The sequence below is a fragment of the Microcoleus sp. S1D4 genome, assembly GCF_036700765.1.
GTDB lineage: Bacteria > Cyanobacteriota > Cyanobacteriia > Cyanobacteriales > Microcoleaceae > Microcoleus.
In genome coordinates, this window is record NZ_JAUBPP010000020.1 from 1 (window position 1) to 57671 (window position 57671).

Genomic DNA, 57671 nt, shown 5'->3' on the forward strand with positions numbered 1-57671 from the left:
ACTGCCAACTGCCAACTGCCAACTGCCAACTGCCAACTGCCAACTGCCAACTGCCAACTGCCAACTGACTACTGACTACTGACTTCTAGCGACAGGAATCTCGATCGCAAATTCCGTACCTTGACCCGGTGCAGAATGACATTTAAGCTGACCGCCGTGCTTTTCTACCACAATTTGATAGCTGATAGACAACCCCAAACCCGTACCTTTACCGGGTTCTTTTGTAGTAAAAAACGGATCGAACAGCCTTTGATGAACCTCTGCTGGAATCCCCGGCCCGTTGTCAGCAATCCGAATCACTATATGAGAAGCATCCCCAACAGAATGATCCGCCACAGCATCCTGTTCGTATTTTACACCAGTACAAATCCGCAGCGTCGGCGAAGGACAAGAAGGAATAGGCGCAAGTTCCCCATCTGCCCAATGTCCCGTGTCCATTGCTTCTTCCAAAGCATCTATTGCATTACCGATAATATTCATAAAAACCTGATTCAACTGTCCGGCATAACACTGTACGCGAGGCAAATCACCAAACTCTTTGACTAGCGTAATTTTCGGATGTCCTGCAGTTTCTTTTAACCTGTGCTGCAAAATCAACAAAGTGCTGTCAATCCCTTCGTGAATGTCAACCTGTTTTTGTTCGGCTTCATCCAATCGCGAGAAATTCTTCAGCGACAGCACAATTTGACGAATTCGCTCGGCTCCCATTTTCATCGATGTTAACAGTTTTGGCAAATCTTTGAGCAGAAAATGCAAATCTACATCCTCTATCTCTTGTAGAATTGCTGCTGTTGGTTGAGGATATTCTTCCTGGTAAAGTTGCAGCATTTTTAGCAAGTCTTTAAAGTAATCGTCAGCGTGCATGACGTTGCCGTAAATAAAGCTAACTGGATTGTTGATTTCGTGAGCTACACCAGCTACTAACTGCCCCAAACTCACCATTTTTTCATTTTGAACCATCATGCTTTGAGTTTTGTGCACGTCCCGCAGCGCTTTGGCAAGTTCTTCATTTTTATTCCTCAATTGACTTTCCGAAAGGCGCACTGCTTCTTCTGCTTGTTTGCGATCGGTAATATCTTTGCGAATTGCTACATATTGATGGGGTTCTCCGTTAGAATTTAAGCAAGGTACAATAGTTGTATCCAACCAGAATAATGTGCCGTCTTTAGCTTGATTTTTCATCTCTCCCCGCCAAACATTTCCTTGGCGAATGGTAGACCAAAGATGCTTGAAAAAATCCGGTGAATGATAAGCTGAATTGACAAGTCTGTGGGTTTTGCCGATCAAGTCTTCTCGATTGTATTTAAAGAGTTCGCAAAATTGGTTGTTGACATAGGTAATGACACCGAATTCGTCGGTATTCGAGACGATCGCAGATTCATCTAATGCAAATTTTTCAAATTCTAATTCTTGCAGAGTTTGGCGCAGTTCGGCTTCGGCTTGCTTGCGATCGCTAATATCGGTAATCATCCGCAAAACACCCGAAAATTCGCCTTTGTCATCGAACATCGGTGTCGCTGAGACGATCGCCCACAAGTGAGATCCATCAGAGCGAGTAAACTTAAAATCGTGGCGTTCCCGAATACCTTGTCGCCTGCGTTTTACGTAACCTTCAGCTATTTCCCTGGCCTCGGCGTCGATAAACTCAAATAGCGATCGCCCCAGCATCTCCTCCACAGTATACCCCAGCATTTCCGCCATCCGAGAGTTAGCAAAAGTCGTGGTGCTATCACCGTCAAACATCCAAACACCCTCCGAAGCCGTCTCGACAATGCAGCGGTAATAACTCTCGCTCTCCCTCACTGTTGCCTCTGCTTGCTTGCGATCGGTAATATCAGTTTCTACCGCAATAAAACCTTCTAGTTCCCCAGTTTCTTGATAAATCGGCACGATCGACATCGCCACCCAATAACCTTTTCCATCCTTGCTGTAATTGTAAATTTCCTGATTAAACGGTTCACCTGTCGCCAAAGCCGATCGCATTTGAGCAATAGTTAACGGGTCAGTGTGAGGGCCTTGCAGCACATCAACCGGTTTTTTTCCCAGCACTTCTCCTAGCTTGTAACCGCTAATCCGAGTAAACCCTTCATTCACCCATTCAATGCAGCCTCCATCGTCAGTAATAATCACACCATTTTGCGTTTTTTGAGCCACGATCGCCAACCGCAACAATTCTGTTTCAGTTTTTTTACTTTCCGTAATATCTTGAGCAATACCCAGAATGTACTTAGGCGTACCCGAACTGTCAAACAAAGGAACTTTTTTAGCCTGCAAAATCCGCTTTCCCCGGCGCGGTAGTTGAATAGTTTGTTCTGGCAAATCCACACATTTTCCCGTAGCCAATACTTCTAAATCTTGTGTTTGCAAGTAATTTGCCTGCTCTGCTTCCAACAAATCAGCAGCATTGTTATTAAGTACTTCATCGCTGGAATAGCCAAATAAATTTTCGCTGGCTTTATTCCAATAAATAAATTTTTGTTCCCTAGCATCTTTAATAAACACGCTAATCGGCAGATTTTGCAGTACCGCATTCAGAAAATCTTCTGTATTTCGCAGTTGTTCCTCAGCTTGTTTGCGCTCCGTAATATCCCAAATCACTCCGTCGATATAAAAAACCCGAGACTGAAAATTTGCGGGCGAAATCGGCGAATCCGCAGCAGACAAAAAACCCTCAATTTTCCCTTGTCCCTCTTGTTTTCCTCTAGCCTCATCCACCTCGCCGCCAACAGATCTGCCTTTTTCGCAAACCCAGCTAATTGCACCGTCAGCCCGGATAATACGGTATTCAAGAATGTACGGAGTTTTTGTTGCTACACTTTTTTGGACAGCAGCATCCACATTTTGACAGTCTTGAGGATGGATAATGCTGGCAAAAGAACGGAGGCGATCGTTGATAAAATCAGAAGATGGATAGCCTGATATTTCTTGAATTGCCTCGCTCAAAAACGCCATTGTCCGTGTTGTGAATCCGCCGTCGCCCGTACCCTCGCAGGTACATCGGTAGACAGCACCGGGAATATTAGCTACTAAGTTTTTATAGCGTGCTTCGCTGCTTAACAAAGCTGAGTTGTCTTCGTTATGGCGATCGCTGTTATTAAATTTAGAAGAATTCGATGAAGTTTGCATAATGTAGTCACTTGTGAGTGTGGGGGCAAGTGTTAGAGTAGATGCCTGTATAAAAAATGAATTTAATTGGGACAATAATCCGCTATCAACTAATATAGTACAAAATTACTTGGGCTAACATTCAGAAAATTTTATTCTGGCTAATAGGCAAAGCTAATCAAAGATATTATGTAGAACGCAGAAGGCCGTTCGCCAAGGGATTTGATAACGGATTTAAGGGATTTAACACATGGATGTTCGGGAAATATTTTTCCGATTCTCCCCTTGAGACTATCTCCCTCTTTCCCCATCGGACTATTCTCCCCATCTCCCCCTCTTCCCCGATCTCCATTGGGAGCGCCTGTGTTTTACTTTTGATCTGGCGAACTCTTAAGCTCGCACTGTAACAAAAAATACTTTGTGGCAAACTTTACAGATGCTCTCTCCCCATTACACCATTAGACTATCTCCCCCCGCTGCCACTTCCCCAATTCCCCACTCTCGTTAGAATAAGAGAAGTTGCCTTGCTATCGATCGCCCTCAAACAAAAACCATGACTCAACAACAACCCCGGATTTGCATTCTCGGCGGAGGCTTTGGCGGACTCTACACAGCCCTGCGCTTGAGTCAGTTACCCTTCTCCAAAGCCGAAAAACCCGAAATAGTCCTAGTCGATCGGCGCGATCGCTTCCTGTTCGTTCCCCTGCTGTACGAACTCCTCACCGGCGAACTCCAAACCTGGGAAATCGCCCCGCCGTTTGCCGAACTATTGGAAAACACAGGCGTGCGCTTTTGTCAAGGCACTGTATCGGGCATCGACTTAGACCAGAAGCGAGTGGAGTTACGCGACGGGCCAGAAATTCCGTGCGATCGCCTCGTTTTAGCTTTAGGTGGCGAAACCCCTCTCGATATGGTAAGAGGAGCCGTTGAATACGCTTATTCGTTCCGCACCCTCAAGGACGCCTACAGCTTGGAAGAAAGATTGCGGTTTCTCGAATCCAGCAATACCGACAAAATTCGGGTGGCGATCGTCGGTGCCGGTTATTCGGGAGTAGAATTAGCTTGTAAATTAGCCGATCGACTCGGAGACAAAGGCCGCATCCGGTTAGTCGAGCAAAGCAACACAATTCTGCAGACATCGCCAGAGTTCAACCGCGAAGCCGCCAACAAAGCACTAGAAAAGCGCAAAGTGTGGATCGACTTAGAAACATCAGTAGAGGCGATCGAATCCGACACCATATCCTTAGTCTACAAAGGACAATTAGACGTTCTCCCCGTAGACATAGTATTGTGGACAGTAGGAACTCAAGTTAGTCAAGCAGTGCGATCGCTACCCCTCAAACAAAACCGCCGCGGTCAATTAACAGTCAATCCGACAATGCAAATAATCGACCATCCAGATATATTTGCCTTGGGAGACTTAGCTGAATGTCACGATGCAACGGGTCAAAAAGTCCCCGGAACAGCCCAAACAGCCTTCCAGCAAGCTGACTACACCGCCTGGAACATTTGGGCATCCCTCACCGGCCGCCCATTACTTCCTTTCCGCTATCAGCCGCTAGGAGAAATGATGACATTAGGAATTGACAACGCCACCCTGGCCGGTTTAGGAATTAAACTCGACGGACAACTAGCCCACATTGCTCGCCGCTTAGCTTATCTCTATCGGATGCCAACATTTGATCATCAGTTAAAAGTTGGTTTCAATTGGATTAGCAAGCCGATTCAGGATTTGCTTAAAAGTTAGTTAATTGTTGACTATTAACTGTTAACCGTTGACGGTTGATTGTTGATGGTAAAACTTATGATGGCGGTTCCGAAACCGGGTTTTTCACGAAAATACTTCACTACTACCCGCATATTTGGTAAAAACCTGGTTTTTTCTGTCGGAGTGTAGATTCAGAGAATATTACGCACGCAAAAAGATGCCAACTTCCACATCTCAACAGCCCAAAACTGAACTTCCACCGTTGATAGAGCGGGAAATTCTCTTCGGAAATCCCGAAAAAACTAGCCCCCGACTTTCACCCGACGGCAAGTATCTTGCCTACATTGCACCAGATGAAAACAACGTTTTGCAAGTGCAATTGCGTACCGTCGGTCAAGCAGACGATCGCCAACTGACAGCAGATAAAAAACGAGGCATCCGCATCTTTTACTGGACTTACAGCGGCGAAGAGCTAATTTATCTCCAAGATGCTGAGGGTGATGAAAACTGGCATTTATTCTCAGTCAATATCCAGTCAAATCTGGTTCGCGACTTGACACCATTTCAAGGCGTTCAAGCTCAGACGATCGCCTTTGACCGCAAATTCCCCAATGAAATATTAGTGGGAATGAACATCCGCGATCGCAGCAAACACGACGTTTACCGCATCAACCTCAAAAATGGTGCAGTTGAATTTGAGACAGACAACCCAGGTAACGTCGTCCGTTGGATTGCTGACGCCCAATTCCAAGTGCGGGCGGCCACAGCCACAACTGCCGACGGTGGCTCAGAATTGGTGTTTCGGGAAACTGCCGACAAGTCTTGGGAAAGCCTGCGAAGGTGGGGGCCCGATGAGGAAGGTGGTGCCCTCATGTTCTCAGAAAACGGCAAAATTCTTTACATCATCGGCAATCATGATGCTAACGCCGAACGTTTGATCGCATTAGACTTAGAAACTAAACAAGAAACCGATCTCGCCTCTGACCCAGAATACGATGTCGGCAACATTGTCGGACACCCCACCAAACGAGAGATTCAGGCGGTTTCCTTCTACAAGGACAAGCAAGAGTGGCAGATTTTAGACCAAAGTATAGCAGATGATTTTGAGGCGATCGGCAAATTTCGCCCCGGCGAATTCGACCTTACCAGCCGCAACCTCGCCGATACCACTTGGCTAGTCGCTTACAGAACAGACGACGGCCCAGTTTACTACTATGTGTACGATCGCGCCTCCAAAACCTTCACCTTTCTGTTCAGCAACCAACCCAAACTCGAAGGGCTACCACTATCATCAATCGAACCCATTTCTTACACCGCAAGAGATGGTTTAACCATTCACGGCTACCTGACAAAACCGGTTGGTGTCTCAACACCCGTACCCACAGTCTTGCTAGTTCACGGTGGCCCCTGGGCACGCGATACCTGGGGTTACAATCCACAAGCGCAATGGCTGGCCAACCGAGGTTACGCCGTTTTGCAAATCAATTTTCGCGGTTCCACCGGCTACGGCAAAGCCTTTCTCAATGCCGGCAATCGCGAATGGGCCGCTAAGATGCACGACGACTTGCTAGATGGAGTTAATTGGCTGGTAGAAACAGGAATTTCCCAACCCGATAAAATTGCGATTATGGGTGGTTCCTACGGCGGTTATGCTGCCTTAGTGGGATTGACTTTTAGTCCCGATGTTTTTGCCTGCGCCGTCGATATTGTCGGGCCAAGCAATTTGATTACACTGCTGCAAACTATTCCCCCTTACTGGGAACCGAGAAAAGCAAGTCTGTATCACCGCGTGGGCAATTTGGAAACAGAACCAGAGTTTTTGAAATCGATCTCGCCTTTATCTTTTGTCGATCGCATCCAGAAACCTTTACTAATCGCCCAAGGTGCTAACGACCCGCGAGTGAAAGAAGCAGAAAGCGAGCAAATTGTCAATGCCATGAAACAAGCCGGCAAACCTGTAGAATACGTGCTTTATACAGACGAAGGACACGGATTTGCGCGGCCGGAAAATCGCCTGCACTTTTATTCGATCGCCGAAGAATTCCTAGCCAAATATTTAGGAGGCAGATTTGAACCGGCGGGCAACATTGCCAATCATTCTGGTTTAGTGAATCCGCAAACAACAGTTGACAGTTGACAGTTGACAGTTGACAGTTGACAGTTGACAGTTGACAGTTGATAGTTGACAGTTGACAGTTGACTGACTAATAATTAATAACCATTAACCAATGACCAAAGTATTTTTTTTAGATGCCGCTGGCACACTATTTGACGTGCGCGGCAGCGTCGGCGAAGTCTACGGAAAATTCGCCCGCAGTTGGGGAGTAACTGTTTCTAACGAAGACTTAAATACAGCTTTTTTCCAAAGTTTTGCTGACTCAAATCCGATGGCATTTCCCGGAAGAGAATTAGCAAAAATTCCCCAACTAGAATTTGAATGGTGGCAAGCAGTTTGCGCGAACGCTTTTCAAAGAGCAGGCGTTTTCAATCAATTTTCAGACTTTCCCAAATTCTTTGCCGAACTCTACGCTCATTTTGCCACCGCCGAACCTTGGTTCGTCTATCCCGACGTGTTCCCAGCATTAAATAAGTGGCAGCAACAAGGAATTGAATTAGCAGTAGTATCGAATTTCGATTCCCGAATTTATGCAGTATTAAAAGCACTAAATTTAGCGGAATATTTCACATCAGTGACAATTTCTACCGAAGTTGGTGCAGCAAAACCCCAGTCTCAAATTTTCACCGCAGCTTTGCAAAAGCACAACTGCATTGCCGAGAATGTGTTGCATATTGGCGACAGCTTCAAGGCTGATTATTGTGGTGCTAAAAATGCGGGAATAAACGCAATTTGGTTGAATCGTCAACAGGAAAAAATAGATTCAGGAAAGTTGAATTTAACTGATTTCCAAAAAGTAGAAGAGTTTCCTAGTCTGGATTTTATATAAGTCTGTTCTGGACGCACTCCGACAAAGAAACCGTTTTTTTTACCTAATCTGCGGGTGGGAACGCCTCTTTTCGTAAAAAAACTGGTTTCGCATGATATCCCATGCGTCCAGGACTATAAATATGAATTTTATGAGGTTAAGGTTATGATTTTTATGAATTGACTTTGAGAGCTATTTATTGAATAATATGAGTAATTAAACCGCAGAGAGCGCAGAGGACACTGAGGAAGAGAAGAGAAATGTGATTTCTATATCTAATTTTTACTGGAAAAGAACTTTATGGAAACTCGACTCACTCAAACTCAGTTAGCACAGGTAGTCGCTGAAATCGACAAGTTATCGCAGCAGCGCGAGTTAGAATTGGAGCCCGATCAGGTAAGAGAAATTTTACGAGAGTTGAATCTTCCTGATGAGCTTTTAGAAGATGCGATCGCCCAAATGCGCCGTCGCGAAGCCCTAGAAAAACAGCAGCGACGCAACCGTTGGATCGCGATCGCCTCGACAGTTGTTGTCATTTCTGCGATCAGTATAGGCGTGCTGTTCGGGCAAAATCAGCAACAAAAAATTGCTCAAATTGTCGCAGGAGAAGACCGAATTGCCCTATCTCAAAAGGGCGGTGACAGCCTTACTCAAGTCAACCGTCAAATCAACCCCCGCATCTACTACCAGGTGACGTTGAAAAATGCTCCGATCGGCAATCAGTTGTCTCTGCAATGCGATTGGATTAACCCCAGCGGTGACATTGTGCATCAGGGCAGGTATCAAACTCGCACGATCGATACTGCGGTTTGGAATACGCACTGCTTTTACGATCTCGGATCTGCTGCAGCCCCAGGCAAATGGGAAGTTCGGATGTCCCTGGATGGGCGCGTCATCAGCAGTGAACCTTTCACGGTGAAATAGATGGGTGCGATCGACAAACCTTCACATTTTATCGGCTATTGGGGACTGGACGATTGCACAAAAACGCTCAGCCGTTTAGTCCCAGATTACTTCATCCGGCAGGGCAAATTATCAGACTGGGCGATCGCCTCTGCATCTGTACTCACGGCTGACACAGTGACGCTGAATGCTTGCGGGCGATGTCAGCCAACCGATTTACCGTCCGATGCTTGGGCCCAGGTGGAAGCGGGACAGCTACGGCTGGGGCGCGATCCTTTTGGGCGAGTGCCGCTTTACTGGATGCAGTTGGGAGAAACGATTTGGTTTTCGACGCAAATGCAATTGCTGCTACCGCTGATTGCTTCCCCTCAAATTAGCCCGATCGCCCTACACAGTTATGCTTGTTTTTCCTACGTGCCCACGCCGTTAACTCCGATCGAGCAAATTGCATCCGTAGCAGCCGGAAGCGAGATGATTTGGGAAATAGCCGATGTTAACTATCTGCCGAAAGTACGCGCGGCGAAGCTATCCCGTAGGGAATCGCTGCCATCGGCTTGGCAAGAAGCGCCCCAATTACTGCGGAGTGAAGATGAGGCGATCGCACAATTGCAAGGGCTGTTGCAACAGGCGATCGATCGACAAGTGGCCGATTTGCCGATCGACGAACCCGTAGGCGTTTTACTCTCCGGTGGCATTGATTCTTCCCTGGTGACAGCGCTGCTAGTGAAAGCAGGCTTGCAAGTGCGCGCCTATGCCCTCGATTTTGGTGTTGAAGCCTATTCCGAACTGCCCTACGCCCAACAGGTGGCGGACTTTTTCCAGATTCCGCTGATTCGGGTGGCTGCGACGGGCGATGCAGTGTTGCGGGCGATCGGGCCAACCGCCAAAGCCCTCGATTTACCCTATGGAGATGGCACGACGGCTGCACTGTTTTTGCTCAAACAGGCGGCGGCGCAAGAGGTGCGAGTTGTATTCAATGGCGAGAATGGCGATCAGCTATTTGCCGGATGGACAAACAAACCTTTGATTGCCAACGGAGTTTACAGTGCAGAACATCCTGCCGGAAAAGAAACCTTTGAACAGCAGTATTTGCGGACGTTTCAGCGATTTTATGGTTATGAAAAACAGATTTTTTCGCCAGAAATGCTCGATCGCATCCAGTCTCACGATTTGAGTGTTTACCTGCAAGACGCGATCGATCCCGAAACCTGTCCCTCCCTGCTAGCGAGGCTGCGGCGCGCTTCGCTGATGCTCAAAGGTGCCCAAAATATTCAGCCGAGGGCCACGGGATTGGCGTTTGCTTGCGGTTTGTGGGTGCGATCGCCCTTCTGCGACCCCGACCTCACAGCATGGACGTTTCAACTCCCTGGCGAGCTGCTACTGCAAGGTGCGTGCGAAAAATACATCCTCAAAAAAGCCTCTGAACGCTGGTTGCCGCCGGAAATTATCTGGCGGGAAAAGCGCGGGATGGGTGTGCCGTTGAAGGTTTGGTATTACCGCGAGTTTTGGGCTGCGATCGGCGATCGGCTGAATCCGAATCTGTTGCGATCGCAAAATTGCTGGCAGCCCCATTTGGCCGACTCGATGTTATCAGGACAACTCGGAGTTGCAATGCGCGATCGATACATTGGCAACAATCTCTGGTTGCTGCTGATGTGGCAAGCATGGCGAACCGAAGTTTTAGGCGAAATTCCAGTTAAGCGATCGCTGGATCATGTTTTTTGGTTGCCACCGGCGATCGGGCAGCGCATTTGGAAATATCGAAGGAGGTTGACTGTTGACTGTTGACTGTTGATTTTACAATCTTCCCTGTTCCGAACATCCGTTAAATCCATTAAATAATCAGTTGCCAAACATCCGTTACATCCGTTAAATAATCCGTTGCCGAACTTCTTCTATATGATTGAATCTTTGCTACAAAATGAAACCAAAATACATTCGCCGCCGTTCTCGGAAGCATTAGCCAAGCTACTTTTGTCAACTTATGGTTCGCCCTTATATGTGTATCAAGCCGATATTCTCCATCAAACCCTTGAGCATATTACGCGATCGATCGACTATCCGCACGTGCAGTTTCATTTTGCTACCGTCACCAACGGCAATATTGCACTGTTGCAACTGATTGAGCGAGCTGGTTGGGGGCTGCACGCGAATACACCGGGCGATGTTTTTTTGGGACTGAAAGCGGGTTTTACGGGCGATCGCATCGTCTACACCGGCAGTAACCTCAGCCGGGATGATTTTCAGAAATTGATTGGTTGGAAGATCGATCGATTCAACTTCGATAGTCTGTCGCAACTCCATGATTTTTGCGAATATGCGCGCAGTCAACCGAGATTAATCCGTCCCGAAATTGGACTGCGCCTCAACTCACCGGAATTGACGGGAGACAGTCGGATTGGAGTGCGTCCCGCCGAATTTGAGAAAGCCAACGAAATCGCGCAGCAGCACGGTTTAAGGATTACTGGACTGCATTTTTATCGGGGGACGGGAACTAATGCCACGGGCGCTTTTACGCAAGCGATCGATCGCCTGATTGCGATCGCCCAACAGTTACCCGATTGGCGAATTCTCGATTTTGGGGGTGGTTTTGGCTATCCCTATCGAGGCGGTGCAGTGTTTGACTGGCGGGAGTTTGGGGCGGCGATTACTGAACGATTGAGTACGCTATCTCGCCCGATCGAGTTAGTAATTGAACCGGGACGATCGGCGATCGCAGGTTGTGGCGTTTTGCTTGCGAAAGTTGTGTCGGTGAAGTGGTTGGGCAATCGGCAAATTGTCGGCGTGGATACGACTGTATCAAATCTATCAGTGCCTGCGGTGCACGGCGGCTACCGGGCGATCGCAACTTGGGAAACCGACGATGTATCGCGACATGAAACGGATATTTGCGGTAACACAACTTATTCGCGGGATTATTTAGGGCGCAACTGTTGGCTACCCAAACTCAAAATTGGAGATGCGATCCTGATTTTGGATAGCGGGGCTTACGGCTATGCGATGTCATCACATTTTCTGCACCGCCCCCGCCCTGCTGAAGTGTTGATTGATGCTAAGGGCGATCGATTAATTCGACAGCGAGAAGACTATTCTATCTTGTTAAACGGGCAAATCTTTTAATCGGGCATTGGCCAAACAGGGCATTGGGCATTGGGCATAGTTTCTTCCTTCTTCCTTCTTCCTTCTACTTATTATCTCTCTTCTCTTTCTCTGCGCCCTCTGCGCCCTCTGCGGTTAAATCATTCCAAAACAACCGCCAACGATATAAATCCATTAAATCAATCAGGAGTAACCGAAATGGGAATGAAATGTGTCCAGTGTAATACCGATAACAATTTGCGCGATCGTACTACCAACTCAGGGCGCTGTAAGAATTGCAACCATCCCTTTGTCTTTGATCCCACTACTATCACCGATCAAAAAATCGCCTTCACCGATCCATTTTTCAAGAATGCGATCGCAGATATCTCCAGCCAAAATATGTTATTTTTTACGCCCAAACAGTTTTTGTATTTGATGGATAAACGGCTAAAAAATCGCACGTCATCTAACCTCTGGAAGTGGACTTTAGAATATTTGATCCAGAGCTTGATAATTCTAATCGTTGGCGGTTTATTCATGAGCTCTATTTTTTCTGATACTGTGGGATTTTTGATAGTCTGGGCAGTTTTAAATATTATTTGGATTGGGGGATTTTTTGCCAAAAGCAAATCTACCGAGCAAAGTGCTCGCAACAGAAGAATTAATGCCACAAATTTACAAACTTTAGGAATAATGATGTTAGTAACAGGGATTTCAGCAAGCTTGATACTGAACTATGTCCCAGGATACATCGCAGCCTCTGCACTAGGACTATTTTCCTACTGGCTGGGCATTTCACAAAAAAATAGTCCACAGATAACTGGTGAAATATTTCTAGTCAATCAAGCCCAGAGTAATGAGTGGCTGCTAGACTGGCAAAGAGTAAACGGTACACTAGAAAAACTCCTCCCTACACCTCGCAAAGAAGCTTTATCCGCCAGCATCGATCCCGAAATCAGCGCCTACAGTTTCGATCGCGCAATCATCTGCGACAGTGACGAAACCGCCCAATTCCTGATTGTCAACAACGTCCATTTTGAGAACAACTGCGCCATTCTCAGCATCAGCGGCTATCCCCAAAGCATCTTCGACACAGTAATCGCAATGCTGCGACGCAATGCGGATTTAAAAGTATATGCGCTGCACGATGCGAATTCTGCTGGAGTTAGTTTAGTGCATCAATTACGAACCAGTCCCAACTGGTTTGCAAATCAAGCCGTCACAATTTTTGATTTAGGCATTTCTCCCCGTCAAATCTTGGAAACCCGCGATATGTTTGTACAGCAATCTCAAACAATGGCACAAAGCGCTCGTCAATTACCCGACGCTGTGAGGCAAGGTTTAACAGCAGAAGAACTAGCGTGGTTAGATGCGGGTAATTTCGTGGAATTAGAATCTTTTACGCCGCAGCGGTTGTTGCGCGTGGTGAATTATGGACTTGCTCAGAGTGGCGATCCGCAGGGCAACGACGGCTTAATATTAGCGGATAATTCTGTGGGATATGGTGGCGGCTATGTGTTTGTTTCTGATAGTTTCGGTTGAGGAACAGAGGAGACGGCAATGCCGTTTCCCTACCCCAAAACAATCGTAGCAACAGAGGAGACGGCAATGCCGTTTCCCTACCCCAAAATAATCGTAGCAACAGAGGAGACGGCAATGCCGTTTCCTGATTTCGGGTAACTTGCCCGTCATTTAAAAACACTCCCTAACGGCGATTCACCTGTAACCAAATTTCCAGTGTTACCAACAGCCACAGCTTCAGCCCGTAGCGGGGAAAAACTTCGCCTCGATAGTTTAGCCATTCCTCAATCAATGCCCGATCGAGGTAAGGTGCGATCGCCGCATGACGATTCAACAGCAACGATCGCGCTTGTCGTTGCCAATCCCTCAAAAACCACTGCTGCATTGACATTACCATCCCGCTTTTTGGACGGTTGACGATCGCATCTGGCAGTAAATCGGCAACAGCAGCCTTGAGCACAGCCTTTTCCTGGGCGCCCGAAAGCTTGTATTCTGGGGGAATTTGCAAACTCAGCGCCACCATCCGCCGATCGAATAAAGGCGATCGAGCTTTTAGCCGCGCAGCAGCCGTGAGATTATTCACCTTAGTTAAAATGTAATCGGCACCCTTAAACTCAATATTCAGCCGCATCAACCGATTCAAAAACGTAGTTTCTGTCTGTTGCAATTCCTGTGCAAACACCGAAGGCGCATCTTTTACCTGATTCCAAACCTCCGGCTTCAGCAAGCGCGGCAAATCCGTATAGCATTTTTGAAACGAAGTCAAGTAAGCTGCGATCGGATCTGGTTTACCCTGAATCGAACCATACAAACTATTCAGCAACATCGGCTTATTTTTGGGCCCGCCAAAACACGGATCGCCACCTTCCCCATTCAGTACCACATCTGCAAATTGTTTTGCCGATCGCCCCAACAGCAAATTGGGCACCGTCAAGCCTTCCCCCACCGGATCATCCATCGCCGCCAGCGTTTCCGGTAGCAATTCCCAAATTTGCTTTGGCGAAACTTCTAAAATATGGTGCTCGGTGCCGCAATGTGCTGCGACAATGTTGGCAAATTCAATCTCGTTCGGATATTGGGCCCCAAAGTGCATCGAAAAAGTGTGCACCGGGCGATCGTGCAACCGGGATGCGATCGCAGTCACGCAACTTGAATCAATGCCACCCGAAAGGTATGCTGCGACAGGTTCCCCGGCTGGTAGTCCTTCTTGCACCAGTTGTTCCAAGAGCGATCGCACTTGTTGACTGTGCCATTCCAAAGGGCGATCGGCGTTAGTAATTTGCTCCTGCGGCTGCCAATATCTCTGCGCCTCAACATCCGGTAAATACAAGTAACTACCAGGGCGCAACTCTCGCACCGATTCCCACAGCGTTTGTGCTCCCGGTACAAACGCACAGCACAAATAGTCGCGCAAAGCAACCAAATCGAGTGTTCGATCGTGATACGGATTGAGCGATCGCAGTCGAGGCGCAATCCAGCGAGTATTTCCCGCACGGGTGTAATAGAGCGTTTTGGCTCCGACGCGATCGCGCCCCAGACACAAGGTTTTCTCCTCTAGATCCCACACAGCCAGCGCAAACTGTCCTTCCAGCAAGCTCAGAGTTTCAATCCCCGACTCCTCCCACAGCCGCCCGACGATCGCCAAATCCGTCAATCCATCGGTATCAATCTGTTGTTTGAGCAGCAAAGTGCGATCGAAGCAACAGTCACCTACCAGCACAAATCGCTGATTGGGGCTGAAGGTTGGTTCAGCTCCAATTATGGCAAAACCGGCGGTTTCCCAAGTTGCAGGGTGCGATCGGGCGGCAGTCCCCCAAGCGATCGCCCAATTCGGGTTAATCGACTTCTGATTTTGCATCAATTTTAGTTAGCTTGATTGATTAAAAGAAATTAGAAAGTAACTTATAAATCAGGCGAAATATCGCTGTTGCAGCGATCGCCCCCAAAGCCCCCAAACATCCCACAAACAACACGCCAACGATCGGAGAACCGGGATAAATCATAGTTGCGGCCTTCTGCAAAGCCGGGAAAAACCACAGCACAGCCAGAGTACCAACACCAATAATCAGTATCTCAGTTTGTTCGATCGCCCTGCGGTACTGAGCGTAAATCAGCCCCCCCACGATCGCACCCAGCAACCCGATACTCAAGCCCGGAGATGGCAGCCAACTCGTCAGGGCGATCGCCAGCAACCCCCCCTCAAAACCCGTAAACGCAGCCCCACGCAAAACCTCCCAAATCGAAAAAGCCCCTCTCGGCCGAGGTTGCAGACTTCCCGGAGGAGTCACAGCAACAGGCACAGGAGGCGGCAGAGGAGGTGGTAGCTGCACAGGAGTTAGGGGGGGCGGAGTCTGCACAGCAGGCGGCTGCACGACCACCGTAGGCTGTTGAGAATTGTATTTCAGAGCCGCTTCCACCTCCGCAGCAGATTGATAGCGCTGGCTCGGAGCCGGCAACAACATTCGATCGAGAACTTCAGCCAAACGCGGGCTTACCTGCACCCTAGAATGCCAATTCCACTGATTTTGATAACTATCAAACAACTCCGTCGGCTGCAAATCGGTCAACAAAGTAATGCAAGTCACAGCCAAAGCATAAAAATCCGTTGCCGGATAAACCTCTTGCCCGCTCATCTGTTCTGGCGGAGCGTAACCCAAAGAATAAATACCAGTAGAAGCCTTAGAACTGCCCGCAGTTTGCGTCACCTGTTTGACAGCCCCAAAATCTAATAAATAAAGCCGACCATTTTTAGCCCGCATAATATTAGCAGGTTTAATATCTCGGTGAATCGAACCGCGAGAGTGCACAAAATCGAGAACCTTCAAGATTTCTCGCAGCACCTCCAGCGTTTGGGCCTCCGAAAACTTACCCTTAGCAGCAAGTTCCTCCTCCAAATTTTCACCGTCAATAAATTCTTGAACCAAATAGAAAAACTGATCGTTGTTCCCCCCTTGCAAACTCGGAACAGTCAGCTCAAAAAACGCCAGCAAACTCGGAATTTGCGAATGTTCGTTTCCCAGTTCTTCCAGCACCGCCGCTTCCCGTTCAAACAGAGTATGAGCGATTCTTAGCTGTGCCGGAGTCATATTTGCCGACGGCTGCAAAAGTTTAGCCACGCACTGCCGCATCGCCGGAGTGTAGCGGTCTCTCGCCAAAAATGCCGCCCCAAAACCGCCTTGACCCAACAACCTCGCGGGCAAATAGCGGCCGCTCAAAATTAGGGGCATCCCGCAAGTCGTGCAAAACTTTTGCTGCACAGTTTTCAGCAGGGAACTGTCATCGAGGTCTGCAAAATTGTTTTGAGGGCGCGGGCAGGCCGGGCGGGTGCAGTAAACTTCCATTGTGGTTTGGGAATTGGGAATTGGTAATTGGGAATTGGGAATTGGTAATTGGTAATTGGTAATTGGGATTGCTAATAGAGGGTTGGGATTTGCTAGTTGCTAATGGTTTAATTCCTAATTATGTGCTGTTAAACTTTCTTTTTATGCAAGTTCCACTTTATTTTACCCTCTTTAGCTAGTTTTGGTATTAGCTTGTGGCATCAAACAAGCCGATTACCCATTAAGCTGTTCTACGTTTTAATTGTGCATCAAAAATCAATCAAGATATTGTGGAATCGGCACTTCCCGAGCCAGTTCCGAACATCCAATTTAAATGCAAAACAACTTACCGATTACCATTACCGATGACCCACGATCAATTAGCAAATTTTTCCAGGGGCGATCAAACCATATTTTAATCTCTAAACTAACAGCGAACTGCGCGCCTGCCAACGACCTCAAAGATTAATTTTCCGCTGCATTGGGAGTTACTATTTCTATCAGAGGTAAATCGATCGCCGGAGCTGCTTTTTTCTCCTGGATGGTGGAATAAGTAGCAAACAGGGGCAGAATTTCATTGCTGAAAGCCTCTGCCGCTTTAGAACGGTAGCGGTTGGGGTTGCAAATCAGCGACAAAATCCGAGTTACCAAAACTTCATCCATTTTAGATTTGTGCAAAACGCCCATGAGCAACTCTTTTTCGATCGCCGAAACCGACACAAAAGCAGCACCTAGCCCCGACTGAACCGCATTTTTAATAGCTTCGATCGAATTGAGCTCCATTTCTATTTTCAAGCGGCGCGTGTCAATGCCGCAGCGAGTCAGTACCTGATCGATTACTTTGCGGATAGTAGACTGCGAGTCTAGGGAAATAAACTGCAATTTATAAAGGTCTTCTTTTTGGATACTTTCTTGTTGTACCATCGGGTGAGACGGAGGCAGAATCAGAGCCAGTTCGTCTTCTGCGTAAGGCACAATTTCTAAAGCTTCTACAAGTTCGGTAGGAATTTCTCCGCCCACAATTGCTAAATCGATTTGCCCGTTGGCCACACTCCACGCGGTGCGGCGGGTAGAGTGAACGTGAAGTTGTACCGCTACATCCGGGTACTTTTGGCGGAACATCCCGATCATCCTGGGTAGCAAATATGTCCCGGTTGTTTGAGAAGCGCCGACTATCAAAGTACCGCCTTGGAGATTTTGCAAGTCTTCGAGAGCTCGACAAGTTTCTTGACAAAGCGATAAAATTTTCTCGCCGTAACTCAGCAGCAGGTGTCCGGCTTCGGTGAGTTGAGCCCTGCGCCCCCCCCTGTCAAACAGCGGCACGTCCAACTGTCTTTCTAGGTTTTGCACCTGCAAGCTAACTGCGGGCTGGGATACGTAGAGGCTGTCGGCGGCGCGTTTGAAGCTTCCTTCGGAGGCGATCGCCTTGAGAATGCGTAACTGGTCTAAAGTGAAAGGAAGGTCAGACATATATCTAAATTGTCAGTTGTCAGTTGTCAGTTGTCAGTTGACGGTTGTCAGTTGTCAGTTGTCAGTTGTCAGTTGGTAGGGGCGGTGGATGGTGCGTGCGGGCCCTCTTAGCTGTCAGTTGTCAGTTGACGGTTGTCAGTTGTCATAACAGCAAACAGCGAGCAGTCAACAGCGAACAGTCAACAGCAAACAGCGAACAGTGAACAGTTAACTGACTGATAACCGCTGAATGCTCCTATAGATACTTTGTGACACAACTTGGCCACGAATCAATAACTTTTCTTAATATTTGCAATGACGATCGACTTAGCGCTTGACTCCCACTTAGTTATTCTGGGACTTTTATTCGGTTTTGCGATCGCCCACAGCGGTTTAGCAGCCCTCCGGCCAACAGGTGAAAAGCTGATGGGGGCTAGACTTTACCGGGTTTTGTTTGCCCTTGTCAGTTTGCCACTGGCGGTAATTCTGATTGTCTATTTTTTCAACCACCGCTACGACGGCGTGCAGCTTTGGCAAGTACAGGGAGTGCCCGGAGTTAAACCCGCAGTTTGGATACTTTCAGCAATTTCGTTTCTGTTTCTGTACCCCGCAACCTTCAACCTCCTAGAAATTGCCGCCATCCAAAAGCCGGATGTTCACCTTTACGAAGCCGGGATCATCCGCATCACCCGTCACCCGCAAATGGTGGGACAGGTGATTTGGTGCGTGGCCCACACCCTGTGGATTGGCACTAGCTTTACCCTCTTCACTTCCATCGGTTTGGTACTTCACCACCTGTTCGGAGTGTGGCACGGCGACCAGCGGCTGCGGGCGCGTTTTGGCGAATCCTTTGAAACCATCAAATCTCAAACCTCAATTATTCCATTTTTGGCCATCCTGCAAAAGCGTCAAACCCTTGATTTGCTTGAGTTTATGCGTCCTTCCTACGTAGGTGTAGTTATTTTTACGGGCCTGTTGTGGAAAATTCATCCTTTTTTGATGCGTGTCACTGGGAACATATACTGGTAGCATGATCCCTAGGATAGAAAAAAAATTATTAAATTTTGAGGGATCATGGTGTTGTCGGTTAGCGAACGCACTTTTGCACAAGAGGTATTTCAAGCCTCTACCCCCGTTTTAGTTCACTTTTGGGCACCTTGGTGCGGTTTGTGCCGCGCGATCGACCCTACGCTTGCGACTTTTGATGCACAGTGGGCAGGAAAAGTCAAGCTCCTAGGGGTGAATGCCGACCAAAGTTTGAAGTTAGCCAACACTTATCGGCTGACAAGTCTGCCGACTCTGATTTTGTTTGAGGGCGAAAAAGTTCGATTTAGATTTGAAAATTATCAAGGACGCGAGGAACTGCGGCGCACTCTCGATTCTTGGATGCTAGCCACTGTGAATTCTCCCCAAACTCAACGCCTGCAACCGCAGCAAGCAGTTAACAGGTAAGGATTCGCAGACATTTGGCCCGCGCGGTAGAAAGTATTTGGAATTCCCCATTTATTTCGATCGGCCATCCGACGACACCTCAGTAGAGGCAGAAACCGAGTTTTTTTACGAAAATACGGCGTATATCGCCTGATATCGATAAAAACTCCGTTTCTTGAGTCGATCGGCTCCAAAAGTGTATTGATTTGTCAATCTATCTTTAGGAATAGATTGAAAGCGAACAAGATCGATCGGGAAAAAACAAAGCAGTTCTCCAGCATTGTCGATCGGCAATACTGAAAAATTGGAGCGAGTATTTTTGCCCAGTGGCGCAGGCGTGTGTCACAATTGTTTACAGTTTTGGCAATATCTAGTAGAAACTTTAAACAACCTATCAGTCATGGAACTGCTTTATCTATACGCTTGGCTGATTCCAGTCCTGCCGCTGGCAGGCGCAATGCTAGTAGGTTTAGGCTTAATCACCTTTAACCAGGCAACCAACAAACTCCGACAAGCGAATGCGATCTTCATCGTCTCCACGCTGGGAGGGTCAATGGTACTATCTTTCGCATTGCTGTGGAGTCAACTACAGGGCCACGCACCCTACACCCGCAATATTGAGTGGGCCTCTGCTGGCGACTTCTCGCTAAAAATGGGCTATATCATCGACCCCCTGACGGCGGTAATGCTGGCGATCGTCACCACGGTCGCCTTTTTGGTGATGATTTATACCGACGGGTACATGGCACACGATGACGGGTACGTGCGATTTTACGCCTACCTGAGCATCTTCAGCGCCTCAATGTTAGGTCTAGTCCTCAGCCCGAACATCATTCAGGTTTACATTTTCTGGGAACTCGTAGGTATGTGTTCATACCTGCTAGTAGGCTTTTGGTACGATCGCAAACCCGCAGCAGACGCCTGCCAAAAAGCCTTCGTCACCAACCGCGTCGGCGACTTCGGCTTGCTGCTAGGCATCCTCGGCATTTACTGGGCAACCGGCAGCTTTGAATTTGAGGTGATGGGCGAACGCCTCCACTCTCTAGTCGAATCCGGCGCCCTTTCGGCGACTCTAGCGACAATCTTCGGAGTTTTGATCTTTTTGGGCCCAGCCGCCAAATCCGCTCAATTCCCCCTCCACGTCTGGCTCCCAGACGCAATGGAAGGCCCCACACCGATTTCGGCCCTGATTCACGCGGCCACGATGGTAGCCGCCGGCGTATTCCTGATCGCTCGGATGTACCCAGTGTTTGAAGGGCTGCCGGCTGTGATGAATTTGATCGCCTGCACCGGCTGTTTTACAGCATTCATGGGTGCTTCGATCGCAATTACGCAAAATGACATCAAAAAAGGCCTCGCCTACTCCACCATCTCCCAATTGGGCTACATGGTCATGGCAATGGGCGTCGGCGCCTACAGTGCCGGACTGTTCCACTTAATGACCCACGCTTACTTCAAAGCAATGCTGTTCCTGTGCTCAGGTTCAGTCATTCACGGCATGGAAAATGTCGTCGGCCACAACCCAGCTCTGGCTCAAGACATGAGAGTCATGGGGGGCTTGCGTAAATATATGCCGATTACCGCTTCTTGCTTTTTAATCGGTAATTTAGCAATCTGCGGCATTCCGCCCTTTGCAGGTTTTTGGTCAAAAGACGAAATCCTCGCCCAAGCTTTTCACGCTAATCCAGCTCTCTGGGCTGTGAGTTGGCTGACTGCGGGCATGACCGCGTTTTATATGTTTCGGATGTATTTCAGCACCTTTGAGGGCGAATTCCGAGGCAATGACAGCGCCATCAAGCAACGACTCCTACAACCTAATCTGGTTTTCGGCCCCGGAGCGATGAATGTTAAGGAATTGGCACCGACTGGCGAAAGTCACGGCGAACACGACCATTTTCCTCACGAATCTCCTCTGACAATGGCTCTGCCGTTGGTGTTGCTGGCTGTACCTTCAGTATTTATCGGTTTTGTCGGTACGCCGTTTGCTAATTATTTCGAGCAGTTTGTGCACGCGCCGGGGGAATCTCTAGAAGAAGTTTTGCAACACGCCGCTGAGTTTGATTTGACGGAATTCCTAATCATGGGCGGGAGCTCTGTAGGTATTGCTTTGCTTGGCATTACTTTGGCTTCTCTGATGTATTTGAGCCGGAAAATTGACCCGAGTGCGGTAGCTGCAAAAATCAAACCGCTTTACGAGTTCTCCCTCAACAAGTGGTATCTCGACGATATCAACGAAGTTCTCTTCGTCAAAGGCAGCCGTCGTTTAGCGCGGCAAGTCATGGAAGTGGATTTGCGAGTTGTCGATGGTATCGTCAACTTGACAGGGTTTCTGACTCTGGTTACGGGCGAAGGTTTGAAATACTTTGAAAGCGGCCGTGCTCAATTTTATGCCCTGATCGTGTTTGTCGCAGTTCTGGGTTTTGCGATCGTTTCTGGAGTCAGTTAAATCTGTAGGGAAATGGCAATGCCTATTGGTCTCAACAATCGCCTGAAACCTTTTGTCTTTCTCCTTTACTGCCGAAGTCTGATCCCCCTAAATCCCCCTTAAGAAGGGGGACTTTGAGCAGATTCTTGTCCCACCCCCTACTCCCCTTTTTAAGGGGGGCTAGGGGGGATCTGGCCTCGGAGATCGACGAGAGATACAAAGGTTTTCAGGCGATTGTTGAGACGCCTTGGGCGAAGCGAAGCGGAGGGATTGCCGTATCCCCACCAAGAGATATTTTAAGAAATGCTATTAGCTCAGTAACTCACAATTGACAATTAGCCAATAGAAATAAATTTTGAATGAAACTCATTTTTGGCGATCGTACAAATTGTCGCAAATATAGCAAAAACAAATGTTTCGTATAAAGAAAGTATAAAATTTATAGGAAAACGGTTAAAATATGTTTAAACCTAATAGTTGATGGCTAATTTTAAAACGCAATGGATACAGCTAATTTCCCCTGGTTAACAACAACAATTCTGTTTCCCATTGCTGCGTCCTTGCTGATTCCTTTGATTCCCGACAAGGATGGCAAGACGGTGCGCTGGTATGCACTAATTGTAGGTTTGATCGATTTTGCTCTGCTTGTTTACGCTTTTTGCACTCATTACGACTTCAGCAATCCAGATTTGCAACTGGTAGAAAGCTATACTTGGGTGCAGCAACTCGATTTAAATTGGTCGGTGGGTGCTGACGGTTTGTCGATGCCGTTGATTTTGCTGACTGGTTTTATTACTACGCTGGCTACTTTAGCAGCTTGGCCTGTCACATTTAAACCGAAGCTTTTTTACTTTTTGATGCTGATCATGTACGGCGGACAAATCGCAGTTTTTGCCGTACAGGATATGTTGCTGTTTTTCCTAGTTTGGGAACTGGAATTAGTCCCCATTTACCTAATTTTGTCCATCTGGGGCGGCAAGAAGCGCCTCTACGCAGCAACTAAGTTTATCCTTTACACCGCAGGCGGTTCGCTGTTTATTTTGGTGGGCGCGCTGACGATGGCGTTTTATGGCGATACCGTGACTTTCGATATGCGGGCGATCGCGCTTAAAGACTTCGCCCCCAATATAGAATTGCTCCTGTACGCAGGTTTCTTAATAGCCTACGGCGTCAAACTGCCAATTTTTCCCCTCCACACTTGGCTCCCTGACGCTCACGGCGAAGCCACCGCACCCGCCCATATGTTGCTAGCAGGAATTCTGCTAAAAATGGGCGGCTACGCTTTATTGCGGATGAATGCGGGAATGCTCCCCGATGCTCACGCTACCTTCGCACCGCTGTTAGTAATTTTGGGTGTAGTTAACATTGTTTACGCCGCCTTAACTTCTTTTGCTCAGCGCAACTTGAAGCGGAAAATTGCTTATTCTTCGATTTCGCACATGGGCTTTGTGCTGATTGGGATAGCTTCGTTTACCGATTTGGGAACCAGTGGTGCAATGCTGCAAATGGTTTCCCACGGTTTAATCGGGGCGAGTTTGTTCTTCATGGTAGGTTGCACTTACGATCGCACCCACACCCTCATGCTCGACGAAATGGGCGGTGTCGGTAAGAAAATGCGTAAGGTTTTCGCGATGTGGACTGCTTGTTCTATGGCTTCCTTGGCTTTGCCGGGAATGAGCGGTTTTGTAGCAGAATTGATGGTGTTTGTGGGTTTTGCAACCAGCGATGCTTACAATCCGGTATTTAAGGTTTGCGTGGTATTTCTAGCGGCTGTCGGCGTAATTTTGACTCCGATTTATCTGCTGTCAATGCTGCGGGAAATCTTCTACGGCCCTGAGAATAAGGAATTGTCGGAACACGAGGAATTGGTGGATGCGGAACCGCGAGAAGTGTTTATTATTGCGGCTCTGTTAGTGCCGATTATTGGCATTGGTTTGTATCCAAAAATGCTGACTCAGGTTTACGATGCGACTACTTCACAGTTGACTGCAAAGTTGCGGGCTTCTGTACCGTCTCTGGTGGCTAAGGCTGCTGATAAAACGGTGGCTCTGCGCGCTCCGGCGATCGAGCCGAGCAAGTTGTGATTTGAACTGATGCGAGGAAGAAAACCCCCAAACCTAATTTAAAAACGGGTTTGGGGGTTTTCTATTTTGTTTTTCGGTGGGGCGATCGAAACTGAATTCTTTGGTGGTTGTGCTATCTTAGTGGAGTATCTGTTAAAAACATTACATTAGCAGCCATGCCGACACCTTCCACAAGTGATTTACCAAAACCTAAATCTTGGGATGAGTTTGAGGATATTACATGGGAAATTTATAAACGAAAATGGCAGGAGAATCATGCACAGAGATATGGCAGAAGTGGGCAGGAACAAAACGGTATTGATATTTATGGTCGGCAAAACAGTTCCGACAAGTATATAGGTGTTCAGTGTAAACGATATAAGGATAAAAAGCTAACCCAGGAAATAATCAAGGCAGAGATTGTCAAAGCAGAAGGCTTTTCATATCCACTCAGTGAGTACATTATTGCAACTACGGCATCAAGAGATACAAAGCTTCAAGATTTTGTCCTGTCTTTAAATCAAGAGCGTGGAGCAGAAAATAAGTTCGCTGTCTATATAGTGTTTTGGGAAGATATATGCAATGACTTGGCAGATCCCAATAATCGTGATTTGCTCAAGAAGTATTATTCTGAGTGGGAACCGATATTTAGCAATGAAGAGAAATCTATAAGTGAGCAGGTTGCATCTATTCATTGTCTTTTGAGCTTTGAAATACAGCAAGACTGCAACTTACTTCAGGAACTTCTTAATCAAAATCAATATGATTTATTGGAAAAATGGCAATCATGCTTTAGTCAAAATCGCGGCGTATGGGGAGATATCCCGTCTCGTTTACTTCTTGCTGGAAGTAGTAGAGAGTTAATGTCAAAAGTTCAATTTTTTTACCAGCAATTGGATGATATTGAGAGTAGGTGCAAAAGTCTACTTGCCTTTAAATCTCCTATTCAACCTTTTGAGTCAAAACCCAAATATGGTGGGTTGCACTGTGATACAATGGCTAGTCAAAAAACGACCGAATCAGAAGAGATAAAGTTAATTAATCGAAATAAAAAATGCTCTATGAACTTCAATAAGCTGAAAGAAAAAGTTCAGGAAACGCTGAATCTTGGCAATCAAGTAACTTGTGAATTCAATTAAATTATGCAATTGCTCGGACTTGATATAACAAGCCCGTTGTAGGCCGACTGTATCGAGCATCTACAATTGAGTGAGGCGGAGTATTCTCGATTAAGCTTTATACTGAGGAATTTTTATGTTGAACGTGACAGTTGACGAAATTCAGCGCGATCCTTCAAAGTATCTGCGTCAAGTGGAAGCAGGTGCAACTTTTGTTATCCTGCTTGCAGATAAGCCGATCGCCGAACTAAGACCGATTTCTAGCAGCAAGCAATTACGACCATTTGGTTTGTGTGCAGGCGAGTTTACCGTTCCAGATGATTTCGACGCTCCTTTGCCGGAAGATATCCTCAGTGCATTTGAAGGTAAATGAAGATTCTGCTAGATACGCACATCTTTTTATGGTTCATCAGTGGTGACGCCCAGTTATCAACAGATGTTCGAGATGCAATTCGCGATCCAGATAATGAGGTATATTTGAGTGCAGTTTCAGTCTGGGAAGCAATTGTCAAGTACCAGTTGGGTAAGTTACCTCTGCCGGAGCATCCCGAAACATATTTACCCAAACAGCGCGATCTTCATCAAATTGTCAGTCTTTCTCTTGATGAAAGTAGCGTAGCTCAACTGGCTAAACTGCCACCATTACATCGCGATCCATTTGACAGAATGCTTATCTGTCAAGCTTTAGAGAATGGTCTGACTATTGCGACAGTAGATGGGGCAATTCGTGCCTACTCGGTCAGCGTTATGTAGGAGTGTAAGTGAGCTATCATATCCATAACAGGATCAAAAGTTACAAAAAAGAGGGAATGTATGCAAACAATCCTTTTGAGTCGTGAAGAAGTCGCTCGTCGTGCGAAACATTTGTATGAAAGCACCATCCGCCCAAAAATTGAATTAGAAGAGAATATTGGCAAGATGGTCATCATTGATATTGAAACAGGTGACTACGAAGTTGATAAAACTGGGCTAAAAGCCGCACGTAGTCTGATGGCAAAGCATCCGTATGCTCGACTTTTTGGCATTCGTATTGGTTACAATGTGGCTGCTTCGTTGGGTGGTGTAATGGAGCGTGTTAGTAAGTGATTTCTGGTATCATATCCATATCGATCGGATATATAGCTATTAGAGATTGCTCATGAAGATTAAAGCGATTATCTGGCAAGAAGATGGCGTATGGTGTGGCTCAGTTCCAGCACTTCCAGGTTGTCACACATGGGGAGAGAGTTACGAACAGTTGTTAGAGATGCTTGAAGATGCTGTTCAGGGTTGGCTTGAAGTCGCTAGCCAACAAAATGAGCTTGCACCCGATAAACAGTTAATTGAGTTATCTCTATGAAATCTGTTTCTGGAAAAGCACTCTGCAAAATCGTTGAGGGATATGGTTGGGAGCTAAAAAGAATCACTGGTAGCCATCATATCTACGCAAAAGAGGAGGTTGCAGTTATTCTCTCTATTCCTGTACATAGCAATAGAGATTTACCTACTGGAACCCTAAGAAGTCTTCTCAAAGATGCTGGGATTGCGGAGGAAAATCTGCAATATTAGCCTGCTATTCAGTACGATCGCTCTTTTAGCTTCTAGCATTATTGTTCTACGAAGAGTTCTGTCTTCAAAAATGGCGATCCTCTTCGTTGGCGCAGCCCCCGTAGGGGCGGGCTTCGCTAACGCACCGAGTAAGTGAGTATCATATCCATAACAAGAGCAAGAATTACAAAAAAGAGGAAATGTGTGCAAACAATCCTTTTGAGTTGTGAAGAAGTCGCCCGTCGTGCAAAACATTTGTATGAGAGCACCATCCGCAAAAAAATAGAGTTAGAAGAGAATATTGGCAAGATGGTTATCAAAATTACGAGTGGGTCGATATGTCGATGCTGGCTTCACAACATTAAGCCGATAATTCTAGAGTGTTTAATTTGATACTAATTGCTACGGATGTCGATCGGACTACTATTTTTTATCTTCAAATCGATTTCTTATAACTCTTCAGGATTTGGCAGGAGAACCCGCCTCGACAAAGCTTAACATCCTGGCCGCCTCGACAAAACTTAAATTACAATCCAGAACACCTTGCAAATTGTTACAGATCCATCAGTAACCCGAAAAGATATATGATAACCTTAACCGGATCATTTCTTCCCCAAGGATATGTTCTACTGCTCAAATCCAAGGTGCTCTAATCCTTTCAATCCCGACAACTCTAAGTTTTGTCAAAGTTGCGGCGAATTAGACCTCACGCCCCTCTTCAGAAACCGCTACCGCGTAATTCGGCCGTTGGGCGAAGGAGGATTTGGCAGAACTTACGAAGCGGTAGATATCGATCGCATGGACGATTCCTGCGTCATCAAGCAGTTTTCCCCCCAAGTTCAGGGAACATCAGCACTTCAAAAGGCTACAGAACTGTTTAAGCAAGAAGCGAAACGACTTTACGAACTCGGCGAACATCCCCAAATTCCTCGATTAATTGCTTATTTTGAACAAGACAAGCGGCTTTATTTAGTACAAGAATTGATTGAAGGGCAAAATTTACTGGCTGAATTAACTCAGCAGGGCGCTTTTAACGAAGAAAAAATTTGGCAGTTACTGGCAGATATATTGCCAATTTTGAAATTTGTGCACGATCGCCATGTCATTCACCGAGACATCAAACTTGAGAATATCATCCGCCGCCGCACCTCAGCCAGCTCATCCCCGCCAAAAGCTGCAAATTTTCGCAATTCGGCTTTCCGCAGAGGAGGGCGGGGAGAGTTAGTTTTGATTGATTTCGGCGTCTCCAAACAAGTTACTGGTTCCCATCTAAGCAAAGTTGGCACCACCGTAGGCACGCCCGGATATTCCCCGGTAGAACAAATGCGGGGTCAAGTTTTCCCCGGAAGCGATTTGTATAGTTTGGGGATAACTTGTCTCAGACTGCTAACTAAATGTTTGCCACAAGTTGACGGTTTCGATGACCTTTACGACCCGATTAACGGCGGCTGGATTTGGAGAGAACGCTTACCAGCCGGCACAAAAATCAGCAGCGAATTAGCAATAATTTTAGATAAATTAATTCAAGATTATCTCAAAAATAGATATCAATCTGCTGATGAAGTAATCAAAGCTTTAAATCTCTATTCTCTACCTCCTCCACCTCACTGTGGTAATGGTGGACAACTTACTTTAAATTATGCTCAGCCCAAGGTAGCCCTACCTCCGCTCAATGCTTATTTGAACGAGATTGAACAACTTGCTCTCAACAGTCAGAGCCAGCAAAGCCGACAAATAAACAGCAATATCTCGGTTAATCCGAGTGGAAAATTTCATAGCAATCCGCCTCGGAGCAAAGTAACACAAAGTATTGCTACTGTCAAAAGCACCTTTGAATTTCAGGTAGTGACAGTAGACAATCGCGGGCAGCAAACTAATCTTAACAGCCGCAAAGCGCGTTTTTTTGAAGAACATCTCGGCAGCGGTACAGTCATGGAAATGGTATCTGTTCCTGGCGGTACTTTCCTGATGGGTAGTCAAAAAGATCGGGGTGACAGCGACGAAAAACCGCAGCACTCAGTAACTTTAGCTGCTTTCTATATTGGTAAATTTCCAGTCACTCAGTCGCAATGGACAGCAGTGGCAGCACTGCCGGAAATTAAAATGTTTCTCAATCCTGAGCCTTCCCGTTTTAAAGGTGTAAATCGACCGATCGAAAATGTATCTTGGTACGAAGCGGTGGAGTTTTGCGCTAGACTTTCTCGCAAAACTGGTAAGAAGTATAGCTTACCTAGTGAGGCGCAGTGGGAATATGCTTGCCGGGGGCAAACTATGACGGCGTTTCACTTTGGGGAAACGATTACCAGCGAGTTAGCAAATTACAACGGAAATGCTAATTATGCTGATGCGCCGAAGGGAGTTTATCGATTTCAAACGACAGATGTTGGCAGTTTTAAACCGAATGCTTTCGGATTGTACGATTTCCACGGCAATGTGTGGGAATGGTGCGCGGATGCTTGGCACAGTAATTATAAAGGTGCGCCTGTTGATGGCAGTGTTTGGGTGTCTGGCGGCGACTATTCGCTGAGGTTATTGCGGGGGGGCTCTTGGAACGATCGCCCTCCGAATTGTCGCAGCGCGTGCCGGCTTCGATATCAGCCGGATTGTAAGGCTAGTATTGTGGGTTTTCGTGTGGTTGTTTCTGTTGTTTGATATTGTATCCGCACTTTTTAACTTAACTAAAACTCAACCAGCTAAAAACTGTTTCAACAGTCAATTCTAACTCAATTCCATTAAGTATTGGCAAATCAGTTGCACCTTCGTACAATTCCACTCTTTGCCCGGGAAATACCGCTAAAATACTTTCTTCTTCTGGAATCATTAACCACCCCAATTCAGTGCCTTGTTGCGAACAAGCAAGTAATTTAGCAAGCACTTTTGTTTGGCTTTGTTCGGGAGAAAGAATTTCAATCGCCCAGTCTGGATAAATCTCAAAGCGGTTAGCAATTCTACCAGATGATAGAAAGGGAATTCTTTCCCACCGGAATACTGCTACATCTGGGACGATTGATGCACCGCCGAAAGTGCAACGTAACTCTGGAAAAGCATAAGCAATCTTTGGTGTTTCGACTATTTGGTTAATTACATTGCAAAGCTTACCCTGCAATCTGCTATGTTCACCTTGAGGCATGGGTTTTTGAATGATTTCTTTGTTGATATATTCGCAAGCTGGCTCTGTTTCTGGAAGTTTTAGGAACTCCTCTAAGTTGGGCGATATTTTAATGACTGTAGTCATAGGTCAAATCGATTTTAGATTTTAGATTTTAGATTTTAGATTTTAGATTTTAAATTGGATAGGTATCAGAACCCCGACTTGTTTAAGAAGTCGGGGTTCTGATACTATGAAGGACAATTATTGCCTCAACTAGCCTTCTTCTGAGGAGCCACCATGCGTTCTACACTCATAGCAGCCACGCTCAATGTCACCACAGCCATGCCAATAATTGCCAAAGGCTGCAATTTCTCATTGATAATGACAAACCCGAAGAGTGCGGTCATCGCCGGCCCCAAAGTGCCAATTACGGAGGCTAAGGCTGCCCCGGCAAACCGGATGGCAAAATTGTTCAAAAGATAGCTAAACAGCGTCAGCACCCCTAAAATAACGCCTCCAAAAATCAAACCCGGCCATACATTTGGGTCGATTTGAGGAGCTAAATTTTCCGAGAGCGGCACCCACAAACTCAGGGCGGAAAATACAAAAATCGTGGCGAAATTAACTAAACTAAAAGGAATCGGGTGCAGCTTGCCCGCGGCCATTTGCGTCAGCAATACGTAACCTGCAAAGGTAATGCCAGCACCGAGTGCCGCAGCGACTCCCACCCCGACATTGCCGCCGCCGGGAGCTGGCGCTGCAAAACTCGGCCAGCCGGCTAAAATCAAACCTGCGGTAATTCCGCAGATTGCCAAAAAGCTGATCGTGCTTGGGCGAGCGCCAAACAAGATCCAAGAACCGAGTACGGTGACGATCGGGTAAATAAAGAAAATCGTAATCGCAATCCCCGCCGGAATATTGCCGATCGCCAAATAAATCAAAACCTGAGACAAAAACAGAAAAAATGCGCTTCCTAAAACCTTGCTCCACAAAGCTCGATCGCCCGACTGGAACAACCGCCTAATATCTTTCCACACAGAAGGATACAGAAAAGTTGCCAATATTGGCATCAAAGCCATCACCACGATCAGCCGCATCAACAAAATCAACAAAGAATTGCCAAAACCAGGAGTTACCACCCCCGGAACTTCAAACAAGCCAAAAATCATCCGAGGATTTCTGCTTTTAATCAAAATTCTCAAACAAACATTAAACAGCGACAATACCACCGCCGAAGACAAAGCCAAAATCAAACCTGCTTGCACTTGAGAACCTGCTTGAGCAATTGCAGCAGAACCTGAAGAAGGCTGCGGCACAGAGTCCCGCGGCGCATCCACAGGTGCTGGCGCTATAGCTGGGGGGCGGACAGAATTAGCTGATACTTCGGGATAGGAATCTCTAGCATCGAAAGGATTGTCAAGATATTCTTCTTCTTCTTGTTCGAGTTCTTCCCTGATGCGGTTTACAAGATTTTGTAACAGCTCTTCCCCTTGCCGCTCTAGGGTTTGCATATTATTGAGCCGCATGGAAAGCTCGCTTTCGTAGCTGCTCAAATCTTGTTCGAGCATCTGGAAACTGCGATCGATCCTTTGATCCAGCGCCGCCAGCAACTCCGAGGCCCGTTCGTCGTAGTTGCTCGGCGGCATCGGTATCGGGAATTCGCCGCTGGGAATAGGGCTGCTGAGAGAATGTCCCGAGTTAGCACTGAGTTCGCTGAACCGCTGCACCAACAAATCCTGCAAATTGTGAGCCAAAACTTGAGCCAACTGCTTCAGCCACAATTGCTGCTGCTGAATGTATCGCCCAGACAGAGATTCCATTTGCTGGGACTGCAATTTGCGATATTGCTCTCTGAGATCTTCAATATCGTCAATCAGGTGATTTTTTTCACTTTCGAGCCGAGTAATGTCCTGATTTAACTGGCCTTTGACATTTTGGTGCAAAGCGTCCAGTTCCTGAATCACTGAGTGGAGGACTTCCTCTGCTGATTGTGCATCCCCTGGGTCGTCTTTTGACGAGTATACGTTCCGCTGCGCCATTAGCCTATAACCTCTAATTTAAACTGCACGTTCAGTGTTCTTAAGTATTTTTGCAAAGTAGAGCCCAACTTCCAGTCATTTTCTGTAAAAGATCCCTGACACTGTTTAATCAATATTAGTCGCTTGGGTTGAAGATGTGAGAAAATTGCGATCGCCCCAAAAACACTTTGTGCAATTAGAAATCATACTACAGCTTGACCTGTACACCGATTGCTCTAGGTCATTCTCACATCTGACACCAGTTTGCCAAAAGAATGCCGCTGCTGTTGTGCCCCAAACCCCGATTCAGTCACTTCTCTATTTTTTGACCGCAATCGGCAGCGACAGTTTTTGACACCCAACAGTAGAATGAGGGTTCCAGCGCAATCTGCCTGCATTCGACAACGCTACTGCTGAGTTCCCAACCCAAGTTCTCTTTAAGCATTCGCACAAAACTCCGAGAAACCCGGTTTCTGGGTTAATTTCTCCTCACTAAACCCAAAACTCCGAGAAACCCGGTTTCTGAGGATGTTAAAAGTGTCATTTTTTTACTCGCGAAAGTTTTAAGAGGCGATCGCCCCGTCAAAAAGCCACCCCGCGCCATCAAAAAATTAACACATCCTATCCCGAAGAGCAACAGATATGACCTCCGAAATTTATGACAATTTCTTTACAAACGATAGAGAAAAACTGAATATTTCCTCAGAAGCCGAAGTGTTTGTCTTTCCGGCATCATTTGCCCAGCAGCGCTTGTGGTTTCTCGACCAATTCGCACCGGAAAACCCTTTCTATAATGTAGTAACAGCACTGCGCTTAACTGGTTCCCTCAACTTAACAGCCTTAGAGCAAACTTTCAACAAAATAGTGCAGCGACACGAAACTTTGCGAACGACTTTTGCAGCGGTATCAGGCAAACCAGTGCAGATAATCTCTGCCACTTTTAAGACTAATTTAAAACTCTTAGAACTGCAACATTGGCCACCCGAACTACGGGAAACAGAAGCAAATAAACTCACCGCAGCCGAATCTCTTCGCCCTTTCAATTTATCCACGGGGCCGCTGATGCGAATCACCATCCTGCGGCTGACAGAAACCGAGCATATTCTCTTGCTAAATATGCACCACATAGCCTCCGATGATTGGTCGATCGGTGTGCTAATTCGAGAAGTGCAGGCTATCTATACAGCTTTGATAAATCAACAGCCATCTCCTCTACCAGAATTATCACTTCAATATGCAGACTTTGCCGAGTGGCAGCGCGAATGGTTGCAAGGTGAAGTATTAGAAACTCAACTAGCTTATTGGCGGCAGCAATTGCACGGGATTTCTGTGTTAAATTTGCCCACAGATCGCCCTGCACCAGCTAGGCAAAATTATCGGGGAAAAACTCAATATTTAGAATTGCCGAAAAAGCTGAAAAACGCACTTATAGCGCTCTCGCAGCGAGAAGGAGCGACTTTATTTATGACAGTGCTCGCAGCATTTCAAACTTTGCTTTACCGCTACTCGCAACAAGATGATATTGTTGTAGGTTCGCCGATCGCCAATCGCAACCGCAGTGAAATTGAAGCATTAATCGGTTTTTTTGTCAATACTTTAGTGCTGCGAACAGACTGCTCGGGAAACCCGACATTTCGAGATTTTTTAGGTCGGGTGCGGGAAGTAACCCTGGGAGCTTACGCTCACCAAGATTTGCCTTTTGAGAAACTGGTTGAGGAATTGCACCCGGAGCGATCGCTCAATCGCCACCCGTTATTTCAAGTGGTATTCGGCCTGCAAAATGCGCCTGTAGACGAGCTAGAATTGCCGGAATTAAAGTTGAGTTCTTTTCATTTGGAGACTCAAACAACGCGCTTTGATTTAGAGCTGCATTTGTGGGAAGCTGCGGATAAGTTTAGGAGCAGGTACGGCGAACAGTGGAAAGATTCGGAAGGGCTCAGAGGCGTAGCTGTGTACAATACGGATTTATTTGATGAAGTTACGATCGCCCGAATGCTGAGGCATTTTAAAAATTTGCTGGAAAGCATTGTCGCCAATCCAGAACAAGGAATTGCTAACTTACCTTTATTGAGCGAGGATGAAGTGAATCAATTATTCAGAGAATGGAACAAAACTCGCACAGATTATCCTCAAAATAAGTGCATTCATCAGTTATTTGAAGAGCGGGCCCTGCAGCATCCCGAGGCTGTCGCCCTAACTTTCGAGGGCCAGCATTTGACTTACAGAGAACTCAACAGTCGCAGCAACAAACTGGCGCGCTACCTACAAAAACTGGGCGTGGGGGCGGAGGTTTTAGTGGGGCTTTGTGCAGAGCGATCGATCGACCTAATTGTCGGGATGTTGGCTATACTGAAAGCGGGAGGAGCCTACTTACCGTTAGATCCGAGCTATCCGCGCGATCGGCTAAACTTGATGCTGGAAGATGCTCAAGTTAAAGTCTTGCTAATTCAGGATAAATTAATTGAGAATTTCCGAGACTTCTCAAACTCGGTGATTTACTTCGATCGCGACTGGGAACACATAGCCAAAGAAAGCGCCGAAAATCCTGCCAACACCGTAACAGCAGACAACCTAGCTTACGTTATTTACACCTCTGGCTCAACAGGAAAACCCAAGGGAGTTGCTGTCACCCACAAAGCAGTAAATCGGCTGGTACTCAACACCAACTATATAAAAATAGAACCTACCGATAAAATTGCCCAAGCATCAAACGCCTCATTTGATGCAGCCACATTCGAGATTTGGGGAGCCTTGCTTAACGGCGCTCAACTCGTGGGAATTAGCACAAATATTACCCTTTCACCTCACGATTTAGCCTTAGAACTGCGCCAACAAGGTATCACCGTCTTGTTTTTAACAACTGCCTTATTTCAACAAATTGCTAGAGTTTTACCGCAAGCTTTTAATTCACTGCGCTGCTTGCTGTTTGGTGGAGAAGCGGTCGATATGAGATGGGTTAAAAAAGTTTTCAAACAAAATCCAACCACTCAATTAATTCACGTTTACGGGCCTACAGAAAATACCACATTTTCGGCTTATTATTGCGTGCAAGACGTACCCGAAACCGCAACATCGATCCCTATTGGCCGTCCGATCGCCAACACGCAAATTTATCTCCTCGATGCGGATTTGCAGCCGGTGGCGATCGGTGTTATGGGTCAATTGTACGTCGGCGGTGACGGATTGGCGAAAGGCTACCTCAACCAGCCGGATTTAACTGCTGCTGCATTCATTCCCAATCCTTTTAGCAATAAATCAGGTTCTAGGCTTTATAAAACAGGTGATTTAGGTCGCTATTGGGTTGACGGCAATATCGAGTTTTTAGGCCGCGTTGACGACCAAGTAAAAATTCGTGGCTACCGCATCGAGTTGGGAGAAATTGAAGCGGCTTTGTGCCAGCATCCACAAGTGCGCGAAGCAGTAGTAATTGTGAGGGAAGACATCCCCGACGATAAACATTTGGTAGCTTATGTTATTCCTGACGGCATTAATGGAAAATCAGAAAGTCACAATCTAAAATCAAGTGACTTGCGCCAATTTTTGAAAGAAAAGTTACCAGGATATATGGTTCCTGCAACTTATGCAGTGTTGGAGAATATGCCACTGACGCCTAATGGCAAAGTAGACCGCCGCGCCTTGCCCGATCTAGATACAGACAGCGAGGATATAACAGAAAATTATGTAGCGCCTCGGACTGATCTCGAAAAGGCGATCGGGAAAATTTGGGCTAATGTTTTGGGAAAACAGCAGGTTAGTATCTACGATAATTTCTTTGAGCTAGGTGGGCATTCCCTGCTAGCAACTCAGTTAATTTCTCGCATCCGAGACGCTTTGCAAGTCGAGTTATCTGTCAGCAGTTTGTTTGAGGCTCCAACTGTGGCGAGTCTGGCAAAATACATTGAGACAATGCGTTGGGCAGCGAAAGGTTTGGATACTCCCAGAACTGACGAAAATGAGCGAGAAGATGTGGAATTTTAAGGTTTTACATAATTGCGGGATGATTTTGATTCTTTTGTGGAATGACCGTCCAAAAGTGGGGAGCATCTCTGTTTGACAGCCTGTCTTTTGACATTGTTCATACTTGTATAGCACAATGGTTTTTTGTCGATATTTTGGCAAACAAAAATGAGTAAATTGAACAGCGTTTTGAACCCTTCACTGGTTGCTGAACCTCCCAGTAATCGTTTTTATCGCACCGTTTGGCGATGGCACTTCTATGCAGGCTTGTTTGTTATTCCTTTCATGCTGATTTTGTCAATCACAGGCATCATTTACCTGTTTAAACCGCAATTAGATGCTGCGATGTATCACCAGAATATGTTTGTGCAGCCTGCGGATGTGGTGATGTCTTATACTCAACAGGTGGCAGTTGTTCAACGAACTTATCCTGATGCCAAAGTAACAAAATTTACGCCGAGCGTTGCGTCTAATCGTAGTGCTGAAGTGACGATCGCGACTAAAGATGAAAGAACACTAGCCGTTTTCGTGAATCCTTATACGGCTAGGATTTTAGGCGATCGCGATGAAAATAATAATCTCCAAGCGATCGCACGCAAGATTCACGGCGAACTGATGATCGGAAAATTGGGAGATTATATAGTAGAGCTTGCTTCGTGTTGGGGGCTTGTGCTGCTGATTACGGGATTGTATCTGTGGTTGCCTCGCCACAAAATAACTTTTTTTGGAACACTGATTCCGCGTGTGTGGAGCCAGAATAAGCGGGTATTTTGGCGGGACTTACACGCCGTTTCGGGATTTTATGGGGTATTGCTAATTGGCTTCCTCATCCTCAGTGGACTACCCTGGACAGGTTTTTGGGGAGATACCTTCGCTCGTTTGTCGAACTACTACCCTGCACAAATGCGGGATAACGTGCCTCAATCGACAACACTCACAGGCTCCCTCAATCAGCAGGGCAATCAAGTTGTGCCTTGGGCAGTAGAGCAATTACCAATTCCTAAATCGAGTACGCCTAGAGATGAGCATCATTCAGGACACAACGAAGTTATCGAGCGAACTCTTGCTGATACGTCCGTAAATCTAGATTCTGTTGTAAATTTAGCTCAAGCAAAAGGCGCACCCCCTGGATTTAGTGTTAGTTTTCCAGAATCCAAAACGGGTGTGTATACGGTTTCGGCATTTCCCAATAATCCGGCGCAAGAAATCACTTTGCACATCGATCAATACAGTGGCAAAGTATTAGCAGATGTGCGATGGAAGGATTACGGGTTAGTACCCAAAGTCGTATCAATGGGAATTTCAATTCACATGGGAAAATATTTTGGATTGAGCAATCAACTACTGATGTTGTTTGCATCCTTAATTTTGATTGTGCTTTCAGTCAGTGGTACGGTGATGTGGTGGCAGCGTCGTCCGAAAGGGACGGGTTGGCTCGGTGCGCCTGCAATGCCCACCCATGTTCAGGGATGGAAAGTGCCACTCGCAATCGTTGCTGTTTTAGGGATTGCCTTCCCGCTTGTAGGACTTTCACTCGTCACCGTTCTGCTGTTGGATTATTTCGTGTTGGCTCGTATTCCTGCTGTCAAGCGCATTTTCAGTTAAAGGTGGGAGGGTGACAAAGAGCTCTAGAAACTAGACCGAATCAGTGCGTAGGTTGAACCGCGAGGGAACAAACCCTCCGTTTCACTCCGCCCAACATTTTCGCTACAATTTTCCTTAACTAGACCTCTTGCAAAAGTCCTTTTCATAAATTTATTGGACGGGCTCTCCGGCCCATCCCACAAGAAAAAATAACTCTTGTGGGATGGGCCGGAGAGCCCGTCCTAGTTATTTTTGCAAGAGGTCTACTGAACCGTATTGGATTTTAACTCACATTTTTAGTCACGAAATTTCAGTGCAGAATGCCCTGACAGCTTCGGCAAACTCTTGGTTGTGTTCCATTAATGCCATGTGTCCTCCTTTCTGTATAGTAACTAGCTCTGCTTGAGGTAATTCTGCTTTCATCCGCAGGCTAGCTGGGGGGGTAGTTGCGATATCTGAATCGCCGCATATCACCAACACAGGAATATCAATCGATCGCAAAGTTTTTGTTTCGTCAAATTTGAACATTGCCAGCGTGCCGCGAGCGAGAACGCCGGGAGAACCCAAGGCTGATAAAAAAGCTGAGAACTCTAATTGACCGCGCGTTTCAGTGCCTTTAAATCCCGATAATTCTACACTGATGTGCAGTGAACCATTGAGATAGCTCAGCCAAGTCATTGCCCACATAATGGGTTCCAGAGCTATGGTGACGTAGAGGATAGGTTCCAGCAGCGGCTTCTGCAAAGCGCGTAATAAACTGCTAAAAATAGCGGTATTGACGGGATTAGTATAAGTCGTATCTACCAGAATTAAACCAGCTACTCGACTACCGAGAAGTTCTGGGAAAAGCCGACAGAAGGTGAGAGAAATCATGCCGCCAATGCTGTGTCCGAGTAGGATAACAGGTTTATTTCCTGCTAGGGCAATCACGGCTTCGAGATCGCGGGCAAATTTTTCTAGGGAGTAGTCGCTGTTTTTTGGTCTAGTGGATTTTCCCAAACCTGGAAGATCCCAAACAATCACTCGGAAGCGATCGCTAAGTTGCCGTTTCACATAATACCAAACCATACTGTTCGGCCCCCAACCGTGCGAGAGGATAATCGGCTGTCCGTCCTCTGGGCCGTAGAATTCTACTTGTAAAATCGTGCCATCAGGCCTCTCTACTCGCTGCACCGTACCCGTCCGCGTCGGCTTCGGTTCGTCAGCACCAGGGCGGCGGAACAGCGGCAAACTGATAAATCGGCCGCCAACAGACCAAAGAAGCATCAACACTCCGCTGACTAAGTAGGAAATCCCTACAAGTGCGCCGATGTAATATTCATAAATAATGTATATACCCCCGCCAAGTACGCCGATGGACAGCAGTCCCACCAGCCATAGAAACAGGAAATTGAAGGGCATGAACGGCATAAGCTGAAACCTTGGGTAGGATTTTGGTTGCGGATTCAAACAGAATCATACTTAGGTTAGGCCACAGTCGGCAAGGGGTAAGTTAAGCTCTTAATTTGTGCGCTGGTGGAATTTCTTTTATTGATGTGCCCAAGTAATCATAGGATGACTCAAAATGCCAGAGCCAACAATATCGAGTTCATCGGCAAATGTAAGAGATTCTGTCACGGTAGAGTTAATAGAGTTTTTATCTTATCTTCGCAGTCTAGATATTAATGTTTTTGTTGAGGGATCTCGCCTGCGCTGCAACGCTCCCGAAGGAATTATTACACCCGAACTGCGCGCCGAGATTTCTCAGAAAAAAGCCGAAATTATTTCATTTTTAAAAGCAGCTAATCGTACTTCTAGTTTCACTCCTACACCGATTGTCCCTATGGGGCGGGACGGAAATCTACCGCTTTCTTTTGCACAGCAGCGCTTGTGGTTTCTCGACCAATTAGTACCAAACAATCCTTTTTATAATGTTCCCGCAGCATTGCGTTTGACAGGTTCGCTCAATTTGACGGCGCTGCAACAAACCTTCAATGAAATTGTGCGCCGCCACGAAGCTTTACGCACGACTTTAGCAGTAGTTTCGGGCCAACCCGTTCAGAGAATAGCTGCTGCTTTCCACCTTCCGATTAATGTAGTGGACTTGCGAACCTTGCCAAAGGAATCTCGACAAACTGAAGCAAACAGGCTCACCGCAGAGGAAGCTCAACGCTCTTTTAATTTGTCCAATGACTTGTTGCTGCGAGTCACATTATTGCAGTTAGATGATGCCGAATATTTGTTGATGCTGAATATGCACCACATTGTCTCCGATGGTTGGTCTATCGGAGTATTAATTCAGGAATTAGGCGCGCTTTACACGGCATTTGCTAGCGAAAAACCTTCGCCTTTACCGGCTTTGTCGATCCAGTATGCTGATTTTGCTAAATGGCAGCGCGAATGGCTGCAAGGGGAAGTTTTAGAAACGCAGCTTGCTTACTGGCGACAGCAGTTAAACGGCATTTCTATGCTAAATTTGCCTGCGGATCGCCCCAGGCCAGCAATTCAAAGTTACCGAGGCAAAAGGCAATTTTTGCAACTACCAAAACAACTGAGCGAGGCTTTAGAAACGTTGAGCCAGCGCGAAGGAGTGACGCTGTTTATGACTATGCTGGCAGCTTTTAAAACGTTGCTTTACCATTACGCGCAGCAAGAAGATATTGTTGTAGGTTCGCCGATCGCCAATCGCAACCGCAGTGAAATAGAAGCACTAATCGGTTTTTTTGTCAACAGTTTGGTGTTGCGGACAGATTTGTCGGGAAATCCAACTTTTCGGGAACTTTTAAACCGAGTCAAAGAGGTAGCATTAGGAGCTTACGCTCACCAAGATTTGCCGTTTGAGAAGTTAGTAGAAGAACTGCACCCCGATCGCGCGTTGAACCAAAATCCCTTATTTCAGGTGGCCTTTGCGCTGCAAAACGCGCCGGGGAATCAGTTAGAATTGCCAGAATTAACCCTCAGCCCGCAGCAGTTAGATGTCGGTACAGCCAGGTTTGATTTGGAGTTTCATTTGTGGGAGCGATCGCCCAACAGCTCGGGAAGCAACCAATCGCCCAGCAATAAGCTGTGGGTTGATAGCTCCGAGGGTATCAGCGGCATGGTTATTTACAGCGCCGATTTATTTGATGAAGCTACGATTACCCGCCTGATCGGGCATTTTCAAGCCTTGTTAGAAAGCATTGTGACAAATCCCGAACAGCGAATTGCCAACTTGCAATATTTGAGCGCCCAAGAGCGCTATCATTTGTTAGTTGAATGCAACAATAGTCAAGCGGATTATCCGCAAGATTTGTGCATCCATCAGCTATTTGAAATGCAGGCCGATCGGACACCGGATGCGGTGGCGCTGGTATTTGGAGAGGAGCGAGTCACCTATCGAGAGCTAAATCTCCGCAGCAACCAACTAGCACGTTATTTGCAAAAAATGGGGGTTGGGACGGAAGTTTTAGTCGGGCTTTGCTGCGGGCGATCGCTCGATCTGATCGTGGGAATGTTGGGTATCCTGAAAGCGGGAGGAGCTTACCTAATTTTAGATCCGAGCTATCCTGCTGAGCGATCGAGCTTTATGGTAAAAGATGCTCAAGTGTCAGTATTGCTTACCCGCCAGGGAATAAATTCCCTGTCTAATAGCGAAAGTCGTCTAAAGACGACTGAAGGAGGACAAGTTTCCAGTCGGCTTCAGCCGACTTCAGCTATGAGCCAGGGAATTTATTCCCTGGTGGATGATGGCGAAGTGCAAAATTTAGAAACACAGTCAGAGGATAAAATTCACCATCCAAGGGTTGTTTTTCTAGACACAGATTGGGAGATGATTTCCCAAGAAATCGCCGACAATCCCACCAGCGCCGTCACAGCCGAAAATCTGGTTTACGCGATTTACACTTCCGGTTCCACGGGAAAGCCGAAAGGAGTTGAAATTGAGCACGGGAGCCTGTTAAATCTCGTTTTTTGGCATCAAAGAGAGTTTGGCGTGTCAGCGGGCGATCGAGCAACGCAAATTGCTGCGATCGGCTTTGATGCTTGCGGGTGGGAAATTTGGCCTTATCTCGCCGCAGGATCTAGCATCTACTTTCCAGAAGATGACATCAGGCGAGATCCTGAAAAACTGCAAAACTGGTTAGTATCAAACGCCATTACAATTAGCTTTTTGCCAACACCTTTAGCCGAGAAAATTTTGCTATTAGATTGGCCTCCAACAACAGCGTTGCGAATCTTGCTCGCAGGCGGCGAAAAACTGCAACAGCATCCTTTAAAATCCCATCCATTTAAGCTAGTAAATAATTACGGCCCAACCGAAAACACCGTCGTCACAACTTCCGGTTATATTCCTGTAACAGAGCAAACAGACATCGCCCCCACCATTGGCAGCCCCATTGCTAACACTCAAATCTACATATTAGACAAATATTTGCAGCCGGTGGCGATCGGCGTTGTTGGCGAATTGTACATCGGCGGAAACGGACTCGCTCGCGGCTACCTCAACCGCCCAGATTTAACCGCACAACGCTTTATTGTCAATCCTTTTAAACCAAATTCAGGAGAGCGAATTTACAAAACCGGCGACTTAGTGCGCTACAGAGGCGATCGCAACCTTGAATTTTTAGGACGCATTGACGAACAAGTAAAAATTCGCGGTTTCCGCATCGAATTAGGAGAAATCGAGACACTATTAATTCAACATCCGGCGGTGCAGCAAACTGTAGCAACAGCTTCGGAAGATGGACAGGGAGATAAACGTTTAGTAGCTTATATTGCCCTGAATCCTGAATATAGCAGTGCCAGCGAAAAAAACCAAATAATGCAATTGCAGGACGAACAGGTTTTGCAGTGGCAAATGCTCTACAATGAAACTTACAATCAACCTGCTGTTGACTCAGATCCAACATTTAATATTGTCGGCTGGAATAGCAGTTATACTAATCAGCCAATCCCAGCAGAACAGATGCGCGACTGGGCGAACAATCAAGCCGCCCAAATTTTAGCTTTGCAGCCGAGCAGAGTGTTAGAAATTGGCTGCGGCACAGGTTTGTTGCTGTTCCAAATTGCCTCTCGCTGCACTCAATATTGCGGAACAGACTTTTCACCTATTTCGCTCAACTATATTCGGCAGCAATTGGCAAATCAACAGTTAGCTAATGTAACGCTGCTTCAGAAAATGGCGACTGACTTTGAAGGAGTAGAGACAGCAGCTTTTGACGCAGTAATTCTCAACTCTGTCGTGCAATATTTCCCGACTATCGACTATCTCGTGCAGGTGCTAGAAGGTGCGGTGAAAGCAACTGCCCCCGGCGGCTTTATATTCATCGGAGATGTCCGCAGCTTGCCGTTGCTGGCAGCTTTTCACGCTTCGGTACAACTGTATCAAGCCGAACCTTCTCTCGCGGGCGAAAAGTTGCAGCAGCGAGTACAAATGCAAATTTTTCAAGAAACAGAGTTAGTTGTTGAACCAGATTTTTTTAGCGCCTTAAAACACCGCTTTCCGCAGATTGGCGGCGTAGAGATTCAATTGATTCGCGGTAGTTATCATAATGAGTTAACTGCTTTTCGGTACAATGCTATTTTGCATATTGCGTCTGAAACAGCCCGCCCTATATTATCGCAAAAAGGGGAGTGGGGCGCAGAAAAAAGGCTGGATTGGTTGGATAAAAATCAGAATCTGACTGTTACCAAGGTGCAACAAATATTATTGGAAAATCAACTCGATGTTTTAAGAATTGCTAATGTGCCTAATGCGCGGGTAACGGCAGCAGTTAAGGCGGCAGAATTGCTGTCTGTTGTCGATAAATTTCCAACAGCAGGTCAGTTGCAGAAAGCCGTGGAAAAAGTAGAGGATTTAGGAGTCGATCCCGAAGCTTGGTATGCTTTGGAAGTTCCGTATAATGTTAATATTAGTTGGTCTAATTCCGACAGTCAAGGGCGCTACGATGTAGTGTTTGCACGGGGCAAAACTAGAGATTTTGTGCCAGAAACCAGAAGCGATAACTTGCGTCCTTGGCGCTCTTATGCTAACAATCCCTTACAAGCTAAAGCAGCGCGTAAATTAGTGCCGCAGTTGCAGGCTTATCTAGCAGAAAAACTGCCGGAATATATGGTTCCGTCGGCTTTTGTAGTGCTGGAGTCGCTACCTGTGACGGCTAACGGAAAGGTCGATCGGCTCGCTTTGCCTGCACCGGAGCCGATTAAGTTAGAATGGGCTGGCGGTTATGTTGCGCCTCAGACTTCTATTGAGGAAGTTTTAGTGAAAATTTGGGTTGAGGTTTTGGGGATAAAGCGAGTGGGTATCCGGGACAATTTCTTTGAATTAGGAGGCCATTCGCTGCTGGCGACTCAGCTTGTTTCTAGAGTGCGAGATGCTTTCGGAGTAGAGTTGCCTTTGCGCCGGGTTTTTGAAGCGCCGACAATTTCAGAATTATCTAAGATTGTTGAGAGTTTGAAAGATAAGAATGCTAAAAGTGAAGCTCCGGCTTTAGTGCCTCTTTCTCGCGAAAAACGTCGCGTGAAGCTGTCATCGCTGAACAGAGAAAATAAAGACAGATAATGTTTGAGACTAAAATCCGCAAATATATTAACTACTTGGGAGATACAGAATACATGGCTGAGGTTGTTGCATCGCCTGGGGCGGTTGATTCTATGATTAAGTTTCTCCAAAGTAACGATCGCGAAATTATTAACGATACTTGTTTTTTTATTAGAGATTTTGTCCTGAGTTGTTCTCAAAATCATACGTGCCGACAATCTTGGGAAAGCCAGCTAAAGTCAGCTATTATCCCAGAAATTGAAAATTTGCTTTTTGCGGATAACCATTTCATCCGCAAAGACGCAATTTATACACTAGGAAAAATATGCAGCTACGACAGCATACCAGTAATGCTTAATGCCTTTTATCAACTCCGCGATCGAGACCCAATTTTACTGCCGAGACTTATAGGAGAGTTATTTTGGCTGGGCATCAATAATCCCTGGGATATAATTGACAGTATGGCAGTCAGCGATCGGTACACAACTCGGTGGGCTGTCGTGGATGTGTTGGGGAAATTTGGTTGCAACTCGCCAAATGATGAAGACTTTTTGAGGGCACACAAATTATGCGATCGACTTCGACGCGATGCACATCATCTCGTCAGAGAAGAAGCAGAATATAATTATCAATATTTAGAATTGCAGCGTCGAAAGCATCAAGAAAATATGTCTAAGGCTGAGTACAGACAACAGAGGAAGGAATTAAAAAAAATTAGCACATTTTTGCCTTTTGGTAACATTATCAGTCAGTTTGGTCATTATATGTACGAGCGCAATTTACATACATATACCATTGAAGAGTTAGAAACATTTATAAAAAAAATTAAAAATAGTTTGGAGATTATCTGAATTTGGGCAAAATTAATTATGAGTGAGTTAAGATCGCTAATGAGCCACAACATCGAAAACAACTGCCCCAAAACTGATGAGAACAAACTAAATTTCGAGCAAGAAACAGAAGTTTTCGTCTTCCCCGCATCTTTTGCCCAGCAACGGCTTTGGTTCCTCAATCAATTAGCACCGGACAATCCTTTCTATAATGTCTCAACCGCGCTCCGCTTAACAGGTTCGCTCAACTTAAGATCCTTAGAGCAAACCTTCAACGAAATTGTGCAGCGGCACGAAACTTTGCGCACCACATTTACGCTTTTGGAAGGGGAACTCGTACAAATTATTGCTCCCATTTTAACCGTATCTCTCCCCACAATTGACTTACAAAATCTCTCGCCAAATCAGCAGGAAAGCGCAGCGCTGCAACTCGCAACCGATGCAGCGCAATGCCCTTTCGATTTAGCCGCCGGGCCGTTATTCAAAGTAACGCTGTTACAACTCAGTGAAACAGAAAATATATTGTTGCTGAATTTACATCATATTGTGGCTGATGGTTGGTCAATTGGAGTGCTAATTCGAGAGCTGGGAACGCTCTACACAGCATTTGTAAAAAATGAGATCTCGCACTTACCAGCACTGCCCGTGCAGTACGCCGACTTTGCAGAATGGCAGCACCAATGGTTGCAGGGCGAAGTATTAGAAACTCAGTTAGCTTATTGGCTGCAGCAGTTAAAGGGAATTACCACACTCAATCTACCAACAGACAGGCAAAGACCCGCCGTTCCATCCTACCGCGGCGCTAAACAATTTATAACACTATCACCTGCTTTGAGCGAGGCGCTAAAGTCATTGAGCCAGCAAGAAAGCGCGACTTTATTTATCACTCTACTAGCCGCTTTTCAAACTTTGCTATACCGCTATACAGGACAAGTAGATATTGCAGTAGGAACGCCGATCGCCAATCGCAACCAGAGCGAAATAGAAGCATTAATCGGGTTTTTTGTCAACAGTTTAGTGCTGCGTGCAGATTTATCAGGAAATCCAACTTTTCGGGAACTATTGCATCGGGTAAAAAACGTCGCAATGGCAGCCTACGCTCACCAAGATTTGCCCTTCGAGAAGTTGGTTGAGGAAATGCACCCCGATCGCGAGTTGAGTCGCAACCCCCTATTTCAACTTAGTTTCAGCCTGCAAAACACTCCTGTAACAGCGCTAGAATTGCCGGGAATCGCTGTCGAGGCGATCGACTTTGACGCAGGAACCGCCAAGCTAGATTTAGAGTGCCACTTGTGGGAAGATGCAGGAAGTATTCAAGGGCAATTTGTCTACAGCACAGATTTATTTGATAGCGGCACAATTGCGCGCATGGCGGGGCATTTCCAAACCCTGCTGGAAGCCATTGTTGCCAATCCCAAACAGCACCTCAGTGACTTGGCTTTGCTGACAGCGCCAGAATACCAGCAATTATTAATCGATTGGAATGACACTCAGAGAGATTATCCGCAAAACCAGTGTTTCCATCAGCTATTTGAAGAGCGAGTCGCGCGATCGCCCCATGCTGTCGCCGCCGTCTTTGAAAACCAGCAGTTAACCTACCGCCAACTCAACAGCCGAGCCAACCAACTTGCACGTTACTTGCAGCAATTGGGAGCAGCACCAGAAGTTTTAGTGGGCCTTTGTGTAGAACGTTCCTTAGATGCGATCGTCGGATTGCTAGGCATTATCAAAGCAGGCGCAGCCTACCTGCCTTTAGATCCAACTTATCCTCAAGAGCGCCTTAACTTCATGTTAGAAGATGCTCAGGTGTCGATTTTGGTAACTCAGCAGCACTTAGCAAAAAACTTGACGCAGCCGGAAAATTACGGAGTTTTTTCAGTAGTGTGTTTGGACGCCGAAAGAGAAATTATCGCCCGACAAAGCTCCAAAAATCCACTTACAAATATCATACCCGAAAACCTAGCCTACGTCATTTACACATCTGGTTCAACCGGAAAACCCAAAGGAGTTTTAATCGAACATCGGGGACTCTACAACTTAGCCATAGCTCAAATAGAATCTTTTAAAATTAACTCAAATCACCGCATTTTGCAATTCGCATCCCTGAGTTTTGATGCCTCAATATTTGAGATTGTCATGGCATTGGGAACCGGAGCAACACTTTACTGTGCCAAGAAAGAATCTTTATTACCAGGACAAACATTAATCCAATTTTTGCAGGACAATGCTATTACCCACGCTACCCTCCCGCCCTCGCTGCTAGCTGTCCTTCCAAACGCCGAACTTCCCGCACTGCAAACAATCATCTGTGCTGGCGAATCCTGTTCCCCGGATATTGTTAAATGCTGGGCTTCCCGGCGCAGATTTTTTAACGCTTACGGCCCTACAGAAGCGACAGTATGGTCAAGTTTGGCCGAAATTAGCGAACCCAAAAAACCGCCAATCGGCCGCCCAATAGCTAACACTCAACTCTATATTTTAGATGAAAATTTACAGCCTGTACCCGTTGGAATTCCCGGTGAATTGTACATCGGCGGCAGCGGATTGGCGCGAGGCTACCTGAACCGCCCCGAATTAACCGCCCAGCGATTTATTGCTAATCCCTTTAGCCAGAAAGCAGGAGAACGAATTTATAAAACTGGTGACTTAGCTCGCTATTTTCCAGACGGCAATATTGAGTTTTTATGCCGCACTGACGAACAGGTTAAAATTCGCGGTTATCGAATAGAATTGGGAGAAATTGAAGCGCTGCTGGTTCAGCATCCAGCAGTCAAAGAAACAGCGGCGGTTGCTGTGGATGATTTGTCGGGCAACAAACGCCTAGTTGCTTATGTCGTATCCAATCACAATCAGACGCTTAATCCTGGGGAAATACGCAATTTCCTCAAACAACAACTGCCCAATTACATGATTCCCAGTGCTTTTGTGGCGATGGATTTTCTGCCCCTAACTCCCAATGGCAAAATCGACCGCCTGCGCCTACCTGTACCGGGAACTCTAACTAGCAATTCAATAGATAAAAGCTGCATTGCACCTCGCACACCAACCGAGTCAACCCTCGCCCAAATTTGGGCCACAATCCTCAACGCAGAGTGCGTTGGCATTGGCGATAACTTCTTCGATTTGGGTGGAGATTCCCTGCTAGCAATCCGCCTCATCAATGAGATTAACCAGCAATTTGAGCGCGAGTTGTCGCTGTCTGCTCTTTTTTTAAATCCGACAATTGAAGGTTTAGCAGATTCGCTAGATTCAGGAACAAATTCTGAGGAATGGTCGCCGTTAGTGGCAATTAAGCCTCGCGGTAAAAATCCGCCTTTCTTCTGCGTCCATCCCATCTTTGGCGTGGTATTTCCTTATGTAGAGTTAGCATTTCAGCTAGGAGAAAACCAACCGTTTTACGGGCTGCAACCTAAAGGGATTGACGGCGAAAGTTCTCCGTTAACTAGCATTGAAGAGATGGCGGCTGACTACATCGCAGCCTTGCGTACCGTTCAACCAAAAGGGCCTTATTTTTTAGGAGGCTGGTCTTTTGGAGGTTTGGTTGCTTTTGAGATGGCTCAACAGTTGCTCGCAGCGGGGGATGAAGTGGCTTTGCTTGCTGTGCTGGATACTTTAGCGCCGGTTTCTGCTAACAAACCTTCTTTTTGGGCCGGTTGCAAGTTTATTCTGACTACTGTTTCGCGCTCTATTTGGCCTTTTGTAGTAGATTATTTTCGCTTGGTGGCTGGTGCGGAAAATGTGCAACTTGGCGGAATTGCTGCCAGGTTTCCTAAATTAAATAAGCTGCTTAATTGGGTAACTAAGTTTTGGTATGGCTGGAATTGGAAACAGGCTGTTATGGTTAGTATCTTATCTCAGGAGTCAAAACAAAAAAGCTGGCGCGAGCTGGCAATTCCCTCAATGTTTACTGTATTTCAGGCTAACAGTCAAGCAACTCTCAGCTATGTACCGAAAATTTATCCGCACCGAATTACTCTGTTTAGATCGGGGGAAAAGCTCAGCGCGAACCATCAAGATCCGACTCTTGGCTGGAGCGAATTAACGGCGGCACAAGTAGAGGTGATTCGAGTTCCTGGCAATCACCTTACTATGTTGAGAAAGCCCTGTGTTGAGGTGCTGGCCAGACAGCTAAACCTTTGCTTGAAACAGAAATTAAGTGATTGAGCGGCCGTTGGGCGCGATCGATCGAATTGCGTTCATCTGGCTAAAATCCATTGGGCGATGCTAAAAATGCTAGCACCCAAAGCGCCTGCGATCGGAAGGGTAATTAGCCAAGCCGAACCAATTGACAGCAAAGTTTTCCAGCGTACTGTTTTCCAAGCTTTGATCAGTCCGACTCCGACAACTGCACCGACTAAAGCGTGGGATGTGGAAACCGGAAACCCGAAGCGGGATGCTAGCAAGACTGTGGTGGCTGTGGCTAATTCCGCGCAAAATCCGCCGCTGGGTTGCAGTTGGATGATCTTTTCGCCGACTGTGGCAATTACATTTTTGCCCCAAATTGCTAAACCGATGACGATTCCTACGCCTCCGACGATTAAAATCCACAGGGGAACGCTGAAATCGTCTGAGGGAAAGGAACCTGTGCGCCGGATGTAGGCGATCGCAGCTAGGGGGGCAACGGCATTTCCTACGTCGTTGGAACCGTGGGCAAATGCTACAAAACAAGCGCTCAATACTTGGAATCTTGCCATCTGTTGCTCGATCGGACAGTGGCGAGGAGGGGGGTCTTGGGGGAGATTGGGAGAGGGGGAGATTGGGAGAGGGGGAGTGGGGGCCGCAAATATTCCCTCTTGCTTATTCTTTCTATCCGTTACATCTGTTACATCCGCTACAAAATCCGCTGCCGAACCTTCTTCCTTCTCTACTAATTCTAATGTTTTCCAGCTATTGAGGGAAAGCCCGATCGCCCCAATTCCCCCAATCGCGATCGCAATATCGTGCACCGGAATATTCCAGCCCAGTCGATCGTACACAAAGGCGATCGCTCCTGTCTGCACGAAAGCCGTGTCTACAATAGACGGCAATACAATTATCCCGAATACGCTCAGCAGTGCAGCACTCAGCCAAGGTATCCACTCGCGCATCTGAAATAGAGGATCTGGTCGATCGAGAATCGAATACTTCACCGCACTGTAAAATAGTGCTGCTAAAACACCGCTGGCAAAAGGTGTCGCCAGCCAAGTTAAGGAAATACTGCCGATTGTTCGCCAATCAACCGCATGAATTCCGGCTGCAACCCAGCTAAAACCCGCGATCGCACCTACCACCGCATGAGATGAAGAAACCGGCAAACCTCGACTCGTAGCGATTTGCAGCCACAACCCGCAGGATATCAGCACTGAAACCATCCCGACTAAAAATACCTGCGGCCGGGCAGAAAACACATCTACATTGACAACTCCTGTTGCCAGAGTTTGGGAAACTCCTTGCCCGAACAGCACTGCGCCGGAAAACTCCAGTATGCCTGCAACAATTATTGCTTGCTGCAGCGTTAGCGCTTTCGAGCCTACGGATGTCCCCATCGAGTTAGCGACATCGTTTGCTCCCAAGTTGGCGGCGACGTACAAAGCCAGTACAGCCAGCGCCGCCAGTTGCAGAAATACGAGCTCTGAGCTATTTAACATTGCATTTTTTTGTTTGTCATAAAACTGGCAGTTCGATATATGATAAGGGATTGTGAGTTTTGGTAAATCCCATGAAAGGCGCAGAAATAATCCGTTCTATCGAAACGGAAGAAATCAATAGAGTCAAGCAAGAACTAAATAAACAACTCCCCCAAATTTACGTGGGCGACACAGTGCGCGTCGGCGTGAAAATTAAAGAGGGTTCTAAAGAACGGGTTCAGCCCTACGAAGGGACTGTGATTGCGATGCGAAACGGCGGCATTAATGAAACAATCACCGTGCGCCGCGTGCTTCAGGGCGTGGGTGTGGAACGGGTGTTTATGATTCACTCGCCCCGCATCGCTACGATCCAAGTCATGCGCCGCGGGAAAGTCCGCAGAGCCAAACTTTACTACCTGCGCGATCGCGTGGGCAAGGCAACTCGGGTCAAACAGCGGTTCGATCGCTCTCTGTAGGAATGCACCAAGCTTTCCTTTTGTTCATGGAAAATGGGAAATTGAAAAATTTCAAAAAAAAGTTTCCCATTTCCGAGCGCACTGTGTTAAAATAGAAATCTAGAGGTTAAGCGAGTTTCAGCAACCTCACCTGTGCGCTCTTAGTTCAGTTGGTAGAACGCAGGTCTCCAAAACCTGATGTCGGGGGTTCAAGTCCTCCAGGGCGCGCTGAATCACCAAACTTGAAATTCTGCCCGAAAGCGCCCGGATTATTGGCTGGAAACAGCCTAAACCGCAAGTTTTCGGGTAGAATTAATTTTTGTGGGCGGTTCGCAAAAAATGCCATCAACAAATGCTCGGTGTGGTCTCTCGATCGCCCTTAAGAGCGATCGGCACTTATACCGTTGATGGATTTAGCTTGTAAAAAAGTGCTGGCTTTGGATTTGAAATTTTGGACTTGGGCGTAAGTGGTTAGTGTCAAAAAATCAAAGAGCCGCGAGCCACTCACACAATCTAAAATCTACAATCTAAAATCGCAAGGGGGATTCGATCGTGGCGAAAAAAGACGAAGCTCAAGAAACTCAAGAGATCGCGGCGTCTGGGTTTGATCCTGTGGGTTTTTTAAAAGACACTAGAGAAGAACTCGACAAAGTGGTGTGGCCTAGTCGCCAGCAGCTAATTAGCGAGTCTTTGGCCGTGCTTTTGATGGTAATCCTTTCAGCAAGCCTGATCTATTTGGTGGATAACTTCTTTAACTGGGGCGCAGGAAAGGTGTTTGGGCCATGACTTTTGCATCAGAAGAATCTGATTATTCCACAGAAGCGACGGGACAAGCTTCATCGGCAGATGTGCCGGAAATTGATGCTCGCTGGTATGCTGTTCAAGTTGCCTCTGGCTGCGAAAAGCGGGTGAAGGCTAACTTGGATCAGCGGATTCAAACCTTGGATGTTGCCGATCGCATCGTTCAAGTAGAAATTCCGCAAACTCCGGCGATCAAAGTCGGTAAAGACGGTTCCAGGCGGCAGTCCGATGAAAAAATCTTCCCCGGCTACGTACTCATCCGTATGTTTATGGACGAAGATACGTGGCAGGTGATCAAAAATACCCCGAATGTAATTAATTTTGTCGGGGCAGAGCAGAAACGCCGCTACGGGCGCGGCAGAGGTCACGTCAAACCGCTACCTCTGAGTCATTCGGAAGTAGAACGGATCTTCAGAAACGCTCAGGAATCAGAACCAGTTGTCAAAGTATCGATGGCGACAGGAGACCACGTTGTGGTACTTTCCGGGCCGTTTAAGGATTTTGAAGGTGACGTGATTGAAGTGAGCCCGGAACGGAACAAGCTCAAAGTTTTACTCTCGATTTTTGGGCGCGATACGCCTGTAGAATTGGAGTTCAATCAGGTTCAGAAACAGAACTAACTAATGGCAAAGAAAGTTGTTGCAGTAATTAAGTTGGCGATTACGGCGGGAAAAGCCAACCCAGCTCCTCCGATCGGCCCAGCCTTGGGTCAGCACGGCGTCAATATTATGATGTTTTGCAAGGAGTACAATGCTAGAACCGCAGACCAAGCTGGTCTTGTGGTTCCGGTAGAAATTTCGGTTTTTGAAGACCGCAGTTTTACGTTTATTCTCAAAACCCCCCCCGCTTCGGTTTTGATTCAAAAAGCTGCTGGCATTGCTAAGGGTTCGGGTGAACCTAACCGCAAGCAAGTAGGGACAATTACACAGGCTCAGTTGCGAGAAATCGCTGAAACCAAAATGCCTGACCTCAATGCTAATGATGTTGAAGCAGCAATGAAAATTGTGGCTGGAACAGCTAAAAACATGGGCGTGGCGATCGCAGATTGAAGGAAGAAGGAAGAAGGAAGAGGGAAGAGGGAAGAGGGAAGAAGGAAGAGGAAAGAGGGAAATTTTTTTTCTGATTCGCAATTCTTACTTGTCAGTCTTAAATCCTAAATTGCTAATTCAAAATTCCTGATTTTCAATCTAAAATCTAAAATCTCAAATCCAAAATCGATCGATTCAGGGGGAGAAGCAAAGCTTCGCTAGGAATCGCAAATTTTTTAGGTACGAAATGAGCCAAATGGTTCAATCGCAAATCTAAAATCTCAAATCCAAAATCGACTGACCCCAGAGATAAAAATGGCAAAGAAAGTATCGCGAAGACTGCAAGAACTTCAAAAGAAAGTAGAAGAGAGACCCTACGAACCGCTGGAAGCTCTGCAACTTTTGAAAGAAACAGCAACCGCTAAGTTTGGCGAAGCTGCTGAAGCTCACATCCGTTTGGGAATTGACCCTAAATATACTGACCAACAGTTGCGGACAACTGTGTCGCTGCCAAAAGGCACTGGTCAAGTAGTCAGAATTGCGGTGATTGCTAAGGGCGAAAAAGTTAAAGAAGCTCTGAATGCCGGCGCGGATCTTGCTGGTTCCGAAGAGTTGATCGAAGATATTCAGAAGGGCATGATGGACTTCGATTGTCTGATTGCTACCCCTGACGTAATGCCGTTGGTGGCAAAATTGGGCCGATTGTTGGGGCCGCGCGGTTTGATGCCTTCTCCGAAAGGTGGCACGGTCACGACTGACATTGCTCAGGCCATCAACGAGTTTAAAGGTGGTAAACTAGAATTTCGTGCCGATCGCACAGGCATCGTTCATGTTATGTTTGGCAAGGCAGCTTTCTCAGCGGAAGATTTGCTGGTCAACCTTCATGCTTTGCAAGAAACTGTTGACCGCAACCGTCCTTCGGGCGCAAAAGGTCGCTACTGGCGCAGTTTGTACATATCCGCAACAATGGGCCCATCGATCGAAGTCGATATCAGTGCCCTGCGCGATACCAAACTTGATGGTGCCTAGAAAGAATTAAGCAGAAGGCAGAAGTAAAAGACAGCTTCGGTTGTTTGTATAAATCTCTCACGAGATTTGGACTATACCCTTGCTAATGTCTGCCTTCTGATGATAGCCTAATCAAAAATCCATAAGCCCAAGACCGCAGGTGCCGAGCGCTTAATTTCCTGCCGAGGCTGAAGAAATAAAAACTCAAGAAAATAAATTAAAAAGTTCTATCTTTTAATTCCTAATTCTTAATTTTTAATTCTCTGCCCCGGCTATAAGGTTGGGGTTTTTGATTGGCAGTTTGAGATCCTAAAAGGAGGTGAAATAAGTATGGGCAAAAGTTTAGCAGTAAAAAATGAGATTATTGCAGACCTCAAGCAAACCTTGAGCGAATCTCAATTGGTAATCGCGATCGACTACAAAGGCTTAACTGTTGCTGAAATCACAGATTTGCGGCGGCGCTTGCGTCCGAAAGGCAGCAGTTGCCAAGTGGCCAAGAACACGCTAATGCACATTGCTGTTGAAGGCAATGAAACATGGCAGCCGATGCAGGAATTGCTGACAGGTACGTCAGCGTTTATGTTCGTGCAAGAAGATATTGGCGGCGCGATTAAAGCTTACCAAGAATTCCAAAAAGCTTCCAAGAAGACTGAACTTCGCGGCGGCGTGATGGAAGGACGGGTACTGAAAGAAGCTGATATTAAAGCATTAGCTGATCTGCCGTCGAAAGAACAACTCATGGCTCAAATTGCTGGCGCAATCAACGGCGTCGCAACCAAGTTGGCTGTGGGTATCAATCAAGTTCCTACTTCGATCGCACGCGGTCTCAAAGCCTATGCTGAAAAAGACGGCGATGCAGCAGAAGCACCAGCAGAAGCAGAAGTAGAAGCACCAGCAGAAGCACCAGCAGAAGCAGAAAGCGCATCTGCTTAGATAGTTTTGAATTTTGAGTTTTGAATTGAGAAATCTCGAACTTAAAATTCACAACTGACAACTGACAACTGACAATTAATCAAATCAAACTAGGAGTTTAACGAATGTCTACTGCAACCGACGAAATCTTGGAAAAATTGAAGACTCTGAGCTTGCTCGAAGCTTCTGAATTGGTCAAGCAAATTGAAGAAGCTTTCGGCGTCAGCGCTGCTGCTCCTGTAGGCGGCATGATGATGATGGGCGGCGGCGCAGCAGCCCCCGCTGAAGCAGTAGAAGAGCAAACTGAATTTACTGTGATGCTCGAAGAAGTTCCTGCTGACAAGAAAATCGCCATTCTGAAGGAAGTCCGCGCAATTACCGGTCTGGGCCTGAAGGAAGCAAAAGATTTGGTAGAAGCCGCACCGAAAGCAGTTAAGGAAGCTATTGCTAAGGAAGCTGCTGAAGAAATGAAGAAACAGCTTGAAGCTGTGGGCGCAAAAATTTCTATCAAGTAGTCAGAGAATTTAGTTGATATCAATTCCGGTGACACCGGAATGATGGCTGACTGTTAACTGTTAACTGTTGACTGTTGACTGTTAACTATTCCCTAAAATTAATCGCGCGATAGTTACATCTCTCGCGCGATTAATTATTTTTGGTGTAGGGAAACGGCCTTGCTGTGTCCTCTTAGATTTTAGAGGCGGCTTCCATTTGCCGCACTACTGTTAAAGCAGAATAGGAAACACCGGCTGTGCCTTCTCCCGGATGGGTGGAGTCGCCCACTAACCACAAGTTTTTAATGGGTGTGCGGTTGGCAAATCCGAAGGGGCCGAAGGTTGGTATTCGCTGCCCGATGCCACCCACAACACCTCTATCTCTCGCTGTGTAGCGGGCAAAGGTGCGGGGTGTGGCGGCTTCTTGGTGTACGATCGACTCTGGCGTCAAATTGAAATATTCGCTCAAACGGGCGATCGCCCCTGCGGTATACTTTTGCTTCAATCCTTCATAATCAGCGGAATTCCACCACATTCGAGTATCAGTAAAAGACGAAGCAATCACAGTCGCCATTCCCTGCGGTGCTCGGCCGTCGCCCGGATGACTGACAGAAACAAATAAGGAATTATTCTCCCCTATCTCGCCGTCGTAGTCGTAAAGAAACTGCAGGTGCGGCGGACAATTTGCCGGAATTGCGCTTTCATGCACTCCCAAATATATGACAAATGCACCGGATGCGGGCGGCAATTTATCAACTCGATATTTGTAGCCTGCCATTTGAGTTGGGATTTGATTTGTTGTGTCTGAATTATCTGTTAAAGTTTCTAAAATTGGCTCGCTTGACAATAATTTAACTAGATTTTGGGCGGTGACATTGGCAACAATGCGATCGGCAGTTTCTGTCCAAACTTCGCTGGTTTTTTGATTGCGAATCACTGTACCTGTGGCTTTCCCGTTACTGGTGACAATGCTTTCGACAGTATGCCGCAACAGCACTTTGCCACCGTAAAGCTCGATCGCGCTTACGAGTCGATCGCTCAACACCTGCATACTTCCTTGTAAATGATACAATCCCTGCGGCTCTTGGGAAACTCCTAAAGCCGTCGCCGCGTACAGCAACGCCGTTTCTTCAGTATCGACTTGAGAATACAATTTTAACTGTAAATCCAGAAAAGTTTTCAAGCGCAAATTGTCCCCCAACCCGCACAAGCGCAAAGCATCACCCACCGTCATAAAAGTGAAAGGCAAAGTAATTAAAGTATCAGGGCGAACTGCTTGAATTAATTGCCAAAAATCCCAGAAATTTCTAGGCGGCAAAACTGGATCGCGCCCTTGAAAATTCCAGCTAGCTTGGAACAATGTAGATAATAATTGCCAAAAACGTTCGCTACCGGGAAATTGCCGCTGTCTTTCTTCCTGCCATTTTTGCGGATCTCGCCAGACGCTAATCGGTGCAGTTTCTCCAGGCAAAAACACCGCACAAGCGGGATCGCAGGGCGTGGCGGCGGGAAGTTCGATATCTAATTCCGAGAAAATTCGGTGGTGAATCCCTCCGGGTTCCAATCCTGCAACCTGCGTCGCGCCCACATCGAAGGTAAAGCCTTGGCGTTTGAAGGTGGAAGCGCATCCTCCAGGGACGATCGCCTGATCTAAGACTAGCACTTGGTATCCTCTGCGGGCTAGCAGAGCAGCTGCTGTCAGCCCGCCGATTCCGCCTCCAATTACCGTGACGCGGCCCTTTGTTGTCTCTGCTGGACTGGGTTTGCTCTCAGGGGGGCGATCGGCTCTCATAATTTATTTATTGTAATATTTCTTAATATTATGCTCATATTTTGCAATAAAAAGCTCTTGTGGCGACAGATTGAAATCTATCGCTACAAGAGCTTGCGTCCGAGTTGAGAGGACGTTTCAGAGGTAATGCGTGCGGGGTTCACCCGAAGCATTAAAGTTTTTGTCGCAGCCTATCGGAGAATTAAGGGCGGCGCCACTTGTTGAGATAAGCTTCACCAATCCCAGCCACAGCCTGCATTTGACCTAGCTGTTCCCGTAAAGCTTTGATGGTTTTGATCTGTTCTTGAGACTGTTGCTGCAAAGCCTCATAATTTCGCTGTTTGGCAGCACTCTGGCTCAATTGATTTTCTAGATATGGCAACTTGGTCAGTTGAGCTTGGAAGTTGTCGATCGCACTTGACTTTTCTGCCAACTTATGCTCCAAAGCTTCGTAACTCGACTTCGACACAGTTTCCGGCAATTGACTTTCGACATTTTGCTTGGAGGCTAATTCCTGCTGCAAAGATGCCAGGGCGTTTTCTTTTTCGCTCAACTGTTGCTGCAAAGTTTCGTAACTCGACTTAGCGACAGTTTCCGGCAATTGACTTTCGACATTTTGCTTGGAGGCTAATTCCTGCTGCAAAGATGCCAGGGCGTTTTCTTTTTCGCTCAACTGTTGCTGCAAAGTTTCGTAACTCGACTTAGCGACAGTTTCCGGCAATTGACTTTCGACATTTTGCTTGGAGGCTGCCAATTCCTGCTGCAAAGATGCCAGGGCGTTTTCTTTTTCGCTCAATTGCTGCTGCAAAGCGTCGTAACTCGACTTAGCTACAGTTTCCGGCAATTGCTGTTCTAGATTTTGTTTTTCCGCTAATTGCTGCTGCAAAGATGCCAGGGCGCTTTCTTTTTCGCTCAATTGCTGCTGCAAAGCGTCGTAACTTTCTTGCAGCGGATTCGGCTGTATGCTTACCTTGGGCGATAGAGTTTCTGCCGTTACAGCCTCATTAATTTGGCTTCCTTCGGCGGTTTCCTCTGCTAAGTCAGC

The 57671-nt window shown here is 46.7% G+C and carries 40 protein-coding genes, 1 tRNA gene and 1 other annotated feature (1 of these 42 running past the window's edge); of the genes, 31 read left to right on the forward strand and 10 right to left on the reverse strand.

Annotated elements, in window-relative coordinates; all coding sequences use genetic code 11:
* Nucleotides 1-75: 75 nt before the first annotated feature.
* Nucleotides 76-3126 carry a PAS domain-containing sensor histidine kinase gene (locus tag QT998_RS19765; RefSeq protein WP_333091826.1) on the reverse strand — a complete coding sequence of 1017 codons (3051 nt, stop codon included), beginning with the start codon at nt 3124-3126 and terminating at the stop codon, nt 76-78.
* A gap of 532 nt (nt 3127-3658) precedes the next feature.
* On the opposite strand from QT998_RS19765, the gene QT998_RS19770 reads away from it, so the two are divergent.
* The 7 genes from QT998_RS19770 to QT998_RS19800 all read left to right on the forward strand — a co-directional run bounded on the left by QT998_RS19770 (nt 3659) and on the right by QT998_RS19800 (nt 13263).
* A complete protein-coding gene (locus QT998_RS19770) occupies nt 3659-4852 on the forward strand; it encodes an NAD(P)/FAD-dependent oxidoreductase (RefSeq protein WP_333117341.1) in 1194 nt (397 codons plus the stop codon).
* Between the two features lie 178 nt (nt 4853-5030).
* Nucleotides 5031-6950: a S9 family peptidase gene (locus QT998_RS19775; RefSeq protein ID WP_333117340.1), complete on the forward strand. Its 1920-nt coding sequence runs from the start codon at nt 5031-5033 to the stop codon at nt 6948-6950.
* A 91-nt stretch (nt 6951-7041) separates the two neighbouring features.
* On the forward strand, nt 7042-7758 hold the full coding sequence (locus QT998_RS19780; RefSeq protein WP_333117339.1) for an HAD-IA family hydrolase: 717 nt from the start codon (nt 7042-7044) through the stop codon (nt 7756-7758).
* Nucleotides 7759-8037: 279 nt separating this feature from the next.
* The gene (locus tag QT998_RS19785; protein ID WP_333117338.1) at nt 8038-8661 is read left to right on the forward strand and encodes a DUF3859 domain-containing protein; all 624 of its coding nucleotides are present in this window, start codon (nt 8038-8040) and stop codon (nt 8659-8661) included.
* Complete coding sequence (locus tag QT998_RS19790; RefSeq protein WP_333117337.1) at nt 8662-10428, forward strand: asparagine synthetase B family protein; 1767 nt, start codon at nt 8662-8664, stop codon at nt 10426-10428.
* 111 nt (nt 10429-10539) lie between these two features.
* Complete coding sequence (locus tag QT998_RS19795; protein WP_333117336.1) at nt 10540-11760, forward strand: diaminopimelate decarboxylase family protein; 1221 nt, start codon at nt 10540-10542, stop codon at nt 11758-11760.
* Between the two features lie 183 nt (nt 11761-11943).
* Nucleotides 11944-13263, forward strand: a complete 1320-nt coding sequence (locus tag QT998_RS19800; protein WP_333218122.1) for a hypothetical protein — start codon at nt 11944-11946, stop codon at nt 13261-13263.
* A gap of 163 nt (nt 13264-13426) precedes the next feature.
* On the opposite strand, the gene QT998_RS19805 is transcribed toward QT998_RS19800, so the two are convergent.
* The 3 genes from QT998_RS19805 to QT998_RS19815 form a co-directional block, all read right to left on the reverse strand.
* On the reverse strand, nt 13427-15100 hold the full coding sequence (locus QT998_RS19805) for an asparagine synthetase B family protein (protein WP_333117332.1): 1674 nt from the start codon (nt 15098-15100) through the stop codon (nt 13427-13429).
* Between the two features lie 22 nt (nt 15101-15122).
* A complete protein-coding gene (locus QT998_RS19810) occupies nt 15123-16583 on the reverse strand; it encodes a serine/threonine-protein kinase (RefSeq protein ID WP_333117330.1) in 1461 nt (486 codons plus the stop codon).
* A gap of 444 nt (nt 16584-17027) precedes the next feature.
* Nucleotides 17028-18032, reverse strand: a complete 1005-nt coding sequence (locus QT998_RS19815; RefSeq protein ID WP_333091839.1) for a LysR family transcriptional regulator — start codon at nt 18030-18032, stop codon at nt 17028-17030.
* Between the two features lie 294 nt (nt 18033-18326).
* Here QT998_RS19815 and QT998_RS19820 point away from each other — a divergent pair, with 294 nt between their 5' ends.
* The 11 genes from QT998_RS19820 (at nt 18327) to QT998_RS19870 (ending at nt 29227) form a co-directional block, all read left to right on the forward strand.
* Nucleotides 18327-19040, forward strand: a complete 714-nt coding sequence (locus QT998_RS19820; RefSeq protein ID WP_333091841.1) for an NnrU family protein — start codon at nt 18327-18329, stop codon at nt 19038-19040.
* Between the two features lie 45 nt (nt 19041-19085).
* The gene (locus tag QT998_RS19825; RefSeq protein WP_333117328.1) at nt 19086-19463 is read left to right on the forward strand and encodes a thioredoxin family protein; all 378 of its coding nucleotides are present in this window, start codon (nt 19086-19088) and stop codon (nt 19461-19463) included.
* A gap of 379 nt (nt 19464-19842) precedes the next feature.
* The gene (locus tag QT998_RS19830; RefSeq protein ID WP_333117326.1) at nt 19843-21888 is read left to right on the forward strand and encodes an NAD(P)H-quinone oxidoreductase subunit 5; all 2046 of its coding nucleotides are present in this window, start codon (nt 19843-19845) and stop codon (nt 21886-21888) included.
* A gap of 479 nt (nt 21889-22367) precedes the next feature.
* The gene (locus tag QT998_RS19835) at nt 22368-23951 is read left to right on the forward strand and encodes an NAD(P)H-quinone oxidoreductase subunit 4 (RefSeq protein ID WP_442921561.1); all 1584 of its coding nucleotides are present in this window, start codon (nt 22368-22370) and stop codon (nt 23949-23951) included.
* Nucleotides 23952-24106: 155 nt separating this feature from the next.
* Nucleotides 24107-25069, forward strand: coding sequence for a restriction endonuclease (locus QT998_RS19840; RefSeq protein ID WP_333117325.1), 963 nt, complete (start codon nt 24107-24109; stop codon nt 25067-25069).
* Nucleotides 25070-25184: 115 nt separating this feature from the next.
* On the forward strand, nt 25185-25421 hold the full coding sequence (locus QT998_RS19845; protein WP_333091846.1) for a type II toxin-antitoxin system Phd/YefM family antitoxin: 237 nt from the start codon (nt 25185-25187) through the stop codon (nt 25419-25421).
* Nucleotides 25418-25801: a type II toxin-antitoxin system VapC family toxin gene (locus QT998_RS19850; RefSeq protein ID WP_190663897.1), complete on the forward strand. Its 384-nt coding sequence runs from the start codon at nt 25418-25420 to the stop codon at nt 25799-25801. The genes QT998_RS19845 and QT998_RS19850 overlap by 4 nt, the downstream gene beginning before the upstream one ends.
* 60 nt (nt 25802-25861) lie before the next feature.
* Nucleotides 25862-26134 (forward strand): hypothetical protein, encoded by a 273-nt coding sequence (locus QT998_RS19855; protein ID WP_333091848.1) that lies wholly within the window; start codon nt 25862-25864, stop codon nt 26132-26134.
* Nucleotides 26135-26186: 52 nt separating this feature from the next.
* A complete protein-coding gene (locus tag QT998_RS19860; protein ID WP_106146251.1) occupies nt 26187-26387 on the forward strand; it encodes a type II toxin-antitoxin system HicB family antitoxin in 201 nt (66 codons plus the stop codon).
* Nucleotides 26384-26596: a type II toxin-antitoxin system HicA family toxin gene (locus QT998_RS19865; protein WP_333091850.1), complete on the forward strand. Its 213-nt coding sequence runs from the start codon at nt 26384-26386 to the stop codon at nt 26594-26596. The genes QT998_RS19860 and QT998_RS19865 overlap by 4 nt, the downstream gene beginning before the upstream one ends.
* A gap of 600 nt (nt 26597-27196) precedes the next feature.
* Complete coding sequence (locus QT998_RS19870; RefSeq protein ID WP_333117324.1) at nt 27197-29227, forward strand: bifunctional serine/threonine-protein kinase/formylglycine-generating enzyme family protein; 2031 nt, start codon at nt 27197-27199, stop codon at nt 29225-29227.
* Between the two features lie 22 nt (nt 29228-29249).
* On the opposite strand, the gene QT998_RS19875 is transcribed toward QT998_RS19870, so the two are convergent.
* Complete coding sequence (locus QT998_RS19875) at nt 29250-29810, reverse strand: Uma2 family endonuclease (RefSeq protein ID WP_333090314.1); 561 nt, start codon at nt 29808-29810, stop codon at nt 29250-29252.
* A 125-nt stretch (nt 29811-29935) separates the two neighbouring features.
* On the reverse strand, nt 29936-31705 hold the full coding sequence (locus QT998_RS19880) for a DMT family transporter (RefSeq protein ID WP_333117322.1): 1770 nt from the start codon (nt 31703-31705) through the stop codon (nt 29936-29938).
* Between the two features lie 621 nt (nt 31706-32326).
* Here QT998_RS19880 and QT998_RS19885 point away from each other — a divergent pair.
* Nucleotides 32327-35662 carry a non-ribosomal peptide synthetase gene (locus QT998_RS19885; RefSeq protein WP_333117320.1) on the forward strand — a complete coding sequence of 1112 codons (3336 nt, stop codon included), beginning with the start codon at nt 32327-32329 and terminating at the stop codon, nt 35660-35662.
* Nucleotides 35663-35809: 147 nt separating this feature from the next.
* Nucleotides 35810-37246: a PepSY-associated TM helix domain-containing protein gene (locus QT998_RS19890; protein ID WP_333117318.1), complete on the forward strand. Its 1437-nt coding sequence runs from the start codon at nt 35810-35812 to the stop codon at nt 37244-37246.
* Between the two features lie 279 nt (nt 37247-37525).
* Here QT998_RS19890 and QT998_RS19895 read toward each other — a convergent pair whose 3' ends face one another.
* A complete protein-coding gene (locus QT998_RS19895) occupies nt 37526-38635 on the reverse strand; it encodes an alpha/beta fold hydrolase (protein ID WP_333117316.1) in 1110 nt (369 codons plus the stop codon).
* 154 nt (nt 38636-38789) lie between these two features.
* On the opposite strand from QT998_RS19895, the gene QT998_RS19900 reads away from it, so the two are divergent.
* From QT998_RS19900 to QT998_RS19910, 3 genes are read left to right on the forward strand one after another with little or no spacing between them, the layout of a single operon-like run.
* Nucleotides 38790-43742: an amino acid adenylation domain-containing protein gene (locus QT998_RS19900; protein WP_333117315.1), complete on the forward strand. Its 4953-nt coding sequence runs from the start codon at nt 38790-38792 to the stop codon at nt 43740-43742.
* Complete coding sequence (locus tag QT998_RS19905) at nt 43742-44572, forward strand: HEAT repeat domain-containing protein (protein ID WP_333090305.1); 831 nt, start codon at nt 43742-43744, stop codon at nt 44570-44572. The genes QT998_RS19900 and QT998_RS19905 overlap by 1 nt, the downstream gene beginning before the upstream one ends.
* An 18-nt stretch (nt 44573-44590) precedes the next feature.
* Complete coding sequence (locus QT998_RS19910; protein ID WP_333117314.1) at nt 44591-48715, forward strand: non-ribosomal peptide synthetase; 4125 nt, start codon at nt 44591-44593, stop codon at nt 48713-48715.
* Nucleotides 48716-48747: 32 nt separating this feature from the next.
* Here the strand turns inward: QT998_RS19910 and QT998_RS19915 are convergent, their stop codons facing one another.
* Nucleotides 48748-50178: an inorganic phosphate transporter gene (locus QT998_RS19915; protein WP_333117313.1), complete on the reverse strand. Its 1431-nt coding sequence runs from the start codon at nt 50176-50178 to the stop codon at nt 48748-48750.
* Between the two features lie 71 nt (nt 50179-50249).
* Here QT998_RS19915 and rplS point away from each other — a divergent pair, with 71 nt between their 5' ends.
* From rplS to rplL, 8 genes are all read left to right on the forward strand, one after another.
* A complete protein-coding gene (gene rplS / locus QT998_RS19920; RefSeq protein ID WP_194069690.1) occupies nt 50250-50633 on the forward strand; it encodes a 50S ribosomal protein L19 in 384 nt (127 codons plus the stop codon).
* Between the two features lie 134 nt (nt 50634-50767).
* Nucleotides 50768-50840 (forward strand) — tRNA-Trp (locus QT998_RS19925).
* 324 nt (nt 50841-51164) lie between these two features.
* Nucleotides 51165-51398 (forward strand): preprotein translocase subunit SecE, encoded by a 234-nt coding sequence (secE, locus tag QT998_RS19930; RefSeq protein WP_194012023.1) that lies wholly within the window; start codon nt 51165-51167, stop codon nt 51396-51398.
* Entirely contained in the window at nt 51395-52033 is a 639-nt protein-coding gene (nusG, locus tag QT998_RS19935) for a transcription termination/antitermination protein NusG (protein ID WP_194069689.1), read from the forward strand. Before secE ends, nusG begins: the two co-directional genes overlap by 4 nt.
* A gap of 3 nt (nt 52034-52036) precedes the next feature.
* Nucleotides 52037-52462 carry a 50S ribosomal protein L11 gene (gene rplK, locus QT998_RS19940; RefSeq protein WP_006635588.1) on the forward strand — a complete coding sequence of 142 codons (426 nt, stop codon included), beginning with the start codon at nt 52037-52039 and terminating at the stop codon, nt 52460-52462.
* A gap of 294 nt (nt 52463-52756) precedes the next feature.
* A complete protein-coding gene (gene rplA / locus QT998_RS19945) occupies nt 52757-53470 on the forward strand; it encodes a 50S ribosomal protein L1 (protein ID WP_194012020.1) in 714 nt (237 codons plus the stop codon).
* A gap of 108 nt (nt 53471-53578) precedes the next feature.
* Nucleotides 53579-53750, forward strand: a sequence feature (ribosomal protein L10 leader region).
* A 29-nt stretch (nt 53751-53779) separates the two neighbouring features.
* Nucleotides 53780-54382, forward strand: a complete 603-nt coding sequence (gene rplJ, locus QT998_RS19950) for a 50S ribosomal protein L10 (protein WP_333090298.1) — start codon at nt 53780-53782, stop codon at nt 54380-54382.
* 104 nt (nt 54383-54486) lie between these two features.
* The gene (gene rplL / locus QT998_RS19955; protein ID WP_333090297.1) at nt 54487-54876 is read left to right on the forward strand and encodes a 50S ribosomal protein L7/L12; all 390 of its coding nucleotides are present in this window, start codon (nt 54487-54489) and stop codon (nt 54874-54876) included.
* 172 nt (nt 54877-55048) lie between these two features.
* On the opposite strand, the gene crtD is transcribed toward rplL, so the two are convergent.
* Nucleotides 55049-56647, reverse strand: a complete 1599-nt coding sequence (gene crtD / locus QT998_RS19960) for a C-3',4' desaturase CrtD (protein ID WP_333117312.1) — start codon at nt 56645-56647, stop codon at nt 55049-55051.
* A gap of 181 nt (nt 56648-56828) precedes the next feature.
* A protein-coding gene (locus tag QT998_RS19965; RefSeq protein WP_333218124.1) for a ribbon-helix-helix protein, CopG family crosses the window boundary here: on the reverse strand, nt 56829-57671 show its 3' portion. 231 nt of this gene lie beyond the right edge of the window; the window shows 843 of its 1074 coding nt (coding positions 232-1074); its start codon lies off the right edge, out of view; its stop codon occupies nt 56829-56831.

Excerpts from the sequence above, each read along its gene's own strand:
- rplS (WP_194069690.1), top strand. The coding sequence starts at position 50,250 with ATGAAAGGCGCAGAAATAATCCGTTCTATCGAAACGGAAGAAATCAAT.
- QT998_RS19770 (WP_333117341.1), top strand. The coding sequence starts at position 3,659 with ATGACTCAACAACAACCCCGGATTTGCATTCTCGGCGGAGGCTTTGGC.
- QT998_RS19840 (WP_333117325.1), top strand. The coding sequence starts at position 24,107 with ATGCCGACACCTTCCACAAGTGATTTACCAAAACCTAAATCTTGGGAT.
- QT998_RS19900 (WP_333117315.1), top strand. The coding sequence starts at position 38,790 with ATGCCAGAGCCAACAATATCGAGTTCATCGGCAAATGTAAGAGATTCT.
- QT998_RS19790 (WP_333117337.1), top strand. The coding sequence starts at position 8,662 with ATGGGTGCGATCGACAAACCTTCACATTTTATCGGCTATTGGGGACTG.
- QT998_RS19885 (WP_333117320.1), top strand. The coding sequence starts at position 32,327 with ATGACCTCCGAAATTTATGACAATTTCTTTACAAACGATAGAGAAAAA.
- nusG (WP_194069689.1), top strand. The coding sequence starts at position 51,395 with ATGACTTTTGCATCAGAAGAATCTGATTATTCCACAGAAGCGACGGGA.
- QT998_RS19795 (WP_333117336.1), top strand. The coding sequence starts at position 10,540 with ATGATTGAATCTTTGCTACAAAATGAAACCAAAATACATTCGCCGCCG.
- QT998_RS19860 (WP_106146251.1), top strand. The coding sequence starts at position 26,187 with ATGAAGATTAAAGCGATTATCTGGCAAGAAGATGGCGTATGGTGTGGC.
- QT998_RS19830 (WP_333117326.1), top strand. The coding sequence starts at position 19,843 with ATGGAACTGCTTTATCTATACGCTTGGCTGATTCCAGTCCTGCCGCTG.
- QT998_RS19890 (WP_333117318.1), top strand. The coding sequence starts at position 35,810 with ATGAGTAAATTGAACAGCGTTTTGAACCCTTCACTGGTTGCTGAACCT.
- QT998_RS19820 (WP_333091841.1), top strand. The coding sequence starts at position 18,327 with ATGACGATCGACTTAGCGCTTGACTCCCACTTAGTTATTCTGGGACTT.
- QT998_RS19825 (WP_333117328.1), top strand. The coding sequence starts at position 19,086 with ATGGTGTTGTCGGTTAGCGAACGCACTTTTGCACAAGAGGTATTTCAA.
- rplL (WP_333090297.1), top strand. The coding sequence starts at position 54,487 with ATGTCTACTGCAACCGACGAAATCTTGGAAAAATTGAAGACTCTGAGC.
- QT998_RS19845 (WP_333091846.1), top strand. The coding sequence starts at position 25,185 with ATGTTGAACGTGACAGTTGACGAAATTCAGCGCGATCCTTCAAAGTAT.
- QT998_RS19855 (WP_333091848.1), top strand. The coding sequence starts at position 25,862 with ATGCAAACAATCCTTTTGAGTCGTGAAGAAGTCGCTCGTCGTGCGAAA.
- QT998_RS19865 (WP_333091850.1), top strand. The coding sequence starts at position 26,384 with ATGAAATCTGTTTCTGGAAAAGCACTCTGCAAAATCGTTGAGGGATAT.
- QT998_RS19910 (WP_333117314.1), top strand. The coding sequence starts at position 44,591 with ATGAGTGAGTTAAGATCGCTAATGAGCCACAACATCGAAAACAACTGC.
- rplA (WP_194012020.1), top strand. The coding sequence starts at position 52,757 with ATGGCAAAGAAAGTATCGCGAAGACTGCAAGAACTTCAAAAGAAAGTA.
- QT998_RS19875 (WP_333090314.1), bottom strand. The coding sequence starts at position 29,810 with ATGACTACAGTCATTAAAATATCGCCCAACTTAGAGGAGTTCCTAAAA.
- QT998_RS19765 (WP_333091826.1), bottom strand. The coding sequence starts at position 3,126 with ATGCAAACTTCATCGAATTCTTCTAAATTTAATAACAGCGATCGCCAT.
- QT998_RS19905 (WP_333090305.1), top strand. The coding sequence starts at position 43,742 with ATGTTTGAGACTAAAATCCGCAAATATATTAACTACTTGGGAGATACA.
- rplK (WP_006635588.1), top strand. The coding sequence starts at position 52,037 with ATGGCAAAGAAAGTTGTTGCAGTAATTAAGTTGGCGATTACGGCGGGA.
- QT998_RS19850 (WP_190663897.1), top strand. The coding sequence starts at position 25,418 with ATGAAGATTCTGCTAGATACGCACATCTTTTTATGGTTCATCAGTGGT.
- QT998_RS19785 (WP_333117338.1), top strand. The coding sequence starts at position 8,038 with ATGGAAACTCGACTCACTCAAACTCAGTTAGCACAGGTAGTCGCTGAA.
- QT998_RS19815 (WP_333091839.1), bottom strand. The coding sequence starts at position 18,032 with ATGTCTGACCTTCCTTTCACTTTAGACCAGTTACGCATTCTCAAGGCG.
- QT998_RS19835 (WP_442921561.1), top strand. The coding sequence starts at position 22,368 with ATGGATACAGCTAATTTCCCCTGGTTAACAACAACAATTCTGTTTCCC.
- QT998_RS19775 (WP_333117340.1), top strand. The coding sequence starts at position 5,031 with ATGCCAACTTCCACATCTCAACAGCCCAAAACTGAACTTCCACCGTTG.
- QT998_RS19780 (WP_333117339.1), top strand. The coding sequence starts at position 7,042 with ATGACCAAAGTATTTTTTTTAGATGCCGCTGGCACACTATTTGACGTG.
- QT998_RS19800 (WP_333218122.1), top strand. The coding sequence starts at position 11,944 with ATGAAATGTGTCCAGTGTAATACCGATAACAATTTGCGCGATCGTACT.
- QT998_RS19895 (WP_333117316.1), bottom strand. The coding sequence starts at position 38,635 with ATGCCGTTCATGCCCTTCAATTTCCTGTTTCTATGGCTGGTGGGACTG.
- QT998_RS19805 (WP_333117332.1), bottom strand. The coding sequence starts at position 15,100 with ATGCAAAATCAGAAGTCGATTAACCCGAATTGGGCGATCGCTTGGGGG.
- QT998_RS19870 (WP_333117324.1), top strand. The coding sequence starts at position 27,197 with ATGTTCTACTGCTCAAATCCAAGGTGCTCTAATCCTTTCAATCCCGAC.
- QT998_RS19915 (WP_333117313.1), bottom strand. The coding sequence starts at position 50,178 with ATGTTAAATAGCTCAGAGCTCGTATTTCTGCAACTGGCGGCGCTGGCT.
- rplJ (WP_333090298.1), top strand. The coding sequence starts at position 53,780 with ATGGGCAAAAGTTTAGCAGTAAAAAATGAGATTATTGCAGACCTCAAG.
- QT998_RS19880 (WP_333117322.1), bottom strand. The coding sequence starts at position 31,705 with ATGGCGCAGCGGAACGTATACTCGTCAAAAGACGACCCAGGGGATGCA.
- QT998_RS19810 (WP_333117330.1), bottom strand. The coding sequence starts at position 16,583 with ATGGAAGTTTACTGCACCCGCCCGGCCTGCCCGCGCCCTCAAAACAAT.
- crtD (WP_333117312.1), bottom strand. The coding sequence starts at position 56,647 with ATGAGAGCCGATCGCCCCCCTGAGAGCAAACCCAGTCCAGCAGAGACA.